This is a genomic window from Litchfieldella qijiaojingensis (genome assembly GCF_014651875.1).
Lineage (GTDB): Bacteria > Pseudomonadota > Gammaproteobacteria > Pseudomonadales > Halomonadaceae > Litchfieldella > Litchfieldella qijiaojingensis.
On the sequence record NZ_BMXS01000022.1, the window covers coordinates 1 to 56,015 of the forward strand.

Sequence of the window (56,015 nt, forward strand, 5' to 3'; positions counted from 1 at the left end):
CGGTGCCGGGGCGCGCGCTGGTCGCGAGGCTGTCGGCGTCGACGTCGTTGGCGCCGGTGATGACGTTGAGGCGCTTGGCGTGGATCGCGGCGTTGACCTCGGCGGCACGGGTGATGATGTCGAACTGATCGACCTGGGTGGCGTCGAGCCCCAGGCCTTCGATCGTGACCTGGCCCTGGTCGACGGCGAAGCGCTCGAGATCGCCGTTTTCGATGACCGGCTGGCCGGTGGAGAGCGTCACCCGCGGGCTGTTGAGGAAGCCGCAGCCGTCGCAGGTGATGCCGTAGGGGTTGGCCACCACCACGTTGGCGGCGCTGCCGGCCACTTCGGTGTAGCCGGCCAGGCGGCTGGGCCGGCCGCCATTGACCTCGTTGACGATCAGCCGGGCGGCGTGGTCGCGCAGGTTGGGGTTGCCGACGATCAGCCCGCCGAGCTGGGTGGCCTGCAGCTTGCGCGTGGCGTTGNCAGCACGATGACCGGATGCCAGAACAGGGCGTTGATGAGGAGGATGGCAACGTAGCGGCCCAATGGGCTACGGATGTTCATGGTGGCTGCGTCCCTGCATCACTGTTTTTCGGTTGTTCGTTGTTCGTTGCGCTCAGTCTTCCATGGTCATTCACGACCCCACCCAGGTTGCCTGTCGCCTACAGGAACGCCGTGACGCTGAAGACCACCGGCGTTTCCCGCCGTGGCAGCACGTCGGGGCGTTCGAGCGAGTGGGCGACACTGACATTGGCGGCGAGGTGCTTACCGCGCAGGCCGAGGCCCAGGGCATAGCCACTCAGGCGACCGTGGAGTTCGGGGTTGTGGCGACCGTGATGGATCACGCCCACGTCGTAGGCCAGCGAGGCCTCGACGCTATCGAAGAGGGGACGGGCGGCATCGAGCGGGTGTTGCCAGGTGACCTGGTTGCGCCAGTACCCGCCGCTGTCGCCGCTCAGGGACTGCTCCTTGAAGCCACGCACCGAACTCTGGCCGCCGAGACTCAGGCGCTGGGGGCTGTAAAGGACGTCATCGCTCCACTGGCCATGAATCAGGCTCGAGAAACTCAGCGACTGCTGGAACAGGGAAAAGGGCTGGAGATAGTTCAGGGTCAGGGTGGTCTTTTCGAACTGCGCCCTCGGCGTGCCGGGGATATCGGCGCTATCGCCCTGGGCACCCAGGATGGTCAGGCCCTTGTGCCAGCCGAGGTCGGCATTGAGCAGCGCCTTGCCGATACGGCGCCCGTGATTGAGGCCGAGGCTCAGCTCGCTCAGGCGCTGGCTGCTCACCTCAATGCGCGCGCCATCGATGTAGTTGCGTGTCGACAGACGACTGAGGCCGACACTCGCGGCCGTCTTGCTGACGCTATCGCGCCACAACAGCCGCTCGGCTTGCAGTCGATGCCGCTCGCTCTTGCCTTCCAGGGTGAAGATGAAACCGTTGGCTTCGGCAACGGTGTGATAATCGCTATGGGTATAGCTGTAGGAGAATGTCCAATCGCCAAAGGGCAGGCTGTAACCGAAATAACGGCTACTCGAGCCGATATCGGACTGGCCCGTGACGTCGTGTCCCCACTGGGCGACGAACTGGTCGGCGAGTCCCAGCGGGCTATCCCACTCGACGCTCGCGCTCCACTGCTGTTCGCCGGTCCCGGCACTGCCGTCGTTGTTGCGTCCCAGCGAGACCCTGACCGGCCTTCCTTCCTCGCTGGTGACCTGGACCCGGCTGCCGCCCACCGTCTCGCCCGGCACCAGTTCCATGGTGGACTGACGCGACGGTAGGCGATTCAACTGGTCGATCAGTTGTTCGAGATCGCGAAGGTTGAGGGGATCGCCCGCTTCGGCCGGCGAGGCCATGGCCAATTCGCGAGGTCTCGGGGCGTTCCCGGTACTTTCCAGCGCCTCGATATGCCCCTCGACGACCACCACCTGCAAGTGCCGTTGGGACAGATCCTGCTGCGGCAGATAGGCACGCGAGGTGACGAAACCGCGCTCGGTGTAGGCCTGGGTGATATTGCGCAGCAGTTCGTTGAGCTCGTCCACCGTCAGGCAGCGCCCGGCGAAGGGGTCACTCAACTCGTGTTGGCGACTGTCACTGAACAGGGCGACGCCTTCCAGCTCGATGGTATCGATCGCAAAACACTGGGCTTGGGAGGGGGCGGGCGGCGCGGGGGAAGCTTCGCGCTCCCCCGGCAGGCGTTGCACTTGCTGCAGCTTGCGCTGCTGTTCGTCCAGCAGGCGCTGTTGGTCGCCGCGAATGAAGTTCTGGTCGGCGGATCCCGCGTTCACGTCGGGAGGCAAGTCGGCCGCGACGGCCATGGCGCTCCACAGGCACAGCGCCAGCGTCCCAAGACAGCTCCCTATTCGACGTTTTTCCACGATGCATTCCCTGCTACGCACTTGCTTCTTGAGGGCAGTAACGGCAGCAGGGAGAGAAACTTTAAAGAAAGCTTATCCAGATTGCGCAACTGGGAGTCCATTCCGGCTCAGCAAGCCGACATATCCCCACCGACACTGCCGGGACTTTTTATGGATACCTCCAAAAAAGTCCTGGCATCGACATATCGCTTTCCCGTCTTGATCTGCCAAACAGACTTGTTTCAAATCAATTTGTTATTGCCATACCTCTTGTATCTCGAAAGTGGTATTCCCACCGTTTTGGGCGATTTTCGCCACGTTTATTCGCTCTGCCTCACGACATATCTTTCTTCTCATCAGAGATATCCATCGCCGGTGAAATTTACGGCTGGCGATGAGGATTCGCGAAAACGAGGGGACGGATATGTCCAATACCAATGTCGACTTACAGGCCTTGGCCAAGCCTAGACTCAACGGCGACCTGCATGAGTGGGACGTCGAGGACGAAAGCTTCTGGGAACGCCAGGGCAAGCGCATCGCCAACCGCAACTTGTGGATCTCGATTCCCTGCCTGCTGGTGGCATTCGGCTACTGGCAGATGTGGGGCATGCTGACGGTGCAGATGAACAACCTCGGCTTCCCCTTTTCCGAGGCGGAACTCTTCACCCTGGTTGGCATCGCCGGCCTTGCCGGCGCCACCCTGCGCATTCCGGCATCGTTCATGATCCGCATCGCCGGTGGGCGCAATACCATCTTCCTGACCACCGCGCTGATGATCATTCCCTGTCTGGGTGCCTATTTCGCCCTGCAGAGTCAAGACACACCACTCTGGGTCTTCCAGCTCCTGGCGCTGGTCTCCGGTGTCGGTGGCGGCAACTTCGCCTGCTCGATGAGCAACATCAGCACCTTCTTCCCCAAGAAGCAGCAAGGCTACGCACTGGGTATGAACGCCGGCCTGGGTAACCTCGGCGTCACCGGTATGCAGATCCTGATTCCGCTGTCGATGACCGCCGCCGTGTTCGGCGTATTCTCTGGCGAGCCCATGGAGCTGGTACGCGCCAGCGGCACCCTGATCGGTCGCATTCCTGAGGGCACCCCAACCTGGCTGCACAACCCGGCCCTGCTCGGCGTGGTAGTGCTGGTGCCACTGTGCATCGCGGCCTGGTTCGGCATGAACAACCTGCGCACCATCACGCCTAACCCCGGCTCGCCGCTGGCGGCCTTCGGCAAGATCCTCGGACTCTACAATCTGGGCCTGGTCACCTCGGCCATTGGCATCTACCTGATGCTGCCCCCGCCGGTGGGCTTGGGTCTGCTCAACATGTGGTTGGCCCTGCCGCTGACCATCGTGCTGACCCTGGGCCTGATGCGGCTGATTCCGGGCGAGATCAAGCCCAATATCCAGAAGCAGTTCACCATTTTCAGCGACAAGCACACCTGGTCGATGACGGTGCTCTACATCGCCACCTTCGGTTCGTTCATCGGCTTCTCGGCGGCCCTGCCGCTCTCCATCGAGGTGATCTTCGGCTCGATGATGGAGCGGGCCGCCGACGGCAGCCTGGAGCGGGTGGCCAACCCCAATGCCCCCAGTGCCATGACCTGGGCATGGATGGGACCGTTCGTGGGCGCGGCAATCCGGCCGGTCGGCGGCTGGATCTCCGACAAGATCGGCGGCTCGATCGTCACCCAGATCATCTCGGCGATCATGGTCGCGGCCTCCATCGCCACCGGATACGTGATGATGCTGGCCTACAACTCCAGCGATCCGAATGCCTATTTCTGGACATTCCTTGGCCTGTTCATCGTGCTGTTCGCCGCCAGCGGCATCGGTAACGGCTCCACCTTCCGCAGCATCGGCGTGATCTTCGACCAGCAGCGTAAAGGGCCGGTGCTGGGCTGGACCTCCGCCGTCGCCGCCTATGGCGCCTTCATCGCCCCGCGGGTGATGGGCGAACAGATCCAGGCCGGCACCCCGGAACTCGCCATGTACGGCTTCGCGGCGTTCTACGCGATCTGCCTGATCGTCAACTGGTGGTTCTACCTGCGCAAGAGCGCCTACGTGAAGAATCCGTGATGACGGCAAGGAGCGACTGAACATGGCATCCTCTCGTTTCAAGCAGTACTCGGTGCTGACCCGCTACCGCTATCACCAACCCGCCGTCAGCGTTGCGCGTGGCATGAACGCCCCGAGAGCCGCCATGATCGCGTCCTGATATCCTGCTCCGCAGCCGTGGTCTCGCTGCTAAACTGCTAAAGGTATCGCGCCTGCTGGGCCAAGCATGGAGAGGATGCATGATGCGTGATGGACAGTCGCTCGAGGATGGGATCCTGACCAAGCGGAACAGCGTGCTGCTCTTCCATGATGACAGGATGCTGGCCCATCAGCCGGATGCCCAGGCCCCCTTCCTGTCGCGGCGCATGGACAAACGGCTCCGGGAAATCCTCTCGGGACTGGAGGTGGCGTGGAAGTATCCCGAGCATCCCGGCCGCCTCACCGCCATCATGGAGTTACTCGAGCGCGACCCGGTGCCGGGCGTGCGCGTCGAAACCGGGACGGCGGCCACCCGAGAACAACTCAGCCGCGTGCATACCACCGCCTATCTGGAGGCGATCTACCGCTTGCGGGGCGAGAGCGCCTGGCTGGACGTGGACACGACGGCCGTTTCGCCGGGCAGTGTCGAAGCGGCGGAGGTCGCCGCCGGCACGGCCATCGCCGCCGTCGAAGCCGTCGTCTCGGGCCGTGCGGAGAGCGCCTTCGCCGCGATACGCCCCCCCGGCCACCACGCCGAGCCGGTCAGGGCGCGCGGCTTCTGCCTGTTCAACAACGTCGCCGTGGCTGCGGCACATGCCAGGGCCGCGCTGGGATGCTCGCGAGTGCTGATCGTCGATTGGGATGCCCATCACGGCAATGGTACCCAGGAGATCTTCTGGGCCGATCCCGACGTGCTGTTCTTCGACATCCACCGAGCCGCGCCATTCTTTCCCGGGTCGGGCCGCCTGGAAGACATCGGCGCCGGGCTGGGAGAAGGCACCACCGTCAATGTGCCGGTGCCCGCCGGAGCGGGTGATACCGCCTACCTCAAGGCCTTCCGGGACATCCTGGTGCCGGCGGCCGAGTGGTTCCAGCCCGACCTGATCCTGGTCTCCACTGGCTTCGATCCCCACTGGAATGACCTGGCACTGAACGTGTCTTATGAAGGATTCGGGGCCCTGACCGGTATTCTCCAGGGGTTGGCCAGACGGCATTGCCACGGCCGGCTGGCCTTCGTGCTCGAAGGCGGCTACAACCTGACGTCCCTGTCGCAGGGCGTGAGAAGCGTGCTCGAGGTGCTGGCCGGCGCCGAGCCTCCCGAACCCGGGATCGTCGGCGTGGCGGAGGTGAACGAGGCAGCGGCCTTTCATCTCGATGCCTTCGTTCCCCCTGACGAGAGCCCTTGAGGTCGACATGCCACCGCGTCGGCTTCACACCGCGTCGGCTTCACGCAACGCAAGGACCTCCCGGGCATCCCCTCCGTGTCCCGCAAGCGATTCAGCCCCCTGTGATGTCCTCGATCCAGGTCAACGCCGCCACGGCGGTCGGGAAACCGGCGGTGGGGATCGACAGCATCGCCACCTGCTTGAGCTCGGCCACACTGACGATATACACAAACACCAGCACGGCGGCGATGGCCGCCACTCCCCGCTGCATGGGAGTACGGCCGCGCTTGATGGCTACGGTCCCCACCACGATGTAGACCACCAGCCCGATCAGCTTGGCGGCCAGCCAAGGGTGCTGATGCGGCCAGAAGCGCAGCATCACCATCAGCCACACACCGAGCACCAGCAGCGCGGTATCGATGATATGCGGCACTACCCGCACCCACACCCGTTGCAATTGCGGCGATTCGCGCACCGACCACCAGGCACGCAACATGAACAGCGCCAGGCTCAGACCGGCGGCGGTCATATGCAGATGCTTGATCAGGAAATAGTAGGCCATGCCTTGCTCCTCAGCGTAACTCTCGCATCAGCAGCGCGATGCCCGGCAAAGTCTCGATTGGCCGACCGGTATGCCCCAGCGAAACTCGGGCCATCATCGCCAGCATCATAGTGCCAATGCCACCCACGGTAATTCCATAACTCACACGGTTCAGAGCGGACGCGATGGACCGAAGTGCTCGTAGTGGCGGCGCTCGTCGGACACGCCCAGCGCGGCCAGGGCTCGATCGACAGCGTTCATGAAGCCTTGCGGCCCCACGAAGTAGCAGCGTGGCTGGCCCTCGGGCAGATAGCGCGCAAGCAGGTCGCGGTCGATGCGACCGATGTGGTCGACTTCGCCGCCCTCACTGGCCGATTCGTAGAGGGTCACGATCTGCAGACGTTCGGGGTGCTCGGCTGCCAGCGCCGCCACCTCGTCGCCGAAGGCGTGGTGCTCGACATTCTGCGCCGCGTGCAGATAGACCACTCGCCGACCCTGTGCCAACGCCCGGCTGGCCAGTGGCAGCATGGGCGTCTGGCCGACACCGCCGCTGAGCAGCATCAGCGGCTCGTCGCCGTCGGCCAGGGTCAGGTCGCCCGCCGGTGGCAGCAGCTCGATGGTGTCACCCTCCGCCAGGCTGTCGTGAAAGTGGCGACTGGCACGGCCGTCCGCTTCGCGCTTGATCGATATACGGTAGCTGCGGCCATTGGGCAGGGCCGAGAGGCTGTAATGACGATAGACCGGCTCGCCGTCGATGATCAGTCGTACGCCGATGTACTGGCCGGGTTCGAAATCGGCCACGGGCCCACCATCCACGGGTTCCAGTATGAAGGAGCGGATCACGGCGCTTTCCTGGCGAGCCTTGGCGATGCGGAATGTCCGTGGCCCTTTCCAACCGCCTTCGCGATTGGCGGATTCATGGTAGCGATGCGCCTCGAGCTCGATCAGCAGCCCCGCCAATTCCTCGTAGAGCGCTCCCCAGGCCGCTGCTATCTCGGCGGTGACCGCCTCGCCCAGCACCTCACCGATGGCCGCCATCAGACACTCGCCGACGATGGGATACTGATCGGGCTGGATGTTCAGCGACACATGCTTACTGATCGCCGTGGCCAGCACTTGCTTGGCGCGCTGCGGGTCGCGGCGCAATTGCACATAGGCCAGTACCGCTCCGGCCAGGGCGCGAGGCTGGCTGCCACTGGCCTGGTGAGCATCATTGAACAGCGGCTTGACTTCGGGATAGCGCTGGAACATCAGCGGATAGAAGCGCTGGGTGATGGCATCGAGATGTTCGGCCACTACGGGAGCGGTAGCATCGATCAGTCGTTCCTGGTCATTCGTCAGCATGAGAGATCCTTGGGCTATAAGATGTATTAATAATGAATCTTATCACTACCCATCGAAATGCCTACCCATCTCAGCGCGGCGGAATGTCGCATCGACTCTCCGCTATCACATGTTGATTAGCAGGCTATTTTTGGCAACATAGGCCGCTTTTGACTCGATCAAGCGGATAATGGTCAGAACGTATCTCAACAAGATGAAGGGGGCGCCCGCCGAGCGGGCACGCCCATGCTGGCGTGATGCCCTGTGGTCGTGGTTCGGCGCCTTTCTGGGCATGACAGGAGTCGGCTGGCTGAGCGAGCTCACCTTGCCGTCGCAGGCCCTGCTGATGATCGGCTCCTTCGGCGCGACTTCGGTACTGCTGTATGCTGCGCCAGAAAGCCCACTGGCCCAGCCTCGCAACGTATTGGGCGGCAACGTGCTTTCGGCGCTGGTAGGCGTGTTCAGTTGGCAATGGCTAGGCGATACCTGGCTGGCGGCGGCCGTTGCCGTGTCGACGGCCATCCTGGTCATGCAACTCACCCATACCCTGCATCCGCCCGGCGGAGCGACCGCACTGATCGCCGTGATCGGCTCGAGCGAGTTGCACTCCCTGAGTTGGAGTTACGCCCTGATGCCGGTTGCCACCGCCTGCATTCTGATGCTGTCGGTTGCCATACTCGTCAACAACCTGGCCCGACACCGCCGTTATCCCCAGCACTGGTGGTGACACTCCAGCGTCATGGGTTGGCTCACGGTCCATGGCCTTCACCGGCTCGTGGTCATCTATTCCTTTCATGCTAGTCTTCAGCCGCTGCGACCTCCTGCCAATCGTCCCTGACCATGATCGAGATCAAGGGAGCCGAAACAGCTGGCGGGGGGCTGAGTCAATGACTGTCAACAACTCCGTCTCATCGGTTATCCAATGCCTGAGCCAGTCATAGGTCTGCCGGTAGCTGTGCTTGTTTTCGTGGCGGGTCCATGGCCAGTCGCTACCCCACACCAGCCGCTCGCTGCCCAGATGGTTCAGCAGTGCCTGCACATGGGGCCTCAGGTCGGCAACCGGCGAGCGATAGGGCGCCGATAGCTTGACCCAGGTCCGTCCCTCGCGCCCGGCATCGAGAATCTGGCGAAAGCCTTCATGGGCGAGTGGCACGGGATCAGCCGGCAGGCCCAAGTGATCGATCACCACTGTCACGCCGTGTCGGTGCAATGCCGGAAACAGCTCGGGAAGTCGCTCACCCTCCAGATGGACTTCCAGGTGCCAGCCCATGACCTTGAGGCGATCGAGAAAGTCGATCCAATACGGATCATCCAGGTCAGGCAACGCGCAGCGGTGCTCGATGAGATTCCAGCGAACGCCGACGATGCCGGCAGCAGCGTGGTTCCGCATCTCTTCCAGGGTGGTCGTGTTCGGCAACTGTGCCACGCCCCTGTACCCCGGTCCGAGCTTGGCCAGCGTAGCCAGCAGTTGGCGGTTGTCATAGCCCAGGAAGCTGGGTTGCACCAGCACCCCACCGCGCAGCCCGCAGTGTTGCAGATGCCGCTGCCACTCCTCGAGCGGTGCAGATCTCGATGGCCGATAGTTCGACTCTTGCGTTTCCTCTACCTGGCTGTAGACGTGAGCGTGGCAGTCGAAGCCTTGCATTGCTTTTCGTCCCTTTCCGACAGTGGTCATTGCAGTGACCCACCCTGGTCAGCTTGCAGTGATGGCTCTGATCAAGTTAGACATAAGTCTAGTTCTATAGAGAACTAGTTGACTGCAAGTATACACTCGTCTTTAGTTACCACAGCAAGTCCTTTAGGACCAAGGTTGGAGAACGGACCACACATGCAAGCGCCTTCAGCAAGATTCGGCACCGACGAGAGACTGCCGCTGTATGCGCGACTGCGCGATCAGTTGGCATCGCGTATCGCCAATGGTGAATGGTCTCCCGGCGACATGATTCCCTCCGAGAATCGTCTCTCCGAGGAGTACGGCGTCGCGGTCGCCACCATGCGCATTGCGCTCAAGCAACTCGTCGAGGAAGGTCTGCTGGAGCGTCGTCGCGGTACGGGCACCTTCGTCAAGCAGCCCGCCTTCCGCGCCGACCTGTTCCGCTTCTTCCATGTGCATGACGTGGAGGACATGGACGGCCCCGTCATCCCCGAGAGCCGCATCCTGTCATGCCAGGCCATCGAGGCACCGGCCGATGTCCGCGAGGCGTTCGGCGAAGCAGCGGGCGCCCGCTGCCTGCATCTGGAAAGGGTGCGCCTGTGGTCGGGCGAGCCAATGCTGTTCGAGGAGATCTTCCTGAGGCTGCCGGACTTCGACGGCCTGGAAAAACTGGACACCAAGGCCATGGGTCCCTTGCTGTACCCGGTCTTCCTGCAGGAATTCGGCATCCTGATCACCTCAGCCACCGATGAACTGTCGTTCGGCACGGCAACGTCAGCCAGTGCCAGGCACCTGGGGCTGCCTCCCGACTCTCCGGTGGCGGTCATCCATCGCATGGCAAGAAACCCCGTCGGTCGGGTCATCGAGTTCCGTCGCGTGCACGGGCGCCCGGAGCGCTTCAGGTATCGCGTCACGCTCGGCGAACCGTCCGCCTAGGGCCCTGAGCCCCAACCACAGCGCAGCATCAGAACTGCAGTCAATCAACGGCACACGTAGGTACAACAATGAAGCAATACATGCTAATCGGCGCACTCGCCGCAGCGACAGCCGCCTCCACGCCAGCCATGGCCGACGATTATCCCAACCGCCCGATCGAGATCATCGTGCCGGCTCCGGCCGGTGGCGGCACCGATGCCGTCGCGCGCATGCTCAACCAGTATCTGGAAGAGGAACTGGGCCAATCGGCTGCAGTCCTGAACGTAGCGGGCGGTGGCGGAGCCATCGGCGTCAACCAGTTGGCGCGCACCAAGCCGGACGGCTATACCCTGCTGTCGACCTGGAACAGTCCGATCACCACCGTGCCGCACATGCAGCGGGTGCAGTACTCCTACGACACGCTGACTCCGATCATCAGCACCTCGCAAAGCGCCTACACCATGTGCGTGTCTCCAGACTTCCCTGCCGATAATGGCGAGGAGTTCATCGCTGAGTTGCAGGCCAACCCTGGCCACTACACCTATGGCAACGATGGCGTCGGCGGCACCATGCGCTTGGCGGCTGAACGGATCTTTGCGGCCTTTGAGATCGACGCGCGGCCGATCCCCTTCGGTGGCGCGGGGGAAACCCTGCAGAACTTCCTGGGTGGACACGTCGACATCTATGGTGGCTCCATCACGCCGGTGCTGCCCTATGTCGAGGAAGGCCAGGCCAAGTGCCTGCTGGTGACCTCGGCGGCACCCAACGAAGCCTTGCCGCAAGCCTCGGGGCTGGAAGAACTCGGCCATCCCGAGCTGGAAACGGTGCTGTGGCGCATGATGCTGGCCCCGGAAGGACTGGATGAAGAGCGAGCGACGTTCATCGCCGATGCCGTGGAGCGTGCAGTGCAATACCCCGAATTCCAGGAATTCCTGGCCGGCCAGGGAGAAACGCTGAACCTGGTGCGGGGCGAGGCCTTGCGTGAACGCCTCCGGCAAGAGAGCGAGGCGATAGGTGAGGTGCTGGACAACTTGGGCCTCAAGAAACACTAGGATTTTCAGACGCCCCACCGTGGGACCGGTGCTTGTAGCATCGGTCCTGCCCCACTTCGCATGAACCAGAAAGCGGCCCACGATTTCCGCCTCTGCAGGAAGCCCCTTGCTTATGAAATATCGCGACACACTCTCGGGCCTCGTATTTTTTGCTATCGGCGTGACGACGGCCTGGATAGGCTCCGGGTTCTATGCCGACACCGCCTACATCCCCGTCGGGGTCGGGGTGCTGATGTCGGTCTTCGCGGTGCCGCTGATGGTGCGCGGCGTGGTCGGCAATACGATGTCCACCTCCATGCCGCTAATCCACCACCCTCTCCGATTCTTCGTCACGCTGGCGTGCTGTGTGCTGTTCTATTTCCTGCTGCCTATCATTGGCTTCTACACCACCAGCACACTGTTCGTGATCGTGATGGCGCTGCTGTTGGGAGAACGCAGGCCGGCAGTCGTCATCTGTGTCGCCGTGGTCTTTATCGCCCTGCTGTACGGCTTGTTCGCCGTAGTACTCAAGCGTCCGCTACCCGTCGAGTTCTTCCTGGCATCGTGAATGAAGGATCCCGCCATGTTCGAATCACTGTTTCACGCGCTCCCCGTTGCGCTCCAGCCCGACTCTCTGCTGAGTTTGGTTGTCGGCACCCTGGCCGGGATCCTGATCGGCGCTTTGCCGGGCCTGAATCCGGTCATGGCGATCGCCCTGATGCTGCCACTGACATATGGCTTCGACCCGATCATCGCGCTTGGTCTGGTGGCAGGCATCTATAACGGTTCGATGTATGGTGGCGCGATCCCCGCCATCCTGCTGAAAATCCCCGGTACACCGGCCGCCATCGCCACCACCTTCGATGGCTATCCCATGACGCGCAACGGCCAAGGCGGGCTGGCGCTCAAGACGGCCTGCTGGTCCTCTGCAGTGGGTGGTGTCGTCAGTGCCCTGGCGCTGATGACCCTGGCGCCGCTGCTGGCCAAGGTCACCCTGGCCTTCGGTCCCGCGGAATATTTCTGGGTCGCCGTGTTCGGCCTGACGAGCATCGCCGTGCTGGTCGGCAAGGACCTCAGCAAGGGCATACTGAGCGCCCTGCTCGGCGTGATCGTTGGGCTCGTCGGCATCGACACGCTCAGTGGCGAGGAGCGCTACACGTTCGGCAGCCTGTACCTGGTCGGCGGCTTCGATCTGATCATCGTATTGATCGGGCTGTATGCGATTCCGCCGATCCTGGAGATGGCGGAAAAGCGCAACGAATCCTACTTCAATGCCGATAGCTTCCGCGTGAGCGCCGTCGCTGGCGGCCTGGGCCTGCTACGCAACTATTGGCGCACCTGGTCGAGATCGTCGCTGATCGGCGTATGCGTCGGCATTCTGCCTGGTGCGGGCGGCAACCTGGCGGCCTTGTTGAGCTATAACGAAGCCAAGCGCCGTGCGCCCGACCCCGACAGCTTCGGTAAGGGCAACCCCGTCGGCATCGCCGCCGCGGAGTCCGGCAACAGTGCGGACAACGCCTCGGCGATGATCCCCTCGCTGACCCTGGGCATCCCCGGCAACCTGGTTGCCGCGCTGGTGCTCGGTGCACTGATGATCCACGGTCTCCAGCCCGGACCGCAGTTGTTCACCAAATCGCCCGACGTGGTGTTCGGTTTCATGTGGCAGATGCTGCTGACCGCGATGTTGCTGTTCGTACTTGGCGGCATGGTGGCGACGCGCCTGTTCGCCCAGGTACTGCGTCTGCCGACGGCATTGCTGGTGCCCACCACCCTGGTGCTGATGGCGATCGGGGTATATACCGTGAACGGCAACGTCGTCGACCTCTATGTGATGCTGGCCTTCGGCCTGGTGGGTTACCTGCTCGACCGCCTGGAATTCCCGCTGGCGCCGGTGGTGCTGGGGGTGCTGCTGGGCCCGATGGCCGAACAGAACTTCCGGCTGGCGATGCTGATCTCCCAGAACGATGCATCGGTCCTCTTCACCCGCCCGATATCGCAGGGCATTATCGCGCTACTGCTGATCGTGCTGCTGTCGCAACTGTGGAAATATCATCGCCGCAACGCCAGGTCGTCCGCGGCTCCGCCTTCGGGTTCAGCATGACCGTTTCGGTGACATGACCTCCCGCCGATCACCCCCGGATCTTTTCGTTGCCCTGCCATTTTCGTTTACCGGCAGGCATCGAATGGATCCAGGGGCTCTCCTCATCGTCATCAACGAAAGTGCGGCATGACCTCGCGTATGAACAGCTCGAGCGAGCGCTTCTTGTCCTCGAAAGGCAGGGTGTTGTCAGTCCAGAAGCTGTATTCGGTGATGCCCATGGCCTCGTAGCCTTTGAGTCGCTCGACCAGCTCAGAAGGCGTGCCGATCATCATGTTGCGATGCAGGCTATCAAGCGAGAACTCGGGGTTATCGGCCACCGACTCTTCCGTTACGGGTTCGAAGAAGCCGTTGACCGCCTGCTGGTCATTCTTGAACCAGGCCAGGAAATAACGATAGAAGCGGTTGATCGCCATGGCCCCCTTTCGCCAGCCTTCCGGATCGCCCTCCTCGTGCACATAGGTATGACGCAGCAGCATCAACTCGGGGCGAGTCACCTGGGGATGATTGGTACAAGCGGTATCGAACTTGTGCGCGAGATCGGCCACTTCCTCATCGCCTTTCATCAGCGCCGTGACCATCACATTACAGCCGTTCTTCACCGCGAAATCATGGGAGTTGGGATCGCGAGCCGCGATCCATATCGGCGGTAACGGTGACTGCACCGGCTTGGGTACGCTGGTGGTGGTAGGGAAGCGATAGACATCGCCTTGGTGAGCGTAATCTCCCTGCCACAGCCCTCGAATCGCCGGCACCATCTCGCGCAGCGACTGGCCACCATCCGCCGCCGACATACCATTGGTGAGGCGGTCGAACTCGTATTGGTAGGCGCCACGCGCGATACCGAATTCGAGGCGACCATCACTGATCAGGTCGAGCATGGCAGCTTCGCCCGCCAGGCGAATCGGGTCCCAGAAAGGGGCAACGAAGGTACCGGCGCCCAGGCGGATACGCTCGGTTTTGGCCGCCAGGTACGCCAGTTGCGCGATCGGACTCGGCGACGAGGTGAATTGCATGCCGTGATGCTCACCGATCCAGGCGGTACGGAATCCCCCGGCTTCGGCAATCCTCACCAATTCGCAGAGCTCCTCGAACAGTTGTCGATGGCTTTCGTGCTCGTGGTAGCGTTCCATGTGAAGGAATAGCGAAAACTGCATCTCTCGACTCTCCTAATGAAGTGCGTTACGACGTTTCAGCCAGTCTTGCCGCTATCGTGGCGTCTCGACCTTCCTCACTCAGTGCCTTGATCATGCAGTAGGACATGATCAGCAGCGCCAGTGAAAAGGGTAATGCCGCCGCGATGGCAGCCGTTTGCAGGGCTTCCAATCCACCGGCCAACAGCAAGACGGCTGAGGTGGCACCAAGACCCAAGCCCCAAATCACACGGTAGAGCTGAGGGGGATGGGGATTGCCTTTGGCCAGGATGGTGGAAATGACGAGGGTGCCCGAGTCGGCAGACGTTACGAACCAAGTGATAATCATCAGTGTCGCCATCGCGATCATGAACGTGGTGGCCCAGGGCACATCCAGGGCGGCGATGGTCTGAAACAGCACCTTGGTCACGTTGTCGTTCGCCACTGTGGCCAAATCGACGCCACCGAACAGCTGCAGGTGCAAGGCGGTACCGCCGAAGATCACGATCCACACCATCGCCCCCAGCGTCGCGGCCAGCATTCCGCCAAACAGCACTTCTCGAATGGTGCGGCCGCGAGAGATGCGTGCGATGAACATCCCCACGTAGGGGCCCCAGGACAGCCACCAGCCCCAGTAGAAGAGCGTCCACCAGCCCTGCCATTGGCTCTCGGGATCAGGGCTGGTCCAGAAGCCCATGCTGACGAGGTTGGTCAGATAATCGCCAACGCTGGTGGTAAAGATGGTCAACAGGAAGATGGTGGGGCCGGCCAATATGAAGAACGCGAACAGGATCATACTGAGATAGATGTTCCATTCGCTAAGCAATCGGATGCCCTTCCTCAACCCGGACACCGCCGAGAGAGTCGCCACCACGGTGACACCCAGTATCAGCAGGACCTGATTGGCACTGGTGATTTCCATGCCGAACAGGCTATTGAGGCCGGCATTCATCTGCGACACCCCAAGCCCCAGGGTGGTAGCGGTGCCGAACAAGGTGGCAAAGATTGCCAGCAGGTCGATGCCATGGCCGATCGGTCCGTAAATGCGTTCACCAAGCAGGGGGTAGAACGCCGAACGAATGGTCAGTGGCAACCCCCGGCGATAGGCGAAGTAGGCCAGGATGGTACCGACCAGGATATAGATCGCCCAGCCATGCAAGCCCCAGTGGAAGATGGTGATACGCAAGGCCGTCTGCGCCGCTTCCATGGTATGGGGTTCCACGCCGGCCATGGCGATGAAGGGGTTGCCCTGCAAGTGGCTCAACGGCTCGGCGATACTCCAGAACAGTAGGCCGGTACCCACCGCCGCGCTGAAAAGCATGGCGAACCAAGTGAAGTTGGAAAACTCGGGGCGCTCACTGTCGCGACCCAGGCGCAACTTGCCATAGGGGCTGACGATAATGCCGATCACGACGATCAGCACCACGTTTACCGTGAGAATGTAATACCAACCGAGTTCCTGCTCGATGAATTGCTTCACACCCTGGTAAATGCTGTTGGCCAATACCGGTTGAAGTACGGAGAAGAGGACGAAAGCGACCACCATCGCTATCGATGTGATCGCCATGGTCCTATCCACGCCGGCAAACACACTGTGCCTTGAAGTCGCCTCTCGAGAGTCTTGCATGGGGAGCTCTCCCTGGATGTCTCTTGTCGTTGTCGCGATGGCACCGGAGGCGCCGCACGAACCCAAAGGCTTGTCGAGTTGTTTGTGCCGTACTCACCTGCCGAAGGAAGCGGGGGTTCGCATCGCAGTTTGGTATACCGTATTACGACATGCAAAGATTTTTCCTTACCCTATTGTCGAATACGCTGACATCAGCCAAATAAATTAATTAAAAACAATAATATAAAACAATTATGATCAACACAGAGGTTCAAACTGACGTTCCATGGGCAAGAGCTCCTTGCTGGCTTTTAGATTACGTATTACGGTATACCAAGACCGCCAACACCTATAGCCACATAGCCCCCGGCGTAGATCGGACCAATGGAGACGACGATGAGCTTTGAAATTCGCAAGATCGCGACCTACCGCGAAACGACCTACATCGAGGGCGGCAAGCAAGGAGAGCGCCCCGTGACCATGCTCGGCGTGGCGGCAGTGATCGCGAACCCCTGGCATGGCCGCGGCTTCGTCGAGGACCTGGCGCCAGAAATCCGCAACGGCTGCTCCGATCTGGGCCAGCGAATCGTCGAGCTGGTGCTGAAAGAGATCGACGGCGACACCATCGAGGCGTATGGCAAGGCAGCGGTGGTCGGCGCCGACGGCGAAATCGAGCATGCTTCGGCGATCATTCATACCCTGCGCTTCGGCAACCATTATCGCGATGCCGTGGGCGCCAAGAGTTATCTGAGTTTTACCAACAAGCGCGGCGCGCCGGGCACCTCGATTCAGATCCCGATGATGCACAAGCACGACGAGGGATTTCGTTCGCACTACATCACACTGGAGATGCGTATCGAGGATGCCCCTCGTCATGACGAGATCGTCGTGGCCTTGGGTGCCGCCGACGGGGGCCGCCTGCATCCACGCATCGGCAATCGCTATCAGGACCTGCAGGAACTGGCCGCCGAGGCCGCTCGCGACGGCAACGACGACTAAGGCTTGTCTGAAAAGTCGCCGAGCGATGGCCAGACAAGGCAAAAATCAGCGAGAAGACGGAGTTTACGTGGGTGTAAATGAGTACTTTGAGCTGATTTTTAACGCCGTATGGGCGAGCGCAGGCAGTTTTCAGACAGAGCCTAAGACCCGAGGAGGCAGCATGAAACTCACCAATGCGCGCAAGGCCCCCGACGGGACGCGCTACTGGCGACAGGGACAGGGCACGCCGGTGGTTCTCATCCACGGCGTGGGCCTCGACGCCACCATGTGGCAATTGCAAGTCAGCGCCCTGGCACAACGCCATGAGGTGATTGCCTACGACATGCTGGGACATGGCGACAGCGCCCTGCCCCGGGAAAACGCCGGGCTGGATGACTATGCGGACCAATTGACGGCACTGCTCGACCACCTGGGATTCGAGCGGGTTGCCGTGGTGGGCTTCTCGATGGGCGGGTTGGTGGCACGAGCCTTCGCCCTGCGTTACCCACAGCGCCTGGCGGCGATGGTGGTGCTATCCAGCGTCTTCGAGCGCGATGCGAGTCAGCGTGCCGGGGTGCAACAGCGTTTGGCCCAGACTCGCGAGCAGGGCCCCGCGGCCAACGTCGACGAAGCCTTGAAGCGCTGGTTCAGCCCGGCGTTCCACCATGCTCACCCGGGGCGGATTGCCAAGATCCATGAAACCGTCAGCAACAATCATCCGCAAGGGTATTACCGAAGCTACGCCCTATTCGGTACCCAGGACGATTTCGGCGCCGAGCGGTTGCAGACGATCCGCGTGCCGGTGCTGGTCGCCACCGGTGAGCTGGACCCAGGCTCCACTCCGCGCATGGCCCGAGCGCTTGCCGAGCGCCTGCCCAATGCCGAAGTGCATATCTTGCCCGGCCAGCGGCATATGGTGCCCATGGAAGCTCATGAAGCCGTCAATGCCATGCTGCTGCGTTTTCTCGCCAAGGTCTTTGCCCGCGACTCGTTCAAGGAGGCACTCTGATGGGTCTGGATACACTACGCATGTATATCGACGGAGAGTGGGTCACCGCCCGTTCGGGCGCCACCTTCGATAGTTACGACCCTTCCACTGGCGAGGTCTGGTGCCGCCTGCCGGATGCCGACGCTGAGGATGTCGATGCTGCCGTACAAGCCGCCCAGCGCGCCTTCGAAGCTCCCGCCTGGGCCGGGCTCACTGCCACTGCACGCGGCAAGCTGCTGCACCGGCTCGGCGAGCAGATCGTCGAGCACGGTGAGGAACTCGCCCAGTTGGAAAGTCGCGACAACGGCAAATTGATTCGCGAGACACGCGGCCAGGTCGGCTACCTTCCCGAGTTCTTCCATTACAACGCCGGGCTGGCGGACAAGGTCGTCGGCGAAACCCTGCCGCTGGACAAAGCGGACATGTTCGGCGCTACCGTGCGTGTCCCGCTCGGCGTGGTGGCAGCGATCATTCCGTGGAACAGCCCGCTGTACCTGACCGCCATCAAGCTCGCTCCGGCGCTGGCCGCCGGCAACACCGTGGTCATCAAGCCCTCGGAGCATGCCTCTGCCAGCCTGATCAGGCTGATGCGCCTGGTCGAGCAAGCCGGCTTCCCGCCAGGGGTGGTCAACCTGGTCACCGGCTTCGGTCCAACCACCGGCGCGGCACTCACCGGCCATCCGTTGGTGCGCAAGATCGCCTTCACCGGCGGCGCCGGGGCCGCTCGCCACGTAGTACGCAACAGCGCCGAGAACTTCGCCAAGCTGTCACTGGAACTGGGCGGCAAGTCTCCCAACATCCTGTTCGAGGATGCCGACCTGGACAGCGCCATCAATGGCGTGGTGGCCGGCGTGTTCGCTGCGTCCGGGCAGAGCTGTGTAGCCGGCTCACGCCTCCTGGTCCAGCGCGGCATCTACGACGACGTCGTCGAGCGGCTCTGCAAGCGTGCGCGGACCATCCGCATCGGCGATCCCGCCGATGCCGAAACCGAAATGGGCCCCATGGCAACCCAAGCTCAGTTGGAGATCGTCGAGCGTATGGTCACGCAGGCACAAGCCGACGGCTCACGGCTGCTGCATGGTGGCGAGCGGCCGGCCATCGAGCGGGGCTGGTACTACACCCCGACGATCCTGGCCTGCGAATCGCATGACATTCCGATCATGCAGGAGGAAGTCTTCGGCCCGGTGGTGGCGGTGATCCCCTTCGATGACGAGGCCGAGGCACTGCGCCTGGCCAACGATACCGAATATGGCCTTGCCGCCGGTATCTGGACGCGGGATCTCGGACGCGCCCATCGCCTCGGCCGTGACATTCGTGCCGGCATCCTGTGGGTCAACACCTACCGTGCGGTCTCGGCCATGGCACCGATCGGCGGCTTCGGCGCCAGCGGCTACGGCCGCGAGTGCGGCATCGACGCGGTGCGCGATTACACCGAGCTCAAGACCCTGTGGATCAACTTGTCCACACAACCTATGCCCGACCCTTTCATCATGCGTTGAGTGCGGAGCGAACCATGATCGATACCCAACGTTACAAGCAAGTTCTCGGCGCGTTCCCGACCGGTGTCACCGTCATCACGGCCCTTGATGAAGACGACCGTCTCGTCGGCTTCACCGCCAGCGCCTTCTCGGCGGTGTCGATGGACCCGCCGCTGGTGCTGGTGTGTCCCAGCCTGAGCTCGGACTCCTATCCGGTCATCAAGCGCAGCGGCCGCTTCGCGGTACATATCCTCGGCCACGACCAGCAGTCCATCGCCTATCGCTTCGCCGGCAAAGGTCGCGACAAGGTCGAAGGAGTCGCCTGGCAACGCTCCATGCACGGCAACGCCATTCTCGACGGCGCCACGGCCTACCTGGAATGCCAATTATGGGAAGACTACCCGGGGGGCGATCACGCCATCATAGTGGGAGAAGTACAGAGACTATGGGTGGGTGACGACAAGATCGACCCACTGCTTTATTGCCGAGGAAAGATGGACAAACTACCCGAGGCCTTCCGTTCGACGGTGGCCACGGTCTGACCCAAGCACCGAAGAGGCACACATGTCACAACAACGTTTCGAAAAGGGTCTGGACAAGCGTCGCCGCGTACTCGGCGCCGAATACGTCGACCAGTCGCTCCGCAATGCCGACGACTTCACTCGTCCGCTTCAGCAGTTGGTCACCGAGTACTGCTGGGGAGAGGTGTGGCAGCGCGATGGGCTCAGTGACCGTGAGCGCAGCATGATAAACTTGGCCATGATCACCGCCCTGAATCGTCCTCACGAGCTGCGTCTGCACATTCGTGGAGCGATCAACAATGGCCTCAGCGTCGAGGAGATACGTGAGATCCTGCTGCAAACGGCGGTCTACTGCGGCGTACCGGCGGCCATCGACGCGTTCCGTAATGCCCGCGAGGTGCTGACCGAAATGGGCGAGCTAGGGAAGCGCTGAAGAAATCGACGAGCATGCTCAAGCGCAAGGCACCACTATGGACCAGGAGATGTAACGATGCGAAGAGCGCTGCAGGATGACAGTCTCAAGGTCACGCGCAATCAACCCACCCTCCGCGAGATGGTGCTGGACAAGCTGCGCCAGGCGATCATGAGTTTCCAGTTGCTGCCCGGAGACCGTCTGGTGGAACGCGACCTGTGCGAGCGCCTGGGTGTCAGCCGCACTTCAGTGCGTGAAGCCTTGCGTCATCTCGAAGCCGAGGGTCTTGTCGAGCATGTTGGTACCCGTGGGCCACGAGTCGCCGTGATCACGCTGGAAGACGCTCGCGATATCTACGAGCTGCGTTGCATGCTGGAAAGCATGGTGGTTCAGCTCTTTACCCAAAAAGCGAATCGTCGCCAGATGGCGGAGCTGGACCGAGCATGGGAGATCCTCAAGGATACCCTCCGCGAAGGAGACACTCATGAGATCGTCGAAGCGGTCAGTGACTTCTATGGCGTGCTCTACGACGGTGCCGGCAACCGCATCGCCGGGCAAGTGCTCAGTCAGTTGCAAGCACGCGTCAACTACCTGCGCGCTACCTCGGTCTCCCAGCAAGAACGTTCCTCCGACAGTTTTCGCGAGATGGAACGCATCGTCGAGGCGATCAAGGCTCGGGATCCAGCCGCTGCCCATGAAGCTTGCGTAGAACACATCCAGGCAGCCGCCAAGGTCGCCTTGGCAGCCCTGGCCGCCAAGAATGACCAATCGCCTGAATCGATCACATCACCGCTGCGAGTCGAAACCACGCTGTAGCGAGGCGCTCATGCAACACTACTGCTGTCGTTGCGGCCATCATCCACTCGACCTCGGTATCCCCGAAGGCGATACGCATGAGCGTCAGCACTGCGGTGCCTGTGGTCACGTTTACTACGACAATCCGCGGGTGATCGCCGGCGCCATCATCGAACGCGAGGGGCACTTGCTGCTATGTCAGCGCGGCATTCCGCCGCGTGTCGGTACCTGGACCCTGCCGGCGGGTTTCATGGAACGAGGAGAGAGCGTCGAGGAAGCCGCCCAGCGAGAAGTCCGGGAGGAGACCGGCATCGACGCCGAGATTCTCACGCCTTACTCGATTTTCAGTGTCCCACCGACCAACGAGCTCTATATCATCTATCGCGCACGCCTGCTGGAATGGAACGAGCCGCCCGGCCACGAGACACTGGCCGTGAAGTGGTTTCGCGCCGAAGACATTCCCTGGGATGCGATCTTCTACCCCGCCATTCGTCAGATTCTCGAGCGCTATATCGACGAACATGCCGGTGGCACCTACGGCATCTATACCGGCAGCATGGAGAGCGGCACCATACACTTCATGCGCTAACCCCGTCCCGATCAGACGCCTTGGGAGGGGGGAACGATCTCAATCACCTCCAGTTCGAACCCGGCCAACCCCTTGTAGTTCAAAGGCGCTCCCATGAGCCGCAACTTGCCGACGCCGAGATCGGCGAGAATCTGCGATCCGGTACCAGTGTTGGAGTAGCGCCGCTGGGGATTGCCGCTCGGCGGCTTATTGAGGCGCGTAGCCCGCGACAGCAGGCTCTGGGACGACTCATGGCTGGCGAGTATCACCACCACTCCATGCCTTTCCGACGCCACGGCCTCCAACGACGACCATAGCGACCATGCCTTGGGCCCCTGGTACTCGGCCCCCACCAGATCGCGCAGAGGATCCATGGCATGGACCCGCACCAGCGTTGGCCTGTTGACGTCCATTTCCCCCATGGTCAGCGCCAGGTGTGCCTCACCGCTGATGGTGTCTTCGTAAGTGTGCAGAGTGAACTCACCATGCACGGTCTGTAGTGGCTCCTGCCCTGTAGGCACCACCGTCTTCTCGGTGGCCAAACGGTACTGGATCAGGTCGGCGATAGTGCCGATACGCAATTCATGACGACGAGCGAAGGCCTCCAGTTCGGGACGACGCGCCATGCTGCCGTCGTCGTTCATGATCTCGACGATCACCGCCGCCGGCTCGAGGCCGGCCAATCGGGCCAGATCGCACCCCGCCTCGGTGTGGCCGGCGCGGCTCAATACCCCGCCGTCGCGTGCGCGTAACGGAAAGACATGACCAGGCTGCACCAGATCTCGAGGATGGGCGTCCGGTGCCACCGCCGCCTTCACCGTGGTCGCACGATCCGCCGCGGAAATTCCGGTGGTCACGCCCTCGCGCGCCTCGATGGACACCGTGAACGCCGTGGCGAAGCTGGCACCGTTGTTCTCGACCATCGGCGCCAGTCCCAACTGTTCGCAGCGCGGACCGCTCAGCGTCAGGCAGATCAGGCCGCGGGCATGGGTGGCCATGAAGTTGATCGCCTCGGGAGTGACGAAGTCGGCGGCCATCACGAGATCGCCCTCGTTCTCTCGGTCCTCATCGTCGAGCAGGATGACCATTCGCCCACGACGGATATCGTCGATGATGTCTTCGATTCGATCGAATGCCATAACGCCTCCGGCCCCTCGGTATGTAACGGCCCTATGCCATATAATGCGCCGTCATTTTGGCATACCATAATACAAACAGCCACCACCAGCCGGAGACCTCCATGCCCAAAGGCTACTGGATCGCCAACATCACCGTGACCGACCCGCAATCCTATGCCGACTATCAAGCCCTGGCACCAGAGGCGTTCGCCCGTTTCGGCGCCAGATTTCTGGCTCGAGGCGGCAGGCGTATCGCCTTGGAAGGTCGCGAAACTCCCCAGAGAAGCGTCCTCATTGAGTTTCCCAGCTACGAACAGGCGCTCGATTGCTACCACTCCGAGGAGTATCAGCGAGCCAAGGCGGCGCGCTGCCATGCGGCGGAGGTGGACATCGTTATCATGGAAGGCATATAAGCCACTGCGAGACTGAGGGGCCAATGCTATGCTGCCTGAGGTTCCCAACAGTTAACCGTGAGCTTTCAGCATGCCCCACTCAGGCGCAGGAGAAAGTCCGACCTACCGGCTGTTCTACTCACCGGACAGCGCCAACCTGGTGATACGCATGGTGTTGGAAGAGGTGGGCGCCACCTACCGGGAAGTGCGAGTCGACCGCGCCAAAGGCGGCCTCGACGATCCGGCGTTTCGGGCATTGAATCCCCAGGGGCTGTTACCGGTACTGGTAGATGAAACCCAGGATGTGACCTTGTTCGAGACTGGGGCCATCTTGCTACACCTGAGCGAGCGGCATGACAGCATCAGGATCGCTGATCCGACGCAGAGAGGGCCCTTCCTCGCCTGGTTGTTCTTTCTTTCCAACACCTTGCATGCCGACCTGCGAGTGCGTTTCTACACCTGGCGCTATGCCGAGGTCACGGCGGAGATCCTGCACCTAAGAGATAGGCTGGCTCGCCGAGTTCAGCAGCATCTGCAACTGCTCGAGGAACTTGCTGGTCATGGCCGGGGAGACAGCTTGCTGCCAAGCGGCCCCAGCGTACTCGACCCTTATCTGGCCTGCCTGATTCGCTGGATGCAGCTCTATCCTCTCGACAGCCCTCTGCACGATATCCGCTGGGACGAACTGCCCAATCTCGTCCGCCTGATGACATATTTGGAAGGCAAGCCCGCCATCCGCCGCGCCGCGTTGGACGAGGGCATCGAGGGACGCCTGTTTCTCGCTCCCGACTATCCCCTCGGTGATCCGAACCAGATCGTGGGACACGCCCCGAGCCAAACCGACTAAGCCACCTGGCGGCCCTCGCTTCCTAGCCGCACTTCGACCAACCGCAGCCGGCGTAACAGGTCGGGCAGCCGTCCATCATGATCAGGTCGCCGCGACACTCTGGGCAGTGGCCGACCACCACCGGGCCATCACTGTTTGCCTGCGCTTCACGTTCCTGGCGGACGACTTCCTCGGGCTCCGGCGGCTGCCAGGGGTCGCTGTGTGCCAGGCGGTGAGCATAGCGATTGACCAACTCGTCAACCGGCACCTGGTTGCCGTCGATGTCGACGAAGCCACGGCGGTAGAGGATCTGCTGGATCGACCAGGCGATCGCTGCCACTTCGGAGTCGTGGAACATCGGCTTGCCCCAGCGGTTGGTGCCGCAACGCACCAGACCCTTGTCCCAGGTCACCTTGCGCAAGTCGGCCAGCGCCTGGGTGACATAGCCGCCACGTGCCGCCAGGGACAGGCTGCGCATGGTGGCGGTGATCCACTGGTGCTCACTGGAGAGCTGGCCTGAGGGGAAAAAGAACTCCACCGGGCGCTCGATCACTACGTGCTTGCCGCCCAGCACGCCTTGGACCGGCATGAACGACACCAGCACGTAGACCTTCTTGCGGCCTTCGGCTCCAACGTAGGAGATCTTCTCCGACACCGCTTCCAGAGTACCCTCCGGGCGCGAGGGAATACGCACCGTAAGCGGGTTCTCATCGGCGAGCGGCTGTTCTTCTTGCACCGCCGCCTTCTTGATGCTCAGCGAGACGATCTTGGAGTTGATTTCAATGCTCATCAGCGTAGCGCTCCAGAAGGTTGGGGGTCGACGCGAAACTGCCCGGCGGGCCGGTCACCACTTGCCATAGGTCCCCTCCTTGATCGCATCGTAGAGGTTGGCGGCAGTATGCTCTTCGCCCTCGTAGATCACCTTCTCGTCGCCCTTGAGTTCCAGGATCTCGCCATTTTCCAGTTCGAATACATAAATGGTGTTCTTGAGATCGTCCTCGCGCACCAGCACGCCCTGGAAGGCCTCGGGATTGAAGCGGAAGGTGGTGCAGCCCTTGAGCCGGCTGTCGTAGGCCTTCTGGTAAAGGTCCTTGAACTGCTCGAAGGGAAACTCGGTGGGCACGTTGACCGTCTTGGAGATCGCCGAATCGACCCACTTCTGGGCTGCTGCCTGGATCGCCACATGCTGCTCCGGGGTCACCATGTCAGCGGTGACGAAGTAGTCCGGCAGGTCGCTCTCCACCGCATCGGCCGCCACGAAGTGGCGATAGGCCGCCAGCTCGAAGGACACCACCTCGACCTGAGCCTTGGTCTTCTTGCCCGCCTGGATGACGTTACGGAAATAGCGATTCGAGAATGACGGTTCGATGCCATTGGAGGCATTGTTGCCCAGCGACAGGCTGATGGTGCCGGTGGGCGCGATCGACGAGTGATGAGTGAAGCGCGCGCCGTGCTCGGCCAACGCCGCCACCAGTTCGGGCTCCACCTCGGCGATCTGCTGCATGTAGCGGCTGTAGCGGGTATGCAGGATACGTCCGGGTACCTTGTCGCCGACCTCGTAGCCATCCTTCGCCAGTTCGGGGCACTCGCGCAGCATCCTGGGCGTGATCTCGAATTCCTCGGCGAGTACCGGGGCCATGCCCTTCTCACGCGACAGTTCGAGCGCCTGCTTCCAGCCTTCGATGGCCAGCACCTTGCTCACCTCGTCGGTAAAGGCCAACGATTCCTTCGAGCCATAGGGGATCTTGAGCATGGCCAGGGTCGAACCCAGCCCTAGGAAGCCCATGCCGTGGCGGCGCTTGGCTTCGAGCTCGCGGCGCTGACCAGGCAACGGCAGGCCGCTGATCTCGACCACGTTGTCGAGCATGCGGGTGAAAATCGCCACCACCTTGCGATAGCGATCCCAATCAAAGCGCGGATTGTCGCTGAACGGCTCGATCACGAAGCGCGTCAGGTTCACTGAACCCAGCAGGCATGCGCCTTCCGGCGGTAACGGCTGTTCCCCGCATTGCCCGGTCACCAAGCCATTGAAAATGACGGAATTGTGATCGGCCTGCGTGGTATCGAAGACCGCCTCGCGGCCAACAGGCGTGATCGACACAATGCGGGCCATGAAGGGCTGCGTCTTGCGTAGCACTTTATCCTTGGCCCACAGGCGATACTTCTCGTTCTTGTAGTCGAGAAGAAAACCGATATCGTCCATGAAACGCCCACGCGACTCACCGTCAATGATCAGCTCGAAGTCCGACTGGCACGCATACTGGCGACTGCCTCCCTTACCGTCGGGCAAGGTGCGCGAACCGGCCTTGCGCCGCTGATGAATACGGCAGAACACACCGAAATTGGCCAACAACGTCTGCACGTCCTTGAGTAGGCTCTCCTGACTCGATGCCAGGCGAATCGAGCAACTTTGGCTCTTTCCTGAGACGTTGACGGTTCCATCCGCCTGGAAAAGTCCGCGCAGATAGCCTTTCACGCATGCTTCACTGCCTCGCCACACTACCTCGGGCACCTTGAGCTTGGTATCGCGAGTGAAGCCGTAATGCTCGAGCAGACGCGCGAGGATGATGGAGCGAATGAAGACATGTTGCCGATCGGCCACGGTCACGGGGGCCACTGCATAGAGACGTCCGTTCCTGGAGGCACTGGCGATCAGTTCGTTGACATGCGCTGACACCAACTTGGCAAGGGGTCGGTCCTCTCCCCAGAAATTGACTACGACCGCCTCATGGCCGCTGCCGCGATGGGTAAAGTGACCATCCCCCGTGATCAGTCCAAGTAACGTACCGAGTCTTTCATCTCCTTGGTCGCCAAACTGCCCTTTGCCCGACTGCACCAACAAACGATCCCCCGGCTTCAGGTCCTTCAGCGCGATCTTGCCACGGTCGGTGTAGAAGTCATGCCATTCAGTGGCTTTGATTTCGTAGCCTTCCTGGGTCTGCACGCGGTAGACGTCAGCGGTCTTCGCCGTCATGAAGGCCGGCACCGCAGGGCGAGTTTCGACTCCTTTGTCGCCGGTCTCAAGCGCTCGCTTGTCCACGGTGACTTCGAGATGGCTGCCCCGGGCATAGAGTTCGCCGATGGGCACCTGCCCATACTGGGTATGCAATCGAGTATCTGCCGTGACACAGGGGTTGGTCGCCCGGATCTCCTCGCAGAACCAGTTGTTGTTCAGACGGTTCACCTGGTCGATCAACACGAAGCCCGGTTCGGCGTAGTCGTAGGTGGAACGCATGATGGTGTTCCACAACTCGCGCGCCTTGACGGTCTTGACTACGCGACAGGCCACACGGCCCTCATCATCGACGCTGTAGCCTTCCTCGATCACCGGCCAGTCGCGGTAGATGAGATCCTCGGCGCGCACGTCATCCTTCTCGCCGGGATGCAGAGGGAAGGCCAGCGACCAATCCTCGTCATTACGCACCGCTTCCATGAATTCGTCGGTAATCAACAGACTGAGGTTGAACTGGCGCAAGCGACCGGGTTCGCGCTTGGCCTCGATGAACGCCTCGACGTCCGGGTGACCGACATCGAAGGTGGCCATCTGCGCACCGCGACGCCCACCGGCCGAGGCCACCGTGAAGCACATCTTGTCGTAGATATCCATGAACGCCAGCGGACCGTTGGTACCGGCGCCGGCACCGAACACGAAGGCGCCCTTGTGGCGCAGGGTGGAGAACTCGTAACCGATGCCACAGCCCGCCTTGAGCGTCATTCCGGCGTCCACCACCGAGCCCAGGATGTCCTGCATGGAGTCACGGATGGTACGCGACACCGTGCAATTGATCAGGCTCACCGACGGCTTGTAGTCGTCGGCTCCAGCGTTGGAGAGGATCCGCCCGGCCGGGATGGCGCCATTTTCCAGTGCCCAGCGGAACTTGGGCAGCCAGGCATCTGCCTGCTCGCCCTCGACCGCGGCCAGGGCCTGCGCCACGCGCTCGAAGGTGGCGTGAAAATCCTTGTCCACCGGCCGCCCATGCCGGTCCTTAAGCCGGTACTTGGCATCCCAGATATCACGCGATGGCGCCTGCACCGGAACCTCGTTGGATGTCTTGGCAGCCTTGGCGGAAGTGCTCATGTAAGCGGTCTCCGAAAGATCCACGGAATGTTCGGCAATCAGGGATTACGGCGCGTCAATGCCTCCTGGCTGAATGCTCCATCCTAGACATCATGACAGCGGCGCGCCCTGATATACGTCAAGCCTAGGTAAGTTTCGACATCGGACGCTTCTACTATATATAGATTAATTATTGTCACACCACACAAGATATGCCAAAAATCGACTCAATAGCAGCAATCACTTTCGACACTGCCGATCTCTTGGCCGTGTCGTCCAGTTCGTCTACACCGTGCGCGAGAAGCGCTGCTGGCCGGGGGTCAGGTAGGCATCGAAGGCCATCGCCAGGTTGCGCATCATCAAACGGCCGGCGGGGAGCACCGTCAGGGTGTTGTCGCGCAGCTCGATCAGACCGTCAGTGCGGGGCTCAGTCAGCTTATCCAGGGCCTCGGCGAAGTAGTCGCGGAAGACGATGCCGTGACGCGCCTCGATGGTGGCGAAATCGATATGCCCGTGGCACATCAGTTCATTGATCACATCGCGACGCAGACGATCGTCGTCATTCAGGCGATAACCGCGCATCACCGCTAACCGGCCGCTTTCCAGGCGTGCTTGGTACTCGGCAGTGTCCTTGACGTTCTGACTGTAGGTATCGCCGACCTTGCCAATGGCAGTGATGCCGAGGCCGATCAGGTCGCAGTCGGCATGGGTGGAATAGCCCTGGAAGTTGCGCTGCAAGGTGCCGTTATCGCGCGCCAGGCTGAGTTCGTCCTCGGGCAGTGCGAAGTGGTCCATACCGATGTAGACGTAACCGGCATCGGAAAGCCGTTTGATAGTCAGTTCCAGCAGTTCCAGCTTGCGCTCCGGCGGGGGCATGTCCTCGCGGCGGATCAGCCGCTGGGCCTTGAACAGCTCCGGCAGGTGGGCATAGCTGTAGGCGGCGATGCGATCCGGGCGCAGCGAGATGATCTTGTCCAGGGTGGCATCGAAGCTAGCCACCGTCTGCAGCGGCAGGCCGTAGATCAGATCGACGCTGACCGAGTCGAAACCGGCCTCGCGGGCCGCCGCCACCAGCGCCACCACCTGCTCCTCGCTCTGCACGCGATTGACCGCGCGTTGCACGTCGGGGTCGAAATCCTGCACTCCGAAGCTCAGACGGTTGAAGCCCAGCTCACGTAGTTCATGGATCTGTTCCGGCGTCACGGTGCGCGGATCGACCTCCAGCGAGAACTCGCGTTCTTCCGGCGGGGCAAAGTGAAAAGCCGTGTCCAGCGCGGCCATCAATTCACCTAGCTGGGCATTGCTCAGGTAGGTGGGCGTCCCTCCCCCCAGGTGCAACTGGGTCATGCGCCGCGTGTCGCCAAACAGCGCTCCCTGCACCTCGATCTCGCGCTTGAGCCAATCGAGATACTCGGCGGCGCGTTCGGTGTTGTGAGTGATGATCTTGTTGCAGGCGCAGTAGTAGCAGAGGCTCCGGCAGAACGGGATGTGCACGTAGACCGACAACGGTTTGGGATTCGCTGCTTGGTTGCTGCGTTCCGCGGCAGCGCGGTAGTCGTCCTCGGCGAAGGCCGCATGGAACTGCGGCACAGTGGGATAGGACGTGTATCGGGGCCCCGGGCGGTCGTACTTCTCGACCAGAGGGCGATTGAACAGCAGATCGTATGACATGACGGAAACGGCCTCTTGAACGGAGAGCGGCTTATCCATGGGACGCCGCTGCATGTTCTCAGTATGCCAGTCGGGATCACGCCGGTCGGTACCCGTTAAGAGGTAATTGGCGGCGCCAAAGGGGTATCCATTCCCATCTCATGATCCAGGTCAATTTTGGCAACCGGAACCATTAGCATGATGGCTCCCAAGCAGCCTAGCCGCTCGAAAGAATCGATCATGGAGCAGGAAGGCGAACAGGAGGGTGAAGTCTCGGCCTGACCCACACTCCCGGTCTCCGCCACATGCAGCGGGGACCGGGAGATTTTTTTGACAGGTAGCATTAATATCCACATAGGAAACGCTGAAGAAATCGACGAGCGGCATCAAGCACAAGGCGCCCGGAGCACAGGAACCGGAGCCTAGGGGGTATAGGTGAGGATTCCGACCGGGCTGGCGCACCAGCACCGCGCAACGCAGTGATTGGGTCGCGCAGGCATTTATTCAGTGTTTCCCATAGGTTATATCTAATAGGATGTTCAGCCCGTTCCGAGGTTGCCATGAGAATGCTTTCGAATGTGGCCTATCGTAGCCTCGCCTATGGGTGCATCGCCCTGGGTGCCGCGGGACTCGTGCTGCCACTGGTGCCGACCACCCCCTTCCTGCTGATCGCCGCCTGGGCAGCTCCCAAGGGTTCACCGCGCTTGGCTCACTGGCTACGGGAGCACCCGCGTTTCGGTCCGGTGCTGCATGCCTGGCGACACGGGCGCGCCGTTCCACGCCGCGCCAAATGGCTAGCCGCCTTGCTGCTGGCCACGAGTTGGGGGATGCTGTGGCTGATCGGCTCACCGTTACCAGTCCTGGCCCTTACCGGCGGGTTGTTCCTGCTGGTGGGCGGTTTCGTGTTGACTCGCCCCGATGCCGGTCCGCGCGCCCCATCCTGAATATCGAAAAAGAGCCTGTTTTCCATGCACATCACACGCTATACCGACTACTCGCTGCGCGTGCTGATCTTCGTCGCCCTCAAGGGAGAACAGCGCTCGACCATTACCGAGATCGCCGAACGCTTCCATATCTCTCGCAACCACCTCATGAAGGTGGTCCACGAACTCAGCCAGAAGGGTTATCTCACTGCCATCCGCGGCAAGCACGGAGGCCTGCTGCTGAACCGCCCAGCCGAAGAGATCTGCCTCGGCACCCTGGTACGCGACACCGAACGCGACCTGGAACTGGTGGAATGCTTCGGCGATCGCAACCAATGCGTGATCACACCGGCCTGCCAGCTCAAGTCGGTCCTCGGCGAAGCACTGGAAGCCTTCTTCGGCGTGCTCGACCGCTACACTCTCGCTGATATTCTGGGCCCCCACTCCCCGGAACTGATCCGGCTACTGCAATTGGATGCCGCTACTTCTGCCTCTCGCTAGCGGCAATGGTGCCAGACAGTCACTTCACTGCCATTCAGGTATTAGCCGTTGGATTTACCTTACCTTTCACGCAAATATCAAAAAGCCCCGCACGGGGCGGGGCAACGACTTCAGGACGTTCTCGTATAAGGTTTCGCGCTAGCTCGCGGGATGAAACGGGAAGGAAGAGTGGTGAAGATCGATGCGCAGATTTCCATCCTCATCCTTGAAATAGCCAAGGGTATATTCCGCCTCCGTTTCCTCACCGGTATTGGCATCGGTGAAGTAATAATGCCCCATTGCGAGTGCGGAATCCTCGTCAATGATGATGCCGGCATTATCGAATCTTACGTGACTCCACGGCTGAATGGCGAAGCCATGATCCTCGGGAACGATCCCAGTCACGAAGTAGGATACGGCCTCATCCTCCGACAAACGGAATGGCTCTTCCGATGCCTTGGTGGGCTTGAACAACACGATTCCTTCATCATAACCGTAGAGATCATCGACGGTTTCTTCTGCCAGTGCCTTATAGTCCCCATGAGAGGTATATGCCTCGCCGATAGCGACGATGGCATCCCCCCAGGCTTCCTGGGCCTTGATGACATCCTCTGTGGTAATCTCCCTGTCTTCCTCGGCATTCGCCAGGCCCGCGCCAGAAAAGAGAAGTGCGGTCATTGCCAGAGCAGGAAGCAGATTTTTCACCTTCATCTTTTTTACCTCGTCTTGATCAAGACAAATCAGGGGATTTTTCATCGGGAATTCGAATGGCGATGAAGTCCCGATAACCATCCGATGCTTGCGACGAGGATTAGTTCATTCGAATTTAGCGTTGTGCGTCACTCTGCCGCACCTCTCGCGGAAAAATCAGGAACCTAGGAAGGAAAAGGGCCCGCGATTTCTCGCGGGCCCTCGATGTCTGACGCCGATAAATAAGATCTGTTTCAGCGCCTCGCAATCAGACAAACCAGCACCTAGCCGGCAGCCGCCTCCGCCCGGAAGTACTCCCGTGCATGGTGATACAGAATCCCGGCATACCCGTTGCGCTGCATGATCTTGAGGATCTTCGCGGGGTTGCCGTCATCAAGAGCCTTATGCAATTTCGCCCGCTGCTCGGCATCGAGGGCTTCATACCAGTAGTACGGCTCGCCTTGCGCGTCGCCATCCTCGGCCCTGCGCACCAGGTCCATTTCTATGCGACCGCCATGTCGATACAGGATATCGTAGCCCTCCTGCAGGTGTGCCGTCGGCACATCGCACGGCTTTTCAAGGACTTCCAGCACGTTGTAATAGTAATAGCTCAGCGGTTGCATATGGCTCCTCCAGCGGTATGCCGTTGCCCATCCTTCGCTCTGTGGTTGCTCCATTTCCCCATGTTGCCTGAGACATGGCGGCTAGCTCAATTGAAAAGATGTACATCATCCAAGCCCGTACCATGCATTGAACTGGCTCCGGCCGCACAGGAACGAACCGATGCCACGCCACTCGACCTGCCCCGCTCCCAGTCACGCCTCGGCTGGCCCGAGGATACCGGGTGGTGAGCCAGGGGCAAGGGCCTATGCGACCAGGGAAGCGGTAGATCAAAATGACTGGTGCAGGTCAGCTACCGGCTACGTCCTGCCACAGAAGCAAGAACGAAGCCCCCTGTTGGAGCTGCTTTAGCTGCGATGGGAGTCGGGGATGACTATTTATGTGGCAGGTTATCTCAGGAGATGCAAAAGGAGACGCAAGCTAATTAAGAAGACCCTGGTAGGCGACAGTCGGGCAAAAGCGGACCTTCAGCGTAAGCTGTTAGGCGGCACCTGTCTCATTCTCATCGGGATTGAAAGCCAGACGGCTTGGCTGACACCACCCTCACCAGTCACTCCTCCTGATCCGCTTGTCATGGAGCACGGCCCAGACATAAGCCGGCCCGCGAACAATGGTGTTGATTTCGCCCGGGCCATCAAACGGCACAAGGGCAAGAGCTTTGCGAAAGTCTGCCTTCGAAATATTGTAGTCGGTGCGGCTTGGGTGGAACACGTCGCCGACGATGTCGTACGTAAAGGGCTTGCCCGTTTTCGTCTCAAAGTCTTGCCCTTTGCACGCACTCATGCGGCCCCACACCTCATCGACTGACGGCTCGACATGCTCATCGTTTTTCCGCGCACCAGGCGGCGGTCATTGTCGCGCTAACGCCCGGCTCACGCGCCGGTTTGGAGCCGCGAAGCGGTGGAAAAATTGTCCGGCAACAGCGGCTGGTTATGCATTATTCGTAGTGGCTCCAAAGCCGGAGAACTTTAACCACCCGTTCGTCTTCAAGCACCTGGTACACCAGGCGGTGCTGAATATTGATCCGCCGTGAATAGGCCCCCGCAAGATCACCGATGAGCTTCTCAAACGGAGGCGGCTTCCGATACGGGTCTTCTGCGATCAGTGCCAGCAATTCCTGGGCTTTTGGCTTCAGGCCGCTGGAGGCCAACTTCTTTGCATCTTTCTGGGTTTGTTTGGTGTAAACCAACTTCCATGTCACCAGTCCAGCTCCTCATCGCATTCATCCACAGGGGTATCCATCCCCTCACGAATAGACTCACGCATACCTGGCACAGAGAGCAGGTAAAGCGTTTCCTGAATTGCAGACCAGTCTTCTTCGGACACCAAGACGGCTTTGTTCCGTTTACCCATGATGACGATTGGTTGGTGGGACTCGGCGGTTTCATCAATCAACCGATAAAGGTTGCTGCGCGCCTCAGTTGCAGTAATTCCAGTCATGACGCACCTCTCGCGTGTTCAATTTTCCACCAAGTGTACGCCTTCAGGTACGTACGTCAAGACGAACGTAGTGCATGACAGGTATTAGACTGCCTGTTGTATATCGACTTGAACGCGCAAGCGCGTTCAACAATGTTATGCCGCACGTCGCTCATCCGCTAACCTACTGAAATATCAAAAATATTAAGTGTGGTTCGGCAGTATAACACCGATCATCGTGCCTGCTGCATAATACGGATGAACGAGCATGCTGCCTTTGCCGGCATGGCAGCTTTGGGTCGCCTCCAGTCTTTCAATTATCGCTAATTTAAATCCTTCCACTCCATTCCTAGAGGCTTGCCTGACCAGAAATGGTCGCCCAATCGCGGCTAAAGCCGCTCCTACATTAGCTCCTTTCCTGTTGCCAGATTAAGGCGAACCGCTTCAGCTCTGTCATGACCTGTTCAGCGCTATTTTTCCCATCCTTTTTCCCCAAAGGTAGTCCAGCGCCACTAGGCTGGCTCATATAGCTTTTCAACGCAGAACAAAGACACACGAATCTGCATGATTTGCCAGCCCTACACCCCGTGTGGGCCCAGCAGTGGAGCGGCTTGGCGGCCGGAGCAGGGTGCAAGAATAACGACACATCCAGAGCGCGCTGGGTGGGAACAATGAAGGGAGCCGCTGGAATCTTTGGCGCATGACTCCCAAGGCGATCAGGCGGGGGAATGAATCAGCCCTACCACGCTGACCAGGATCAACACCGCGCCGAGCACACGGAAGAACAAATGGGCCTCACCGGCCAGCATGTAGCGATGCACTCGCTCCCCCAGCAGGTGGCCCACCAAGGCACAGGGCAATAACCAGAGGTGGTGAATCAGTTGCAGGTCCACCCCGGCGATGATAAACGACACCATCTTTATCACTACCAGGATGAACCACAGCACGAATAGCGTATCGCGCAGTTGATGCTTGGCGACGTGGGAGGCTAACACCGCCACGATCAACGGCGCTCCGATCAGGGAAGTGCCACTGACGTAGCCGCCAAGAGCCAGTAGGACATAGTCCACGTACTTGTTGTTGCTGCGAAACGGCCTGTTCAGGACGTAGCTGATGGCGTAGACCAGCACGATCACGAAGATGATGGTGGTCATGGTACGCGAAGGCAGCGTGAGCAAACCCACCACACCGACCAGCTTGGGGATGATCATGATCTTCAGCGCTTTGAGCAGGTAGGCCCAATCGATGTTGCTCTCGCCATGGGTACTACCCGATTGCAGCGCCAGTGCCCGGTGGCCGCGCCAAGCGATCCAGCTCGAGAAGATCAGCAACTGGACGGCGATGATCGGCAGGAACACCAGGGGCTCGTTGAGCACCAGCAACAGGAATGGCAGGGACAGCACTGCGCCGCCGAAGCCGAGGCTCGTTCTGACGAAGCCGCTCCAAGCGAAGATCAATCCGATGAAGAAGTATTGGTACCAAGTGAGATCGGCCATGGGCTCGCAAGGTGTCCGAAAGGGTTTGCAAACGCCAGTGCCGAGAGAGCGCTCATCAACCTCGCGTTGCTGAGAGAGCGTATTCTTGCATCCTAATGTTCAAGAAGGGAAGCGTGACGACGGCTTCGCGACTTCTCGCTCCGTGACGCAGCCATTCTGGGAAACGACCGGCAAGGCCCATATGAAAAAGGGCCCGCGATGTCTCGCGGGCCCTTGGCATTCGAATCTGGCCCGCCCTGAAGGATTCGAACCTTCGACCTTTGCCTCCGGAGGGCAACGCTCTATCCAGCTGAGCTAAGGGCGGATAATCGGAATGTCTCGACATGAGCGCACATGCCGACGCGCCATATCCTACCCGTCACTGCCTTGACCTGTCCAGTCCGATGGGGGGCTTGGCAGACACCCAGCCCCGGCTTCCTTGGTCGAATGGCCGACTGATGGCATTTTCCTGGCAATTGTGTTGCCGCTATACTGTCCCCTTTTGCGCTGGTGCATCCAAGGGAAAGACTGAATTAATATCTGCGCAGGTCAATCGCTGCGTTGCGTGGTGCTCCGAATTACAGGACCGTGAAGAGGTGGTGAGAGTGAAATTCAGCAAACTGATCATGGGGTGTCTGGCCGCCCTGAGCCTGGCCGTGGCGGGCATGGCTCACGCCCAGGAAGATGCCGAACGCGAGGCCATCGCCGAACGATTGAAACCGGTCGGGGAACTCTGCCTGGAAGGTGAGGATTGCGGTACTGCCTCGGCCCCAACCACCGCCAGTGCCGGAAATGGTGGAGCCGTCGACGGCGCCAGCGTCTACAACAACGTTTGCATGGCGTGTCATGAAACTGGGGCCGCCGGCGCTCCGGTGCGTGGCGAAGAGGGCGCTTGGGCATCACGCATCGATCAGGGCGTCGAAACGCTCTACGACCATGCGATCAACGGTTTCAATGCCATGCCCGCCAAGGGCGGCAATCCGAACCTGTCTGACGATGAGGTGAAGGCAGCGGTCAATCACCTGGTCGAACCGGTATATGAGGGCGAACTGCCGCAAGTCGGTGGTGGAGCCAGCGAAGAAACCGCCGCCAATGGTGAGGAAGAAGGCGAAGCAGCCGCTGCCGCCGCCAGCGATATCGACGGCAAAGCCATCTATGGCCAGGTGTGCATGGCATGCCACGACACCGGTGCCGCCGGTGCACCCAAGCTCGGCGATTCCGAAGCCTGGGCGCCGCGCATCGAGAAGGGCAAGGAGGAACTCTACTCCAGCGCCATCAACGGCATCGGTGCTATGCCACCCAAGGGCGGCAATACCAGCCTCTCCGATGAAGAAGTACAAGCCGTGGTCGATTACATGGTCGAGCAGACACAGTAATCCACCTCAGCCGAGTAAGGAACGCAGGCCCGCGATGGCATCTTGCCCGCGGGCCTGCTTCTTTTCCGGGTCTTCCTTGTCGGCGCGCCCTTCCCATTCCAGGTTGTCCGCAGGCAGTTCGTCGAGGAAACGGCTTGGCGTGCAGTCCATCAGTTCGCCATAGGCCTTGCGCTGACGCGCCAAGGTCAGCGTCAGGGTCTGGCGTGCCCGGGTGATACCCACATAGGCCAAACGGCGCTCCTCCTCCACCGTGCCAGCCTCGATGGCATTGCGGTGCGGCAGCAATTCCTCTTCCAGGCCCATCAGATAGACATGCGGAAACTCCAGACCCTTGGAGGCGTGCATGGTCAGCAGTTGCACCCGATCGGAATCGTCTTCTTCCGCCTGCTGCTCGAGGATATCGCGCAGCACCAGCCGCGAGATGGCGGCTTCGACGCCATCGGTCTCGGTATCCTCGCTGGCCGTACGCTCCTCCGGGTCGCGTTGCATCGATTTCTCGAGCTGGTCGATCAGGATCCAGACATTGGCCATGCGCCGCTCGGCAATGGTCGGGGCGCTGGCGTTCTGATACAGCCAGGCTTCGTAGTCCATCTCGCGCAGCATGTCGCGAATGGCGGCCAGGGCATCGCCCTGGTCCATGCGCCGGCGCACGCCGTCGATGAAATGGGTGAAGCGCCCCAGACGCTCCACGGCACGGGTCGACAGCACCTGCTCCAGGCCCAGTTCGTGGCAGGCGGCGAACAGCGAGACACCACGCTCGGTGGCGTAGTTGGCGAGTTGCTCCAGGGTACCGGGGCCGATCTCGCGGCGCGGCACATTGACGATACGCAGGAAGGCATTGTCGTCGGCCGGATTGATCAGCAGCCGCAGGTAGGCCATGGCGTCCTTGATCTCGCCACGCGAAAAGAACGACGTGCCACCGGAGAGCTTGTAGGGGATCTGGTAGTGCTGGAGCTTGAGCTCCAGCAGTCGGGCCTGGAAGTTGCCACGATAGAGCACCGCGAAGTCGCGCCATTCGGCGCGTTCCTTGATCCGCCGAGTCAGTATCTCGCTGGCCACGCGTTCGGCCTCAGCCTCCTCGTGGCGATTGACCACCACACGAATCGGCACGCCCTGCCCCATTTCCGACCACAGTGTCTTGTCGTAGACGTGGGGGTTGTTGGCGATCAGCGTGTTGGCGGCACGCAGGATGGTGCCGGTGGAGCGGTAGTTCTGCTCCAGCTTGATGACGCGCAGACGCGGGAAGTCCTCGCCCAGCGTGACCAGGTTCTCGGGGCGCGCACCGCGCCAGGCGTAGATCGACTGGTCGTCGTCGCCAACCACGGTGAAAGTCGAACGCTCGCCCATCAGCAGCTTGACCAGCAGGTACTGCGAGACGTTGGTGTCCTGATATTCGTCGACCAGCATATAGTGGATCTTGCGCCGCCAGCGCGCCAGCGCTTCGGGATCGCGTTGCAGCAGCACCACCGGCAGCAGGATCAGATCGTCGAAGTCGACCGCGTTGTAGGCCTTGAGATGTCGCCCATAGGCCTCGTAGACGCGCGCCGCATACTGCTCGTCGTCATCGGCAGCGTGGGACAGTGCCTCTCCCGGCAGCACCAGGTCGTTCTTCCACTGCGAAATCGTGTGCTGCACGGCATTGATTTGCTCGGCGTCGACCTGGGCATCCTTGTTCATCAGATCGCGCAGCAGCGCCTTGGCGTCGTCCGGATCGAACAGCGAGAAGCCCGGCTTGTAACCCAATGCCTTGAGTTCGCCGCGAATGATGTTGAGCCCTAGGGTATGGAAGGTCGATACCGTGAGGCCGTGCCCCTCCTTGCCCTTGAGCATCTGGCCCACGCGCTCCTTCATTTCGCGGGCGGCCTTGTTGGTGAAGGTCACCGCGGCGATCCGCCGCGCACTCATGCCGCACTCCTGCACCAGATAGGCGATCTTGGTGGTGATCACACTGGTCTTGCCCGACCCCGCACCGGCCAGCACCAGGCATGGACCATCGATATAGCGTACAGCTTCCTGTTGGCGGGGGTTCAGCTTGGCGAGACGCTGCTGGATCGACATCGATCACTCCTTCGAAACGGCAATATCGATGTCTGCGGCGCCTTGAAACCCAAGCTGTCGCCAGGCTTCATAGACGATCACCACGCAGGCGTTGGAAAGGTTCAGACTGCGGCTGTCCGGCAGCATGGGAATACGCAGGCGCTGGGCAGGTGGCAGGGCATCGAGCAGCGCCTGGGGCAGGCCGCGGGTCTCGGGGCCGAACAGCAGCGCATCGCCGGGGGCGTAGCGTGGCTCGTGATAACCGGTTCGGCCGCGCGTGGAGACAGCGAAGACACGGCTCGGCGCCACGCTATCGAGAAAGGCCGGCCAGTCACGATGCACACGCACCGCCGCCCATTCGTGATAATCCAGCCCAGCACGCCGCAAGCGCCTGTCGTCGAGCACGAAGCCCATGGGCTCGATCAGATGCAGGCGAAAGCCGGTGTTGGCGCACAACCGGATCAGGTTGCCGGTGTTGGGCGGGATCTCGGGCTCATAAAGCACCACATCGAGCATAACGACTTCCTGATGAATGGCTGTCATCAACGCAGTCGGGCCCCAAGCGGGGCCCGAGATTTCCCAAGCGCCGATCTTCAGCCGTGTTGTACGCCATAGCGTGCACGGTAGGCGCGAATGGCCTCGGCATGGCGCTGCATGTCATCGCTGGCGTACTCTTCCAGGTAGGCCAGCACCATGTCCAGGGTGACGATGCTGACCACCGGCATGCCATAGCTGCGCTCGACCTCCTGGATGGCGCTCAGCTCGCCATTGCCGCGTTCCTGGCGATCGAGCGCGATCACCACGCCGGCGGCTTCGGCACCTGCCGCCGTGATCAGTTCCATGACTTCACGGATGGCGGTGCCGGCGGTTATCACGTCGTCGATGATCAGGATGCGTCCCTTGAGCTCGGCACCCACGATGTTGCCGCCCTCGCCGTGGTCCTTGGCTTCCTTGCGGTTGAAGGCGAAGGGCAGGTCGCGGTCGTGATGTTCAGCAAGTGCCACCGCTGTGGTCGCTGCCAGCGGAATGCCCTTGTAGGCCGGGCCGAACAGTACGTCGGTGGCCAGGCCGCTATCCTCGATGGCTTGGGCATAGCAACGCCCTAGCCTGGCCAGGGCGGCCCCGCTCTTGAACAGCCCGGCATTGAAGAAATAGGGACTGACGCGACCAGACTTTAGGGTAAATGCACCGAAACGCAGCACCCCCTGGTCGATGGCGAATTCGATGAACTCGCGCTGATACGGCTGCATGTTGTCCACCCTGCGACTATTCACCTCACGCCCCCTTATCATGTTCATCAACCAAGGCCATTTACCAAAACGTCTAAACGTCGGGTATCATACACGCGCGACGGTAAAGGGACCACGTAATGAAAATCGCCAGCATCAATGTCAATGGCATCCGCGAAGCGGTCGATCGGGGCTTTCTCGATTGGTTGGGCAATCAGGACGCCGACGTCGTCTGTGTGCAGAACCTCAAGACCAAGAGCTTCGAACTGGATGACAGCATCCTCTATCCGGAAGGCTACGAAGGCTACTTCCTCGACGCCGAACAGGACAACTTCTCCGGCGTGGGCCTGTATTGCCGCAAGATCCCCAAGGCCATCATGTACGGCCTGGGATTCGAGCAATGCGACCACGAGGGACGCTTCCTGCAGGCCGACTACGATCGCTTCAGCGTAGCCACTTTCCTAATGCCCGACGGCAGCGACCCTGCCGCCAAGCAGGCTTTCATGGCCCAGTACCAGGAGTATCTGGCCAAGATGGCCAGGAAGCGCCGTGAATACATCATCTGCGGCACCTGGCACATCGCCCACAAGACCATCGATCTGGCCAACTGGGCGGACAACCAGACCACGCCGGGCTTCAAGCCCGAGGAACGTGCCTGGATGGACCAGGTATTCGGCCCCACCGGCTTCATCGATACGTTCCGCGAAGTCAATCGTGATGCCGGGGAGTACACCTGGTGGCCAGCGCTGGATCAAGATCAACCGCGTTCACGCCAGGAGGGCTGGCGCATCGACTACCAAGTGGTTGGCCCCAATTTCCGCCGCCACGTGGTCGATGCCTGGATCGACTACGACGCGACCTTCTCGGAGTTCGCGCCGTTGATCGTCGAGTACGACCTCACCCTCTAAGCGTCTCGCCATTTCCCGTCGCAGAACGCCGGCCCAAGGGCCGGCGTTCTTGTTTTCCCGCGTTCTGTCTAAGCGGCTGACGCTCTCAGCCACGAATACCCAAGGCCTCGCGCTGGTGGGCGAAGAGCTGACGTCCAGCGCCTTCGGCCAGGTCGAGCATGGCATCGAGTTCGGCACGCGTGAAGCTGCCGGCCTCGGCGGTGCCCTGGACCTCGATCAAGCCACCGCTCTCGGTCATCACCACGTTCATGTCGGTATCGGCACCGCTATCCTCGGGGTAATCGAGGTCGACCACCGGCGTGCCCTGAAAGATACCCACCGACACTGAACTGACCAGTTGCTTGAAAGGATCCTGCTGGATCAGCTTCTTGCGCTGCAGGTGGCGGATGGCGTCGACCAACGCCACGCAGCCGCCGGTGATCGAGGCGGTACGCGTGCCACCATCGGCCTGGATCACGTCGCAGTCGACGGTGATGGTGAATTCGCCCAGTCGCTTGAGGTTGACCGCCGCACGCAGCGAACGACCGATCAGACGCTGGATTTCCAGGGTGCGGCCACCTTGCTTGCCACGTGCCGCCTCGCGGCCGCCACGAGTATGTGTGGCACGCGGCAGCATGCCGTATTCGGCGGTCACCCAGCCCTGATTCTTGCCGCGCAGCCAGCGCGGCACCCCGGCCTCGACGCTGGCATTGCACAACACCCGGGTATCGCCGAATTCGACCAGTACCGAGCCTTCGGCATGGCGGGTGTACTCGCGGGTCAGGGTGATTTCACGGGGTTGGTCGGGCTGTCGTCCACTGGGGCGCATAGGCGTTCTCGAAGACTCTCTTGAATTCTGTTGGCGGTTATTCGCCGGCGCGAATCGTCCGGCATGGAGCGCTATTCTACACGCTTATCGGTTACACTATTGAGTTCTCGATAACATGGCCGCGTAGTATCAGGAGTCAGCATGGTTCACAGCATGACCGCTTTCGCCCGCCACAGCCGTGAAGCCGACTGGGGCAGCCTGCACCTCGAGCTGCGTTCGGTGAATCAGCGCTATCTCGACTTGAATTTCCGTCTGCCCGAGACCCTGCGCGATCTGGAACCCACCTATCGCGACGCCCTGCGGGGCAAGCTGGCGCGTGGCAAGGTGGAGTGCACCCTGCGCTTCGAGCCTTCCGCTGTCGGCGAGAACCTGGCGGTCAACCGCGAGCGACTCGCTGAGCTGGCCCGTGCCCTGGTGGACGTGCGCAGCGAACTGCCCGGTGTGGCGATGCCCGACGCCCTGGCAATGCTCGAACACCCCGGCATACTCTACGCTCAAGGCATTGACTTGGAGACGGTCAAGGCCGCGGCCCTGGAGCTGTTCGAGGCAGCGCTGGGCGACTTGATCGCCGCACGTGCCCGTGAGGGAGAGCAACTCGCCGCCTTGATCGAGCTTCGCTTGAACGGTGTACGCGAGCAGGTCAACGCCGTGCGCGAGCTGCTGCCGGGAATCCTCGAGCGTCAGCGCGCTCAGCTCCTCGAGCGTCTCGAGCAGGTGCGGGCCGAACTCGACCCCCAACGTCTGGAAGCCGAACTCACGTTACTCGCCCAAAAGGCCGACGTCGACGAAGAGCTCGATCGCCTCGAGACTCACGTCAACGAGGTCGAACGTCAGCTCAAGCAGAAAGGGCCGGTCGGCCGGCGCCTCGACTTCCTCATGCAGGAACTCAACCGCGAGGCCAACACCCTGTCGTCCAAGGCCGTGGTCGCCGAGTCCACCCGTTGCGCGGTGGAGCTCAAGGTGTTGATCGAGCAGATGCGCGAGCAGATCCAGAATATCGAGTGACACCACGCATGACAGCGAGTCGGGCTGTGCCACCGCACAAGACGACCCAAGCCATTCCGAGGCTGGCACGGCTGATCGCGATGGCTATCTGTTTCGCCCTCGCGCCTGTGCCGGGCTGGGGACAGGAGTCTTCCTCCGCCGAGGGAGATAGGAGTGACCGCACCATCGTCGTCGGCGGGGATCACTACCATCCGCCTTACGAGTTTCTCGACGAGGATGGTCAGCCTGCCGGCTACAACGTGGAGCTGACCCGGGCCATCGCCGAGGTGATGGGGATCGATGTACGGATCGAGCTGGGCAGATGGGGCGACATGCGCGAGCGGCTGGAAAGTGGCGAGATCGACGCGCTCCAGGGCATGTCCTACTCCGAAGCCCGTGCCGAGCAATTCGACTTCGCCCCGCCTCACGCCATCGTGCATCAATCGATTTTCGCTCGCCGCAGCGACCCGGTGGTCGATGTAGAGGGCTTGAGAGGCAAGGAAGTGATCGTCCAGCGCGGCGACATCATGCACGACTACCTGATCGAGCATGATGTCGAGGCCAGGGTGATCACCGTGGATACCCACGCCGATGCGCTTCGGGCGCTGGCTTCGGGCCAACACGACTACGCCATGGTGGCCAACCTGCCGGCACTCTACCTGAGCCGTGAATTGGGGCTGACCAATATCGTGCCGATAGCGAAGCCTTTTTCGCTGCGCTACGGCTACGCGGTGCAAAAAGGCGATTCGAACCTGCTCGCCCAGTTCAGCGAAGGGCTTGCCATCCTGAAGAACACCGGTCGACACCAGGCGATCTACGACAAGTGGCTGGGCCCCCTGGAAAGCTCGGACGGCATTCCCTGGAAGAAGATCGGCCAGGTAGGTGCTGCAGTCTCCGGGGTTCTGCTGCTGATCCTGGGCGGTATCGTGGTCTGGAACCGGATGCTCAAGCGGCAAGTGGCAAGCCGCACCGAGGAGCTGCGGCTGCATCAGCAGCAACTGATCCAGGCCGACAAGATGACCTCCCTTGGCATTCTGGTTTCCGGCGTGGCTCACGAAATCAACAACCCCAGCAGCCTGCTGCTGCTGAACCTGCCGGTGTTGCGCGACGCCTATGCCGACGCCCAGCCCATTCTCGAAGAGCATTACCGCGTTCACGGGGATTTCACGCTGGGCGGCCTGGCGTACTCCCGGATGCGCGATGAGATTCCTCTCATGCTCGACGAGATGCTGGATGGCACCCAGCGCATCAAACGTATCGTTGGCGACCTCAAGGATTTCGCGCGACAGGGAAACACCGACCTGGGCGAAACCCTGGACCTCAACGACGTGGTGATCACCGCCGTACGCCTGGTCGACAATTCGATTCGCAAGGCCACCTGTCGATTCGAGACGCATTACGGCGCAAACCTGCCTCCCCTTAAAGGCAACGCTCAACGTATCGAACAGGTGGTGATCAACCTGGTGCTTAACGCCTGCCAGGCCTTGGAAAGCATGGACCAGGGCATCATCCTGACGACACGTTATGATCACGCAAGGGGCCGGGTGATACTGGAAATCCGCGACCAGGGTAAGGGTATCGACCCCGAGTCGATCAACCTGCTGACGGATCCTTTCTTCACCACCAGGCGCGAGTGTGGCGGCACCGGCTTGGGCCTATCGGTATCCGCCGGGATCGTTCGCGAGCACCACGGCAGCCTGGAGTTCGACTCCAGGCCCGGCGAGGGCACGACCGTTACTCTTGCCTTACCGGTATCGGCGGAACCGACACCCGATGGGAGATCATTGCGCCCAGCTTCGAGCTGAACGACGACAGCGCACGATCACGCCGCGACAAACCACGAACTTCCGGACAGTAGGTGGGTGAAGCGCCCGATGACGAAAAACCTGTACCCCTCATTCGGCCTGTTGCTCGTCGACGACGAGCCCTCTTTCCTACGCAGCCTGAGCATTGCCCTGGAGCGCTCCGGGGGGATCACCCACATACACCGCTGCCAGGATAGCCGCGAAGTGATGGAGACATTGGCGCGAGAAAACATCGGCCTGGTGACCCTCGACCTCACCATGCCCCATTTGTCGGGCGAGCGGCTTCTGACGCAGATCGTCGAGGAACATCCGGACATGGGCGTCATCGTGATCAGCGGCCTGAACCAGGTGGAAACCGCCGTCAACTGCATCAAGCTGGGCGCCTTCGACTATTTCGTCAAGACCGACGAGGAAAGCCGGCTGATCGAGGGCATCAAGCGGGCCATCCGCCTGCAGGAGCTAAGGCAAGAGAACCAGGAACTGCGCAAGCGCTTCCTCAACGACACCCTGGAGCATCCCGAGGCCTTCGCCCACATCGTCACCGGCGACAAGGGCATGCGTTCGGTTTTCCAGTATCTGGAATCGGTGGCCCTGACCAGCCAGCCGATTCTGATAACCGGGGAAAGTGGTGTGGGAAAGGAATTGATCGCCCGTGCGGCCCATACCCTGAGCGACCGCTCAGGACCACTGGTGTGCGTCAATGTGGCGGGGCTGGATGATAACGTCTTTGCCGATACGCTGTTTGGCCATCAACGTGGGGCGTTCACCGGCGCCGACCAGGCGCGAGCCGGCATGATCGAACAGGCCGCGGAAGGTACTCTCTTTCTCGACGAGATCGGTGACCTCAGCATGGCGTCTCAAGTGAAATTGCTGCGTCTGCTGCAGGAAGGAGAATACTATCCACTCGGCAGCGATCGACCCAAGCGCATGCGAGCGCGGGTCGTGGTCGCGACCCACCAGGATCTGGGCGAGAAGCAGATGGCTGGGGAATTCCGCAAGGATCTCTACTACCGACTACGCACGCACCAGGTCCATATTCCACCTCTGCGGCAGCGTAAACAGGACATCCCGTTGCTGCTGGAGTACTTCCTCGCCGAAGCAGCCGAAGAACTCGGCAAGAGCAAACCGACGTACCCTCCTGAGCTGCCGGTGTTGCTCACCAATTACGACTTTCCCGGCAATGTGCGCGAACTGCGCGCCATGGTTTTCGATGCCATGAGCGTGCATAAATCCAGGACGCTTTCCATGGATGTGTTCAAGCGCGCCATCCAGCAGGCATGCCAGGACACCCCCTTGGACCGTGCCGCCGAGCGAGACGTGTTCGCCTCCGACGAGCCCCTGCCGACGCTGGACGAGGTCGCCGACCTGTTGGTTCAGGAAGCGATGCGGCGTGCCGAAGGCAACCAATCCATCGCGTCACGCTTACTGGGTATTTCGCAGCCGGCGCTGAGCAAGCGATTGAAGAAGATGCGTGCCTAGGGAAGCGCTGAACCCCTATAACCATGGCAATACCCATAACCATGGTTATAGGTAATGCAACCCTTTGTATAAAAAGAATTTTTCATGAATTCACACCTTCGCCAACCACCCTTGGTTATACCCCTTCCTCTTGGGCCGTTCACCGCCTCTTGTTGAATACTCCAGATATAACAATCAGTTAGCCGAGACGACCAAGGCTGGCATGCACCTTGCTCCCTATGATCCGGGCTCGCAACAGTGAGCCAGGGGAAACCGCTGATTTATGTCGCGAGCGATGAGAGGCTGGCCGACGCCGAACCGCAGGAACCGGAGTTTACGTGGGTGTAAATGAGGCTTTCGAGGATCGCCGACGGTCAGGATATCAAGCGCAGCAATAAATCAGTGTTTCCCTAGCTTCGATAAACGCAAGCAAGAGGTTTCACCCATCATGCCAAGAACAATGACGACCGCAGCTACGGCACGGGCTGCATCGCTTTCCATTCCCACGACAACCATGGAGGGGAATGCATAATGCTGGATATCATCAACGATCTTCTCTGGGGCAAGGTGCTGATCGTACTGCTGATCGCCGTCGGCATCGGCTTCACGGTATGTTCCCGCTTCGTTCAGTTTCGTTATTTCGGCCGCATGTTCCGGATCCTGAGTGCCAGCCAGGCATTCAAGCGGGACAAGCACGGCCATCTGAGCTCTTTCCAGGCCTTGCTGCTGTCGGTGGCCGGTCGCGTCGGTGGCGGCAATATCGCCGGCGTCGCGGTAGCGATCACGCTAGGCGGCCCGGGAGCCATCTTCTGGATGTGGTTGGTTGGCCTGATGGGGATGGCCACCAGCTATCTCGAATGTACCCTCGCCCAGGCCTACAAGACGACACAGCCCGACGGCACGTATCGTGGTGGCCCGGCGTATTACATTGCCCGCGGACTCGGCAGCCAATGGAAATGGCTGGCAGGCCTCTATTCGGTGCTGCTGCTGGTCACCTTCGGCTTCGGTTTCACTGCCCTGCAATCCTACGCCGTCGCGACTTCCGTCGATGACGCCTTCGGCATACCGGTCGTTTACACCGGCATCGCCATGGCCGTGGTCGTAGGTTTGATCATCTTCGGTGGCGTCAAGCGGATCGCGCGGGTGGCGGAAGTGCTGGTGCCGGTAATGGCGGTCGGCTATCTGCTGATTGCCATCGTGGTACTGAGCATGAACCTTACCCGGATTCCCGATGCGATCCTGCTGATCGTCAACAGCGCTTTCGGTCTCGAGCAAGCGGTTGGCGGCGGTATCGGCGCAGCCATCCTCATGGGGGTCAAACGCGGCCTGTTCTCCAACGAAGCAGGCCTTGGCAGCGCCCCGAACGTTGCGGCGGTCGCCTATGTGCCACACCCGGCCAACCAGGGCATCGTCCAGGCATTCTCGGTGTTCATCGACACGCTGATCATCTGTTCCGCCACCGCTTTCACCATCCTGCTCAGTGGCGTCTACGACCCGGCTGCCGTCGCCGATATCGGTGGCGTCGCCCTGACCCAAGCCTCATTGGCCGATCATGTCGGGGAATGGGGGCGTAGCTTCGTCAGTATCGCGCTGCTGCTGTTCGGCTTCAGCACCATCCTCTACAACTACTATCTCGGGGAAAACAGCATCAACTTCTTAAGCGACCAGAACAAGACGTTGTTCAACGTCTTCCGGATCGCCGTCATCGGCCTGTGTTCCTGGGGGGCGATCACCGACCTGGGTACCGTGTTCGCCTTTGCCGATGTGACCATGGGCTTCCTGGCGCTGGCCAACCTGATTGCCCTGATCATGCTGATCAAACCGGGGCTGCGTTTCATGCGTGACTTCGACGACCAGATCAAGGCGGGTATCGAGCAACCGATCTTCGATGCCAGCAAGTTTTCCGACTTGAACGTCGATCCGGCCGCCTGGGATATCGAGCCTGAGGACCTGCAACGGGTACGACGGCCTCAAGTGGCCACACCTCCCTCCAGCTAAGCGGACATGTAGCAATCCGCGATTCGTCCGGCCCGGAAGCGACCCTGTCGCTCCGGGCCGGCCTCCCCTTGTCGCTTGCAACTTGCGAAAGCACGCCTGAAAACCGGGTACCTGAACTCATGGTGAAGATACAGGAGTGGGTGGAAGACATAAACGAGCGGGCCAGAACGAAGCTCGGAACAGGGCGCGTCGCCGACTATATACCGGCACTGGCGGAGCAGGATGCCAACAAGTTCGGCATCGCGATCTGTACCAATGAGGGAGAGGTATACGCTGCGGGTGATGCACAGGAGCCATTCTCGATACAAAGCATCTCGAAAGTGTTCCTGCTGACCCTGTCGTTACGAGTTTATGGAAACGAATTGTGGGAGCGCGTGGGTCTCAACCCATCGGGAATGCCGTTCAATTCCCTGACGCAGCTCGAAGCGGAACGAGGCAAGCCTCGCAACCCCTTCATCAATGCCGGCGCCATCGTGGTGGCAGACCGTTTGGTCAGTGCCTTCGCCACGCCGTCGAAACATCTACGGGATGTTGCCAGAAAGCTGTCCGGCAACGAGTCGATCCTGATCGACGCACGCGTCCAGGAATCGGAATGGCAGCACCGTTCCCGCAACGCCGCCATGGCCTACCTGATGAAATCGTTCGGCAACATCGACAATGACGTCGACCAGGTACTGCACTCCTATTTTTCCTGCTGCTCGTTGGCCATGAGCTGTGTCGACCTGGCCGTTGCGCTGAACTATCTGGCCGCTGACGGGCATGCCCAGGCCATGGGCGAGCCGTTCATCGCCCCCGATTTGGCGCGAAAGATCAACTCGATCATGTTCACCTGCGGCATGTACGATGCAGCGGGGGACTTTGCCTATCGCGTGGGGCTACCGGCCAAGAGCGGCGTCGGCGGCGGTATCGTTGCCATCGTGCCCGGCAAACTGTCGGTTTGCGCCTGGTCGCCGGCCCTTGATGAAAACGGCAACTCGGTGGCGGCCCAATACGCGCTGGAGCTGCTCGCGGAGGAAATGGTCCGCCAGCAGCTTGGACATTAAGCCGACCTGCTTGCTGAACCGGGTACAACGGCGACAGTGTGGATACCGCAGAGCAATGTGCGATAATGCGCGTTTTCCCTCGAAGCGGCTCAACCGGACACATGATCATGTCCCACGGTACTCTTTTCATCGTTTCCGCGCCGTCCGGCGCTGGCAAGACCAGCCTGGTGCGGGCCCTGCTCGAGCGCCTCGACGGCATCCAGGTCTCGGTGTCGCACACCACTCGCCCCCAGCGCGATGGCGAGGCCGATGGCGTGAACTATCATTTCGTCGACGTTTCCGCCTTCGAGCGCATGATCGAGCGCGGTGACTTCTTCGAGCACGCCCGGGTATTCGACAACTACTACGGAACCTCGCGCCCGGCGGTGCAGGCACTGCTCGCCGCGGGCACCGATGTGATCCTGGAGATCGACTGGCAGGGCGCGCGACAGGTCCGCGCCCAGGTCCCGGAGGCGGAATCGATCTTTATCCTGCCGCCCTCGCGTGCCACGCTGCGAGAGCGGCTGGCCAGCCGCGGTACCGACGACGACACCGTGATCGAACGTCGCATGCGCGATGCGATCAGTGAGATGTCGCATTTCGATGAATATCGCCACGTGATCATCAACGACGACTTCGCCACGGCGCTGGCCGAGCTGGAAGGTCTGGTGCGGGCCAGCCGCTCTCGCCTGGAACGCGTGCGCGAGCGCCACGGCTCACTGATCGAGGCACTCTTGTCACGCAGTGAAGGGGTCGAGTAGACTGATTTATCCCCCCAAGCGTTTCAACCACATGCGTTACACGCATTCAACCGCAATAGCAGGATACCGTTCATGGCGCGAGTCACCGTTGAAGATTGTCTGGATCACGTCGAAAATCGTTTCAAGCTGGTGATGATTTCCACCCAGCGCGCCCGTCAGCTTGCCCGCGGTTCCCGCGATGCCCTGCTGCCGTGGGAGAACGACAAACCTACCGTCATGGCACTCCGTGAGATCGCCGCCGGCAAGATCAACGAGAATGTGCTGGACGAGCCGATCGAAGCTCCGGTGCGGCCCCGCCGCGAACCCGAGATGGGAGAGGAGTGACGGTCGTCATTCAGGTATAGGCGCGCTTCATGTTTACCATCGATGACCTGGCCGACCGCCTTGGCGGCTACCTCCCACCGGATGAGATCCAGCAGGTCAAGCGTGCCTTCTATTATGCTGAGCAGGCCCACGATGGTCAGCGCCGGCGCTCTGGTGAGCCTTATGTGACCCATCCCCTGGCGGTGGCCAATATCCTCGCCAACATGCACATGGACCATCAGAGCCTGATGGCGGCCATGCTGCACGACGTGATCGAGGATACGGGGGTGTCGAAGGAGGCCTTGGCCGTCCAGTTCGGCGAGCCGGTGGCGGAACTGGTCGACGGCGTCTCCAAACTGACCCAGATCACCTTCGAAGACAAGGCGGTCGCCCAGGCCGAGAATTTCCAGAAGATGGTACTGGCGATGTCCAAGGACATCCGCGTAATCATCGTCAAACTCGCCGACCGCCTGCACAACATGCGCACCCTAGGCGCGCTGCGCCCGGAGAAGAAACGCCGCATCGCCCGCGAGACGCTGGAAATCTATGCGCGCATCGCCAGCCGGTTGGGCATCAACACCATCCGCGTCGAACTCGAAGACCTCTCCTTCCAGGCCCTGCACCCGATGCGCGCCGAACGTATCAAACGTGCCGTCAGCAAGGCTCGAGGCCACCGCCGCTCGACCATTCGTCAGGTCCAGAACAGTCTGCAGAGATGCCTTGACGACGACGGCCTGCCGGGAACCGTGATCGGCCGCCAGAAACATCTGCTGTCGATCTATCGCAAGATGCGCGACCAGCGCAAGTCGTTCGCCGAGATCATGGACGTGTTCGGCTTCCGCATCATCACCGATGACGTCGATAGCTGTTATCGCATCCTCGGCGCGGTGCACAACCTCTACAAGCCGGTTCCCGGCCGCTTCAAGGATTACATCGCCATCCCCAAGGCCAACGGCTACCAGAGCCTGCATACTACCCTGTTCGGCTCGAGTGGCATGCCCATCGAGGTGCAGATCCGCACTCGCGAGATGGAAGCCATGGCCAACAACGGCATCGCCGCCCACTGGCTCTATAAGGCTGGCCAGACCGCACGGCCGATTGCCATCGGCAGCCACGCCAGAGCCCGGGAGTGGGTGCGCGGCCTGCTCGAGATGCAGCGCCACGCCGGTAACCCGCTGGAGTTCATCGAACACGTCAAGAACGACCTGTTCCCCGACGACATCTACGTGTTCACGCCCAAGGGCGACATCATGGAGCTGCCGCAAGGCGCCACAGTGATCGACTTCGCCTACAGCGTGCACACCGATATCGGCAATAGCTGCATCGCGTGCCGCATCGACCGCCATCTGGCACCACTTTCGACCCGCCTGGAAAGCGGCCAGACCCTGGAGATCATCACTGCCCCGGGAGCGCGACCCAATACCACCTGGCTGTCGTTCGTGGTCACCGCCAAGGCACGCTCGGCGATTCGCCATGCCTTGAAGCACCAGCAGCATACCGAGTCGGTACAGCTCGGCCGGCGGTTACTCAACAAGGCGCTGGCCGACTTCGACACCAGCCTCGAGGAACTACCCAAGGATCACCTGCCCAGCCTGCTCCAGGAAATGGGGCTCAAGAATGAGGACGAGCTGCTGGAGTCCATCGGTCTGGGCACGCGTCTGGCCCATGCCATCGCCCGCCGGTTGATAGACGCCCTGCCCGATACGGCCAGCGCTGCGACGGAGCGATCGCACACCAGCGGACAGGGCAGTCCGATCGTGATAAGCGGTGCCGAAGGTATGGTGATCAATTTCGCGCGCTGCTGTCACCCACTACCGGGAGACCCGGTGATCGGTCATTTGTCGGTAGGCAAGGGCATCGTCGTGCATCGCGCCGAGTGCCGCAATCTCGACGAGCTCCGCAGCGACCCGGAGAAGCTATTCGCCCTGGAGTGGTCACAGCAGATCCAGAATGATTTCCCGGTGGCCATGCGCATCGAGATGGAGAGCCGTCGTGGCCTGGTCGCTGAACTGGCCAGCCTGGTCACCGATGCCGATGCCAACATCGAACGTATCGGCATCGAGGAACGTGACGCCCGGCTATCGATCGTCAACCTGACGATCGCCGTGCGTGATCGCGTGCACCTGGCACGAATCATCAAGCGGATTCGCAACCTGCCTCACGTAGGCAAGATCTCGCGCGTCCGAAACTGAACCTCGACGATCGCATAGCCGTGCCTGGCGCGGCAGGCGATCGTTTTTTATTGCAACCACAGCGTCACAGCACTACCGAGGAGCAAGCCATGAGCAACAAGGCTGTCATCAACACCGACAAGGCACCCGCCGCCATCGGCCCTTATTCACAAGCCATCAAGGCCGGCAACACCGTCTACATGTCCGGCCAGATCCCGCTCGATCCAGCGACCATGGAACTGGTTTCCGACGACTTCGAGGCCCAGGCCCGCCAAGTCTTTTCCAACCTCAAGGCGGTCTGCGAGGAAGCTGCCGGCTCGCTTACCGACATCGTCAAGATCAACCTCTACCTGGTCGAGCTCGACAACTTCGCCATCGTCAACCGGGTGATGGAAGAGTTCTTCTCCGCGCCCTTCCCGGCACGTGCCGCGGTCGGCGTCAAGGCGCTGCCCAAGGGGAGCCAGGTTGAGGCGGAAGCGATCATGGTCATCGGTGACTGAGGAAAGGCTGATTCATTGCTGCGCTCGCCGATTTCTGAAGTGAGGTGTGGCCATGCGGCTGTTCTTCGCTCTGTGGCCCGACGACGCACTGCGCCATGAACTGGTGGCCCTGGCCCGGCAGGTCCAGGGTTCTTGTGGCGGGCGCCGTCCACGCGACGAAGCCATCCATCTGACCCTGGCCTTTCTCGGCGAGGTGTCGCCTGCGCAGGCATCGGAACTGGCCGATATGACTAGAGGGTTCCATTGTCCAGCCGGACAGTGGACGCTGGATCGCTTCGGTCACTTCCGGCGCGGTGGCATCTTGTGGTTAGGCAGCGAGGCGCCCGTTCCAGCGCTCGATGCCGTGCAGGCCCGGCTGTGGCAGGCACTGACCGACTACGGCTTTACACCACCATCACGCCCTTTCCTGCCGCATGTCACCCTGCTGCGCAAGGCGCGACGGCCGAGGTGGGACAAACTCCCCGCGGTGAACCTAGACTGGCATTATAATAAGCTGGTACTGATACACTCCGTCGCCGATGGCCGGGGACGCCGCTACGACTCCCTGGCCCACACGACGACCGCCTGAGGAGTCGCGATGACAAGGAAGCCCCTGGCTGTTGTAGCCACGTGGTTGGCCACTACCTTGCTGGCCATACCTCATGCGAAAGCGGACCTCTACCTTGCCGCAGGCATCACCAGCGAAAGCGATGCGGCACTCAAGGTCGAGCTCGATCGCGAGTTCGACCTCTCGCATTGGCATCCGCAGCTCAGCCTGCGCCTCGCCACGGGCGCCCTGCTGCTATCCACTGGCACCGACGATGGCGATGTCGCCTGGCTGATCACTCCGGCCTTTCGCTATACCTTTGCTGGCGAAACCGGCGCTTTCCTGGAAGGCGGAATCGGCGCCAGCGTGTTCTTCGACACCCGGATAGAATCGCGACGGCTCTCCACAGCCTTTCAGTTCGAGGATCGCCTGGCGCTGGGCATGCCGCTGGCCCAGGGAGACATCATGGCCAGCGTGACCCACTACTCCAATGGCGGACTTGATCACCCCAACGATGGCTTCGAGGTGTATGCATTGAGCTATCGCCTGCCTTTGTAGCCAAGGCTAGGCCTTGATGTTTTCCAGGAAGCCACCCTCCTCGAGCACCTGGGCGTAGCCCTCGCGGTAGGAAGGAAAGCGGAAACGATAACCGGACTCGAGCAACCGGGTATTGTCACAACGCTTGCTGGAGCGACGCTTTAACGGCGACTGGATGATTTCGGTGGCTTCCACCTTGAGCTTCCCGGCCAGCCAGGTCATGACCTCGTGCAATGGAGCCGGTTCGCAATCAGTGGCCAAATACAGCTCATCGATGTCCTTCCCGCCGAGCGTCAGGTCGATGAGATGGGCCAGCACCCCGGCACAGTCGTCACGGTGGATACGGTTGGTATACATCGGCGGCGCTGCAGGCGCGATACGGCCCTCGCTGACCTGCCGAATCAAGCGATCGCGCCCCGGTCCATAGATGCCGGAAAAGCGCACCACGGTGCCGGGTAACTCATGCCCGAACAGGAGTTGCTCAGCCGCATGCATCAACTGCCCGGAAAAGCCGTGTGGCTCGATGGGGCTCGCCTCGTCGACGTGCTCACCGTCCTGCTGGGCATAGACGCTGGTCGAGGAAACGAAGAAAATCCGCTTGGGCGGAGCGTCACGCCGGCCATACTCGGTCAGTACGGATTCGAGCCCCGCCGGATAAGCCGCCTGATAGGCGCTTTCCTCGAAGCGATCGGCACTCACCACATAAACCACGATATCGGCATCGGGCAATGTGGCCAGCGCGCCGCTGTCGTTGACATCCAGCGCTACTGACTCGATGCCGCTTCCCTCGAGCGCCTGTGGCTTGCGACGCGCTCCCAGGACCCGGTGACCGGCTTCCTGCAACTGTCGCCCCAACGTCATGCCTATATCACCACAACCAATAATCAGAGTCGTTGTCTTCACCTTTCCTCCGCCCCTTGATAAAAAGTCCCTATCGGAAACCCCTGTCCATCGATTCAAGAGGATGCCGCGAAGGCACCACCATGACTCTAACAGAACTCCGCTACATCGTAACCTTGGCTCAGGAGCGCCACTTCGGCCGTGCCGCCGAGCGTTGCTTCGTGTCGCAGCCTACCCTGTCGGTGGCCGTCAAGAAGCTCGAGGAAGAACTCGGCGTAGCCCTGTTCGAGCGTTCCAAGTCTACGGTACAGGTCACCCCGCTGGGTGAACAGATCGTCGAGCAGGCCCAACGCGTGCTGGAGCAGAGCAGCGTGATCAAGGAACTGGCCAATGCCGGCAAGGACCAGCTCACCAGCCCCCTGCGCATCGGTGCCATCTACACCATCGGCCCCTACCTGTTCCCGCACCTGGTGCCGGAACTGGCGCGCACTGCGCCGCAGATGCCGCTGTACATCGAGGAAGGCTTCACCGCCAACCTGCGCCGCAAGCTCCGCAGCGGCGAGTTGGACGCGATCATCGTCGCCCTGCCCTTCACCGAGACCGATGTACTGACCAAGGCGCTGTACGAAGAGCCCTTCGAGGTGCTGATGCCAGCCGGCCACCCATGGGCGGCCAAGGCCACCATCGACAAGGAGGACCTGCTCAAGGAGCGCCTGTTGCTGCTTGGCGAGGGGCACTGCTTCCGCGACCAGATCCTCGAGGCCTGCCCGGCGATCAGCGCACAGCTCAACAGTCCCAACAATACCCTGACTGCCGAGGGCGGCTCGCTGGAGACCATTCGCCACATGGTCGCCTCCAAGCTGGGCGTGACCGTACTGCCCCTCTCGGCGATCGGTACCGGCCATTATGAGGCCGGAGTGTTGGAAAGTCGTCCCTTCACACCGGAAGCGCCTTCACGCACCGTGGCCATCGCCTGGCGGGCCAGTTTCCCTCGACCCAAGGCCATCGATGCCCTGACCAACGCCATCATCCAATGCCGCCGCCTCCAGCAACCCGAGCCGGCATGAACGATCTGATGCAACCGGTCACGACGCTGTCCGGGGTCGGCGAGGCACTGGCCGCCAAGCTGGCCCGGCTGCGTGTCGAGAGCGTCGCCGACCTGCTCTTCCACCTGCCGCTGCGCTATCAGGATCGCACGCGCATCACGCCGATCGCCACCCTGCGCGCCGGGCACGAGGCGGTGGTCGAGGGCGAGGTCGCGGCCAGCGACGTGGTACGCGGGCGACGTCGCAGCCTGCTGGTGC

Annotated in this window: 55 protein-coding genes, 1 tRNA gene and 1 pseudogene (1 of these 57 running past the window's edge); 34 read left to right on the forward strand and 23 right to left on the reverse strand. The window is 61.2% G+C overall.

Annotated elements, in window-relative coordinates:
* Positions 1–529, reverse strand: a 529-nt coding sequence (locus tag IE093_RS22800; protein ID WP_189471528.1) for a filamentous hemagglutinin N-terminal domain-containing protein, incomplete at its 3' end; no start/stop codon positions are given.
* 115 nt (positions 530–644) lie between these two features.
* Complete coding sequence (locus tag IE093_RS17380; protein WP_229803692.1) at positions 645–2,360, reverse strand: ShlB/FhaC/HecB family hemolysin secretion/activation protein; 1,716 nt, start codon at positions 2,358–2,360, stop codon at positions 645–647.
* A 403-nt stretch (positions 2,361–2,763) separates the two neighbouring features.
* Here IE093_RS17380 and IE093_RS17385 point away from each other — a divergent pair, with 403 nt between their 5' ends.
* Both IE093_RS17385 and IE093_RS17390 read left to right on the forward strand, forming a co-directional pair.
* Entirely contained in the window at positions 2,764–4,413 is a 1,650-nt protein-coding gene (locus IE093_RS17385; protein WP_189471409.1) for an MFS transporter, read from the forward strand.
* A gap of 218 nt (positions 4,414–4,631) precedes the next feature.
* A complete protein-coding gene (locus tag IE093_RS17390; protein ID WP_229803694.1) occupies positions 4,632–5,777 on the forward strand; it encodes a histone deacetylase family protein in 1,146 nt (381 codons plus the stop codon).
* Between the two features lie 91 nt (positions 5,778–5,868).
* Here the strand turns inward: IE093_RS17390 and IE093_RS17395 are convergent, their stop codons facing one another.
* From IE093_RS17395 to hmpA, 3 genes and pseudogenes are all read right to left on the reverse strand, one after another.
* Positions 5,869–6,318 carry a SirB2 family protein gene (locus tag IE093_RS17395; RefSeq protein WP_189471411.1) on the reverse strand — a complete coding sequence of 150 codons (450 nt, stop codon included), beginning with the start codon at positions 6,316–6,318 and terminating at the stop codon, positions 5,869–5,871.
* 25 nt (positions 6,319–6,343) lie between these two features.
* A pseudogene (locus IE093_RS17400) lies at positions 6,344–6,457 on the reverse strand (NnrS family protein); the annotation flags it as partial.
* A gap of 11 nt (positions 6,458–6,468) precedes the next feature.
* On the reverse strand, positions 6,469–7,641 hold the full coding sequence (gene hmpA, locus IE093_RS17405) for an NO-inducible flavohemoprotein (protein ID WP_189471412.1): 1,173 nt from the start codon (positions 7,639–7,641) through the stop codon (positions 6,469–6,471).
* 169 nt (positions 7,642–7,810) lie between these two features.
* Here hmpA and IE093_RS17410 point away from each other — a divergent pair, with 169 nt between their 5' ends.
* Positions 7,811–8,347 (forward strand): HPP family protein, encoded by a 537-nt coding sequence (locus IE093_RS17410; RefSeq protein WP_189471414.1) that lies wholly within the window; start codon positions 7,811–7,813, stop codon positions 8,345–8,347.
* A 123-nt stretch (positions 8,348–8,470) separates the two neighbouring features.
* Here the strand turns inward: IE093_RS17410 and IE093_RS17415 are convergent, their stop codons facing one another.
* The gene (locus IE093_RS17415) at positions 8,471–9,265 is read right to left on the reverse strand and encodes an amidohydrolase family protein (protein ID WP_189471416.1); all 795 of its coding nucleotides are present in this window, start codon (positions 9,263–9,265) and stop codon (positions 8,471–8,473) included.
* A gap of 183 nt (positions 9,266–9,448) precedes the next feature.
* On the opposite strand from IE093_RS17415, the gene IE093_RS17420 reads away from it, so the two are divergent.
* The 4 genes from IE093_RS17420 to IE093_RS17435 all read left to right on the forward strand — a co-directional run bounded on the left by IE093_RS17420 (position 9,449) and on the right by IE093_RS17435 (position 13,321).
* Complete coding sequence (locus IE093_RS17420) at positions 9,449–10,210, forward strand: GntR family transcriptional regulator (protein WP_189471418.1); 762 nt, start codon at positions 9,449–9,451, stop codon at positions 10,208–10,210.
* Positions 10,211–10,278: 68 nt separating this feature from the next.
* Positions 10,279–11,241 carry a Bug family tripartite tricarboxylate transporter substrate binding protein gene (locus IE093_RS17425; protein ID WP_189471420.1) on the forward strand — a complete coding sequence of 321 codons (963 nt, stop codon included), beginning with the start codon at positions 10,279–10,281 and terminating at the stop codon, positions 11,239–11,241.
* Positions 11,242–11,353: 112 nt separating this feature from the next.
* Positions 11,354–11,788, forward strand: coding sequence for a tripartite tricarboxylate transporter TctB family protein (locus IE093_RS17430; RefSeq protein ID WP_189471422.1), 435 nt, complete (start codon positions 11,354–11,356; stop codon positions 11,786–11,788).
* Between the two features lie 15 nt (positions 11,789–11,803).
* Complete coding sequence (locus IE093_RS17435) at positions 11,804–13,321, forward strand: tripartite tricarboxylate transporter permease (protein ID WP_189471425.1); 1,518 nt, start codon at positions 11,804–11,806, stop codon at positions 13,319–13,321.
* A gap of 110 nt (positions 13,322–13,431) precedes the next feature.
* Here IE093_RS17435 and IE093_RS17440 read toward each other — a convergent pair whose 3' ends face one another.
* Positions 13,432–14,475 (reverse strand): LLM class flavin-dependent oxidoreductase, encoded by a 1,044-nt coding sequence (locus IE093_RS17440; protein WP_189471427.1) that lies wholly within the window; start codon positions 14,473–14,475, stop codon positions 13,432–13,434.
* A 25-nt stretch (positions 14,476–14,500) separates the two neighbouring features.
* Positions 14,501–16,018 (reverse strand): BCCT family transporter, encoded by a 1,518-nt coding sequence (locus IE093_RS17445; RefSeq protein ID WP_229803696.1) that lies wholly within the window; start codon positions 16,016–16,018, stop codon positions 14,501–14,503.
* 435 nt (positions 16,019–16,453) lie between these two features.
* On the opposite strand from IE093_RS17445, the gene IE093_RS17450 reads away from it, so the two are divergent.
* The 7 genes from IE093_RS17450 to IE093_RS17480 all read left to right on the forward strand — a co-directional run bounded on the left by IE093_RS17450 (position 16,454) and on the right by IE093_RS17480 (position 21,818).
* Positions 16,454–17,056: an amino acid synthesis family protein gene (locus IE093_RS17450; RefSeq protein WP_189471430.1), complete on the forward strand. Its 603-nt coding sequence runs from the start codon at positions 16,454–16,456 to the stop codon at positions 17,054–17,056.
* A gap of 160 nt (positions 17,057–17,216) precedes the next feature.
* Positions 17,217–18,044 carry an alpha/beta fold hydrolase gene (locus IE093_RS17455; protein WP_189471432.1) on the forward strand — a complete coding sequence of 276 codons (828 nt, stop codon included), beginning with the start codon at positions 17,217–17,219 and terminating at the stop codon, positions 18,042–18,044.
* A complete protein-coding gene (locus IE093_RS17460) occupies positions 18,044–19,522 on the forward strand; it encodes an aldehyde dehydrogenase (protein WP_189471434.1) in 1,479 nt (492 codons plus the stop codon). The genes IE093_RS17455 and IE093_RS17460 overlap by 1 nt, the downstream gene beginning before the upstream one ends.
* A 14-nt stretch (positions 19,523–19,536) precedes the next feature.
* On the forward strand, positions 19,537–20,043 hold the full coding sequence (locus IE093_RS17465; protein WP_189471436.1) for a flavin reductase family protein: 507 nt from the start codon (positions 19,537–19,539) through the stop codon (positions 20,041–20,043).
* A 22-nt stretch (positions 20,044–20,065) separates the two neighbouring features.
* Positions 20,066–20,455, forward strand: a complete 390-nt coding sequence (gene pcaC / locus IE093_RS17470) for a 4-carboxymuconolactone decarboxylase (protein ID WP_189471438.1) — start codon at positions 20,066–20,068, stop codon at positions 20,453–20,455.
* Positions 20,456–20,512: 57 nt separating this feature from the next.
* Positions 20,513–21,250, forward strand: coding sequence for a GntR family transcriptional regulator (locus tag IE093_RS17475; protein ID WP_189471440.1), 738 nt, complete (start codon positions 20,513–20,515; stop codon positions 21,248–21,250).
* Positions 21,251–21,260: 10 nt separating this feature from the next.
* On the forward strand, positions 21,261–21,818 hold the full coding sequence (locus tag IE093_RS17480) for an NUDIX hydrolase (RefSeq protein WP_189471442.1): 558 nt from the start codon (positions 21,261–21,263) through the stop codon (positions 21,816–21,818).
* 11 nt (positions 21,819–21,829) lie between these two features.
* Here the strand turns inward: IE093_RS17480 and ribBA are convergent, their stop codons facing one another.
* Positions 21,830–22,936 (reverse strand): bifunctional 3,4-dihydroxy-2-butanone-4-phosphate synthase/GTP cyclohydrolase II, encoded by a 1,107-nt coding sequence (ribBA, locus tag IE093_RS17485; protein WP_189471444.1) that lies wholly within the window; start codon positions 22,934–22,936, stop codon positions 21,830–21,832.
* 101 nt (positions 22,937–23,037) lie between these two features.
* On the opposite strand from ribBA, the gene IE093_RS17490 reads away from it, so the two are divergent.
* Both IE093_RS17490 and IE093_RS17495 read left to right on the forward strand, forming a co-directional pair.
* Positions 23,038–23,328, forward strand: a complete 291-nt coding sequence (locus IE093_RS17490) for a DUF1330 domain-containing protein (RefSeq protein WP_189471447.1) — start codon at positions 23,038–23,040, stop codon at positions 23,326–23,328.
* 70 nt (positions 23,329–23,398) lie between these two features.
* Entirely contained in the window at positions 23,399–24,154 is a 756-nt protein-coding gene (locus tag IE093_RS17495; protein WP_189471449.1) for a glutathione S-transferase family protein, read from the forward strand.
* Positions 24,155–24,176: 22 nt separating this feature from the next.
* On the opposite strand, the gene IE093_RS17500 is transcribed toward IE093_RS17495, so the two are convergent.
* From IE093_RS17500 to hemN, 3 genes are all read right to left on the reverse strand, one after another.
* A complete protein-coding gene (locus IE093_RS17500) occupies positions 24,177–24,923 on the reverse strand; it encodes a ribonucleoside-diphosphate reductase (protein ID WP_189471451.1) in 747 nt (248 codons plus the stop codon).
* A 54-nt stretch (positions 24,924–24,977) separates the two neighbouring features.
* Positions 24,978–28,211, reverse strand: a complete 3,234-nt coding sequence (locus tag IE093_RS17505; protein WP_189471453.1) for an LAGLIDADG family homing endonuclease — start codon at positions 28,209–28,211, stop codon at positions 24,978–24,980.
* Between the two features lie 264 nt (positions 28,212–28,475).
* Positions 28,476–29,861, reverse strand: a complete 1,386-nt coding sequence (gene hemN / locus IE093_RS17510; protein ID WP_189471455.1) for an oxygen-independent coproporphyrinogen III oxidase — start codon at positions 29,859–29,861, stop codon at positions 28,476–28,478.
* Between the two features lie 539 nt (positions 29,862–30,400).
* On the opposite strand from hemN, the gene IE093_RS17515 reads away from it, so the two are divergent.
* Together IE093_RS17515 and IE093_RS17520 are read left to right on the forward strand one after the other, a co-directional pair.
* Positions 30,401–30,784, forward strand: a complete 384-nt coding sequence (locus IE093_RS17515) for a YbaN family protein (RefSeq protein ID WP_189471457.1) — start codon at positions 30,401–30,403, stop codon at positions 30,782–30,784.
* A gap of 24 nt (positions 30,785–30,808) precedes the next feature.
* A complete protein-coding gene (locus IE093_RS17520) occupies positions 30,809–31,264 on the forward strand; it encodes an Rrf2 family transcriptional regulator (protein ID WP_189471459.1) in 456 nt (151 codons plus the stop codon).
* A gap of 138 nt (positions 31,265–31,402) precedes the next feature.
* Here the strand turns inward: IE093_RS17520 and IE093_RS17525 are convergent, their stop codons facing one another.
* Positions 31,403–31,999 (reverse strand): phosphoribosyl-AMP cyclohydrolase, encoded by a 597-nt coding sequence (locus IE093_RS17525; RefSeq protein ID WP_229803698.1) that lies wholly within the window; start codon positions 31,997–31,999, stop codon positions 31,403–31,405.
* Between the two features lie 218 nt (positions 32,000–32,217).
* On the reverse strand, positions 32,218–32,556 hold the full coding sequence (locus IE093_RS17530; RefSeq protein WP_189471461.1) for a hypothetical protein: 339 nt from the start codon (positions 32,554–32,556) through the stop codon (positions 32,218–32,220).
* Between the two features lie 367 nt (positions 32,557–32,923).
* On the opposite strand from IE093_RS17530, the gene IE093_RS17535 reads away from it, so the two are divergent.
* Positions 32,924–33,361 carry a hypothetical protein gene (locus IE093_RS17535; protein ID WP_189471462.1) on the forward strand — a complete coding sequence of 146 codons (438 nt, stop codon included), beginning with the start codon at positions 32,924–32,926 and terminating at the stop codon, positions 33,359–33,361.
* A gap of 130 nt (positions 33,362–33,491) precedes the next feature.
* On the opposite strand, the gene IE093_RS17540 is transcribed toward IE093_RS17535, so the two are convergent.
* The 4 genes from IE093_RS17540 to IE093_RS17555 form a co-directional block, all read right to left on the reverse strand.
* Entirely contained in the window at positions 33,492–33,755 is a 264-nt protein-coding gene (locus IE093_RS17540; RefSeq protein WP_189471464.1) for a Txe/YoeB family addiction module toxin, read from the reverse strand.
* Entirely contained in the window at positions 33,752–33,994 is a 243-nt protein-coding gene (locus IE093_RS17545; RefSeq protein ID WP_058092928.1) for a type II toxin-antitoxin system Phd/YefM family antitoxin, read from the reverse strand. Before IE093_RS17545 ends, IE093_RS17540 begins: the two co-directional genes overlap by 4 nt.
* Before the next feature lie 695 nt (positions 33,995–34,689).
* Complete coding sequence (locus IE093_RS17550; RefSeq protein ID WP_189471466.1) at positions 34,690–35,469, reverse strand: TSUP family transporter; 780 nt, start codon at positions 35,467–35,469, stop codon at positions 34,690–34,692.
* Between the two features lie 227 nt (positions 35,470–35,696).
* Positions 35,697–35,773: transfer RNA gene (locus IE093_RS17555), tRNA-Arg, on the reverse strand.
* Positions 35,774–36,053: 280 nt separating this feature from the next.
* On the opposite strand from IE093_RS17555, the gene IE093_RS17560 reads away from it, so the two are divergent.
* Positions 36,054–36,824, forward strand: coding sequence for a c-type cytochrome (locus IE093_RS17560; protein ID WP_229803701.1), 771 nt, complete (start codon positions 36,054–36,056; stop codon positions 36,822–36,824).
* Positions 36,825–36,830: 6 nt separating this feature from the next.
* Here IE093_RS17560 and rep read toward each other — a convergent pair whose 3' ends face one another.
* From rep to pyrE, 3 genes are all read right to left on the reverse strand, one after another.
* A complete protein-coding gene (gene rep, locus IE093_RS17565) occupies positions 36,831–38,882 on the reverse strand; it encodes a DNA helicase Rep (RefSeq protein WP_189471468.1) in 2,052 nt (683 codons plus the stop codon).
* A 3-nt stretch (positions 38,883–38,885) separates the two neighbouring features.
* The gene (trmL, locus tag IE093_RS17570) at positions 38,886–39,377 is read right to left on the reverse strand and encodes a tRNA (uridine(34)/cytosine(34)/5-carboxymethylaminomethyluridine(34)-2'-O)-methyltransferase TrmL (RefSeq protein WP_189471470.1); all 492 of its coding nucleotides are present in this window, start codon (positions 39,375–39,377) and stop codon (positions 38,886–38,888) included.
* A gap of 77 nt (positions 39,378–39,454) precedes the next feature.
* Positions 39,455–40,111: an orotate phosphoribosyltransferase gene (pyrE, locus tag IE093_RS17575; protein WP_189471472.1), complete on the reverse strand. Its 657-nt coding sequence runs from the start codon at positions 40,109–40,111 to the stop codon at positions 39,455–39,457.
* 119 nt (positions 40,112–40,230) lie between these two features.
* Between pyrE and IE093_RS17580 the strand changes: the two genes are divergently transcribed.
* A complete protein-coding gene (locus IE093_RS17580; RefSeq protein WP_189471474.1) occupies positions 40,231–40,998 on the forward strand; it encodes an exodeoxyribonuclease III in 768 nt (255 codons plus the stop codon).
* A gap of 85 nt (positions 40,999–41,083) precedes the next feature.
* Here the strand turns inward: IE093_RS17580 and rph are convergent, their stop codons facing one another.
* Positions 41,084–41,806, reverse strand: coding sequence for a ribonuclease PH (gene rph / locus IE093_RS17585; RefSeq protein WP_189471476.1), 723 nt, complete (start codon positions 41,804–41,806; stop codon positions 41,084–41,086).
* Positions 41,807–41,947: 141 nt separating this feature from the next.
* Here rph and IE093_RS17590 point away from each other — a divergent pair, with 141 nt between their 5' ends.
* The 11 genes from IE093_RS17590 to IE093_RS17640 all read left to right on the forward strand — a co-directional run bounded on the left by IE093_RS17590 (position 41,948) and on the right by IE093_RS17640 (position 53,892).
* The gene (locus IE093_RS17590; protein ID WP_189471477.1) at positions 41,948–42,811 is read left to right on the forward strand and encodes a YicC/YloC family endoribonuclease; all 864 of its coding nucleotides are present in this window, start codon (positions 41,948–41,950) and stop codon (positions 42,809–42,811) included.
* 8 nt (positions 42,812–42,819) lie between these two features.
* Entirely contained in the window at positions 42,820–44,595 is a 1,776-nt protein-coding gene (locus IE093_RS17595; RefSeq protein WP_229803703.1) for a transporter substrate-binding domain-containing protein, read from the forward strand.
* Between the two features lie 69 nt (positions 44,596–44,664).
* Positions 44,665–46,074 (forward strand): sigma-54-dependent transcriptional regulator, encoded by a 1,410-nt coding sequence (locus tag IE093_RS17600; protein WP_189471478.1) that lies wholly within the window; start codon positions 44,665–44,667, stop codon positions 46,072–46,074.
* Between the two features lie 510 nt (positions 46,075–46,584).
* Positions 46,585–48,051: an alanine/glycine:cation symporter family protein gene (locus IE093_RS17605; protein ID WP_189471479.1), complete on the forward strand. Its 1,467-nt coding sequence runs from the start codon at positions 46,585–46,587 to the stop codon at positions 48,049–48,051.
* Between the two features lie 119 nt (positions 48,052–48,170).
* Complete coding sequence (gene glsB, locus IE093_RS17610; protein WP_268247408.1) at positions 48,171–49,094, forward strand: glutaminase B; 924 nt, start codon at positions 48,171–48,173, stop codon at positions 49,092–49,094.
* 107 nt (positions 49,095–49,201) lie between these two features.
* Positions 49,202–49,834: a guanylate kinase gene (gene gmk, locus IE093_RS17615; protein WP_189471480.1), complete on the forward strand. Its 633-nt coding sequence runs from the start codon at positions 49,202–49,204 to the stop codon at positions 49,832–49,834.
* A gap of 72 nt (positions 49,835–49,906) precedes the next feature.
* Positions 49,907–50,158 carry a DNA-directed RNA polymerase subunit omega gene (gene rpoZ / locus IE093_RS17620; RefSeq protein ID WP_189471481.1) on the forward strand — a complete coding sequence of 84 codons (252 nt, stop codon included), beginning with the start codon at positions 49,907–49,909 and terminating at the stop codon, positions 50,156–50,158.
* A gap of 29 nt (positions 50,159–50,187) precedes the next feature.
* Positions 50,188–52,329, forward strand: a complete 2,142-nt coding sequence (locus IE093_RS17625; protein ID WP_189471482.1) for a RelA/SpoT family protein — start codon at positions 50,188–50,190, stop codon at positions 52,327–52,329.
* Positions 52,330–52,418: 89 nt separating this feature from the next.
* On the forward strand, positions 52,419–52,808 hold the full coding sequence (locus tag IE093_RS17630) for a RidA family protein (protein ID WP_189471484.1): 390 nt from the start codon (positions 52,419–52,421) through the stop codon (positions 52,806–52,808).
* 52 nt (positions 52,809–52,860) lie between these two features.
* On the forward strand, positions 52,861–53,376 hold the full coding sequence (gene thpR, locus IE093_RS17635) for an RNA 2',3'-cyclic phosphodiesterase (RefSeq protein ID WP_189471486.1): 516 nt from the start codon (positions 52,861–52,863) through the stop codon (positions 53,374–53,376).
* A 9-nt stretch (positions 53,377–53,385) separates the two neighbouring features.
* A complete protein-coding gene (locus IE093_RS17640) occupies positions 53,386–53,892 on the forward strand; it encodes an acyloxyacyl hydrolase (RefSeq protein ID WP_189471488.1) in 507 nt (168 codons plus the stop codon).
* A 6-nt stretch (positions 53,893–53,898) separates the two neighbouring features.
* Here the strand turns inward: IE093_RS17640 and IE093_RS17645 are convergent, their stop codons facing one another.
* Positions 53,899–54,774 (reverse strand): NAD-dependent epimerase/dehydratase family protein, encoded by an 876-nt coding sequence (locus IE093_RS17645; RefSeq protein WP_189471489.1) that lies wholly within the window; start codon positions 54,772–54,774, stop codon positions 53,899–53,901.
* Positions 54,775–54,854: 80 nt separating this feature from the next.
* Here IE093_RS17645 and IE093_RS17650 point away from each other — a divergent pair, with 80 nt between their 5' ends.
* Together IE093_RS17650 and recG are read left to right on the forward strand one after the other, a co-directional pair.
* The gene (locus IE093_RS17650) at positions 54,855–55,778 is read left to right on the forward strand and encodes a hydrogen peroxide-inducible genes activator (protein ID WP_189471491.1); all 924 of its coding nucleotides are present in this window, start codon (positions 54,855–54,857) and stop codon (positions 55,776–55,778) included.
* Positions 55,775–56,015, forward strand: partial view of an ATP-dependent DNA helicase RecG gene (gene recG, locus IE093_RS17655; protein WP_189471493.1) — the 5' end (the start) only. Its footprint extends 1,841 nt past the window's final position; only the first 241 of its 2,082 coding nucleotides appear in the window; its start codon is at positions 55,775–55,777; the stop codon falls past the right edge of the window. Before IE093_RS17650 ends, recG begins: the two co-directional genes overlap by 4 nt.

What these genes read in the sequence shown, in the direction of transcription:
- glsB (WP_268247408.1), top strand. Translation starts at nt 48,171, where the DNA reads ATGGTGAAGATACAGGAGTGGGTGGAAGACATAAACGAGCGGGCCAGA.
- IE093_RS17495 (WP_189471449.1), top strand. Translation starts at nt 23,399, where the DNA reads ATGCCCCACTCAGGCGCAGGAGAAAGTCCGACCTACCGGCTGTTCTAC.
- IE093_RS17410 (WP_189471414.1), top strand. Translation starts at nt 7,811, where the DNA reads ATGGTCAGAACGTATCTCAACAAGATGAAGGGGGCGCCCGCCGAGCGG.
- IE093_RS17580 (WP_189471474.1), top strand. Translation starts at nt 40,231, where the DNA reads ATGAAAATCGCCAGCATCAATGTCAATGGCATCCGCGAAGCGGTCGAT.
- IE093_RS17545 (WP_058092928.1), bottom strand. Translation starts at nt 33,994, where the DNA reads ATGACTGGAATTACTGCAACTGAGGCGCGCAGCAACCTTTATCGGTTG.
- IE093_RS17385 (WP_189471409.1), top strand. Translation starts at nt 2,764, where the DNA reads ATGTCCAATACCAATGTCGACTTACAGGCCTTGGCCAAGCCTAGACTC.
- trmL (WP_189471470.1), bottom strand. Translation starts at nt 39,377, where the DNA reads ATGCTCGATGTGGTGCTTTATGAGCCCGAGATCCCGCCCAACACCGGC.
- IE093_RS17395 (WP_189471411.1), bottom strand. Translation starts at nt 6,318, where the DNA reads ATGGCCTACTATTTCCTGATCAAGCATCTGCATATGACCGCCGCCGGT.
- pcaC (WP_189471438.1), top strand. Translation starts at nt 20,066, where the DNA reads ATGTCACAACAACGTTTCGAAAAGGGTCTGGACAAGCGTCGCCGCGTA.
- IE093_RS17480 (WP_189471442.1), top strand. Translation starts at nt 21,261, where the DNA reads ATGCAACACTACTGCTGTCGTTGCGGCCATCATCCACTCGACCTCGGT.
- IE093_RS17440 (WP_189471427.1), bottom strand. Translation starts at nt 14,475, where the DNA reads ATGCAGTTTTCGCTATTCCTTCACATGGAACGCTACCACGAGCACGAA.
- hmpA (WP_189471412.1), bottom strand. Translation starts at nt 7,641, where the DNA reads ATGCTGACGAATGACCAGGAACGACTGATCGATGCTACCGCTCCCGTA.
- IE093_RS17590 (WP_189471477.1), top strand. Translation starts at nt 41,948, where the DNA reads ATGGTTCACAGCATGACCGCTTTCGCCCGCCACAGCCGTGAAGCCGAC.
- IE093_RS17515 (WP_189471457.1), top strand. Translation starts at nt 30,401, where the DNA reads ATGAGAATGCTTTCGAATGTGGCCTATCGTAGCCTCGCCTATGGGTGC.
- IE093_RS17535 (WP_189471462.1), top strand. Translation starts at nt 32,924, where the DNA reads ATGACTATTTATGTGGCAGGTTATCTCAGGAGATGCAAAAGGAGACGC.
- IE093_RS17600 (WP_189471478.1), top strand. Translation starts at nt 44,665, where the DNA reads ATGACGAAAAACCTGTACCCCTCATTCGGCCTGTTGCTCGTCGACGAC.
- IE093_RS17530 (WP_189471461.1), bottom strand. Translation starts at nt 32,556, where the DNA reads ATGCAACCGCTGAGCTATTACTATTACAACGTGCTGGAAGTCCTTGAA.
- IE093_RS17505 (WP_189471453.1), bottom strand. Translation starts at nt 28,211, where the DNA reads ATGAGCACTTCCGCCAAGGCTGCCAAGACATCCAACGAGGTTCCGGTG.
- IE093_RS17460 (WP_189471434.1), top strand. Translation starts at nt 18,044, where the DNA reads ATGGGTCTGGATACACTACGCATGTATATCGACGGAGAGTGGGTCACC.
- pyrE (WP_189471472.1), bottom strand. Translation starts at nt 40,111, where the DNA reads ATGCAGCCGTATCAGCGCGAGTTCATCGAATTCGCCATCGACCAGGGG.
- IE093_RS17465 (WP_189471436.1), top strand. Translation starts at nt 19,537, where the DNA reads ATGATCGATACCCAACGTTACAAGCAAGTTCTCGGCGCGTTCCCGACC.
- IE093_RS17455 (WP_189471432.1), top strand. Translation starts at nt 17,217, where the DNA reads ATGAAACTCACCAATGCGCGCAAGGCCCCCGACGGGACGCGCTACTGG.
- IE093_RS17390 (WP_229803694.1), top strand. Translation starts at nt 4,632, where the DNA reads ATGATGCGTGATGGACAGTCGCTCGAGGATGGGATCCTGACCAAGCGG.
- IE093_RS17430 (WP_189471422.1), top strand. Translation starts at nt 11,354, where the DNA reads ATGAAATATCGCGACACACTCTCGGGCCTCGTATTTTTTGCTATCGGC.
- rep (WP_189471468.1), bottom strand. Translation starts at nt 38,882, where the DNA reads ATGTCGATCCAGCAGCGTCTCGCCAAGCTGAACCCCCGCCAACAGGAA.
- IE093_RS17625 (WP_189471482.1), top strand. Translation starts at nt 50,188, where the DNA reads ATGTTTACCATCGATGACCTGGCCGACCGCCTTGGCGGCTACCTCCCA.
- IE093_RS17450 (WP_189471430.1), top strand. Translation starts at nt 16,454, where the DNA reads ATGAGCTTTGAAATTCGCAAGATCGCGACCTACCGCGAAACGACCTAC.
- IE093_RS17435 (WP_189471425.1), top strand. Translation starts at nt 11,804, where the DNA reads ATGTTCGAATCACTGTTTCACGCGCTCCCCGTTGCGCTCCAGCCCGAC.
- thpR (WP_189471486.1), top strand. Translation starts at nt 52,861, where the DNA reads ATGCGGCTGTTCTTCGCTCTGTGGCCCGACGACGCACTGCGCCATGAA.
- IE093_RS17525 (WP_229803698.1), bottom strand. Translation starts at nt 31,999, where the DNA reads ATGAAAAATCCCCTGATTTGTCTTGATCAAGACGAGGTAAAAAAGATG.
- IE093_RS17595 (WP_229803703.1), top strand. Translation starts at nt 42,820, where the DNA reads ATGACAGCGAGTCGGGCTGTGCCACCGCACAAGACGACCCAAGCCATT.
- rpoZ (WP_189471481.1), top strand. Translation starts at nt 49,907, where the DNA reads ATGGCGCGAGTCACCGTTGAAGATTGTCTGGATCACGTCGAAAATCGT.
- IE093_RS17630 (WP_189471484.1), top strand. Translation starts at nt 52,419, where the DNA reads ATGAGCAACAAGGCTGTCATCAACACCGACAAGGCACCCGCCGCCATC.
- IE093_RS17640 (WP_189471488.1), top strand. Translation starts at nt 53,386, where the DNA reads ATGACAAGGAAGCCCCTGGCTGTTGTAGCCACGTGGTTGGCCACTACC.
- IE093_RS17445 (WP_229803696.1), bottom strand. Translation starts at nt 16,018, where the DNA reads ATGGCGATCACATCGATAGCGATGGTGGTCGCTTTCGTCCTCTTCTCC.
- gmk (WP_189471480.1), top strand. Translation starts at nt 49,202, where the DNA reads ATGTCCCACGGTACTCTTTTCATCGTTTCCGCGCCGTCCGGCGCTGGC.
- ribBA (WP_189471444.1), bottom strand. Translation starts at nt 22,936, where the DNA reads ATGGCATTCGATCGAATCGAAGACATCATCGACGATATCCGTCGTGGG.
- IE093_RS17500 (WP_189471451.1), bottom strand. Translation starts at nt 24,923, where the DNA reads ATGAGCATTGAAATCAACTCCAAGATCGTCTCGCTGAGCATCAAGAAG.
- IE093_RS17520 (WP_189471459.1), top strand. Translation starts at nt 30,809, where the DNA reads ATGCACATCACACGCTATACCGACTACTCGCTGCGCGTGCTGATCTTC.
- hemN (WP_189471455.1), bottom strand. Translation starts at nt 29,861, where the DNA reads ATGTCATACGATCTGCTGTTCAATCGCCCTCTGGTCGAGAAGTACGAC.
- IE093_RS17550 (WP_189471466.1), bottom strand. Translation starts at nt 35,469, where the DNA reads ATGGCCGATCTCACTTGGTACCAATACTTCTTCATCGGATTGATCTTC.
- rph (WP_189471476.1), bottom strand. Translation starts at nt 41,806, where the DNA reads ATGCGCCCCAGTGGACGACAGCCCGACCAACCCCGTGAAATCACCCTG.
- IE093_RS17425 (WP_189471420.1), top strand. Translation starts at nt 10,279, where the DNA reads ATGAAGCAATACATGCTAATCGGCGCACTCGCCGCAGCGACAGCCGCC.
- IE093_RS17475 (WP_189471440.1), top strand. Translation starts at nt 20,513, where the DNA reads ATGCGAAGAGCGCTGCAGGATGACAGTCTCAAGGTCACGCGCAATCAA.
- IE093_RS17420 (WP_189471418.1), top strand. Translation starts at nt 9,449, where the DNA reads ATGCAAGCGCCTTCAGCAAGATTCGGCACCGACGAGAGACTGCCGCTG.
- IE093_RS17650 (WP_189471491.1), top strand. Translation starts at nt 54,855, where the DNA reads ATGACTCTAACAGAACTCCGCTACATCGTAACCTTGGCTCAGGAGCGC.
- IE093_RS17415 (WP_189471416.1), bottom strand. Translation starts at nt 9,265, where the DNA reads ATGCAAGGCTTCGACTGCCACGCTCACGTCTACAGCCAGGTAGAGGAA.
- IE093_RS17490 (WP_189471447.1), top strand. Translation starts at nt 23,038, where the DNA reads ATGCCCAAAGGCTACTGGATCGCCAACATCACCGTGACCGACCCGCAA.
- IE093_RS17605 (WP_189471479.1), top strand. Translation starts at nt 46,585, where the DNA reads ATGCTGGATATCATCAACGATCTTCTCTGGGGCAAGGTGCTGATCGTA.